We start from the raw sequence: 43712 nt of genomic DNA, 5'->3' as shown, positions 1-43712 counted from the left end.
GTAAGTGAGCTGCGTGCCTGGTTGGGTAAAAAGCTGCCTAACTACATGTTGCCTGCTTATTACAAACAGCTGGATAAAATGCCACAGCTGGCCAATGGCAAAACCAACAAGAAAGCGTTGCGTACAATGATAGGTGCCGGTATGTCTTCCGGAGTGGAATTTGTAGCCCCCCGCAATGAGATAGAATCAAAACTGGTAGAGATCTGGGAAGAGATTCTACAAAGGGATAAAATTGGCATAAAGGATAACTTTTTTGACCTGGGAGGCCATAGCCTGAAGGCAATCCGACTGGCAAGCCGCATCCATATGGTGTTGGAAGTAAAACTGAGCCTGAAGGAGTTATTTACAAGAGCTATCCTGGAAGAACAGGCACAGTTAATACAGCAGACAAGAAAGTCGACCTATAACCAGATCTGCGCGGCTAGTGTTCAAACAGGCTATCCATTGTCTTCTGCCCAGCGCAGAATATGGATCATGAGTCAATTCGAAGAAGCCAGGATTGCCTATAATATGCCGGGAGTATATGAGTTTGAAGGTGAACTGGATAACACTGCACTGGAATATGCATTTAATGCATTATTGAACCGGCATGAAAGCCTCAGAACGGTGTTTCGTGAAAATGAGCAGAAAGAGATCCGGCAGTTTATCTGCGATACTGCAGATACCGGATTCTGTATTTGTCATCATGACCTCAGGAATGAGCAGGAACAGGAAGAGATGGTCAGGAAGGCAGTGCAGGAAGAGTTCAGCAAACCCTTTGACCTTGTAAATGGTCCATTGATCCGCGCGAACTTATACCAGGTAGAAGCGCATAAATGGATCTTTACTTATACCCTGCATCATATAATAAGCGATGCATGGTCCATGGGTGTCCTGATCAGGGAACTTTTGCAGTTCTATAAACAGGAAGATGCTTCACTATCACCATTACGGATTCATTATAAAGATTATGCCGCCTGGCAGCAGGAGTACCTGAATAGTCCGCCTATGGAGCAGCACAAAGACTACTGGCTTAAACAATATGAAGGTGAATTGCCAGTGTTGGCACTGGCGGGTGATAAACCCCGTCCTGAGGTGAAAACTTATAACGGCAGGTTGGTGTCTAAACGCTTCCGGCCATCCCTGAATGCGAAGTTCAGGTCTCTGTTACAGGAAGAGCGCAGTACGCTGTTTATGGGCCTGTTGGCAGTCGTTAATGCGTTGTTATATAAATATACCGGTCAGGAAGATATTATCGTGGGTAGCCCGGTAGCAGGAAGAGAACACGAAGATCTTGAAAATCAGATCGGATTTTATGTAAGTACGCTGGCATTAAGAACAAGATTTAGCGGAGAAGCCAGTTACAGGGAATTATTAAAACAGGTAAAACAGGTAACGCTCAACGGTTATGAACATCAGGCATATCCTTTCGATGAATTGGTAGATGCCCTTAATCTTCAACGCGACAGAAGCCGCAATCCGCTGTTTGATCTATGGGTCGTATTACAGAACAATGAGGCCGGCACAACAGACAAACAAACGGAGCCGGGCAACTTAACCGTAAAAGGTTACCGGAACGCTGAATATCCGCTTTGCCGGTTTGACCTCCACTTCAACTTTATTGAAAATGGAGACGACCTGCAGCTGAACATCATCTACAACAAAGATATCTACGAAGAAAGTTCCGCAATGCAGTTTGCCAGCCACCTGGAACAGTTGCTGGAGGTAATGGTTGAACAGGCAGATATGCCTGTCAGCAGGGTACAGTTCTTAACGGAAACTGAAAAACAGCAGCTGATAACAGGATGTGCTAATGTGCAGATGGATGTCCCTGAAAATAAAACGATCACTGCACTGTTTGAAGAACAGGTATTGAAAACACCGGGTAATACTGCGCTTGTATCTGAAAACAGATCGCTCACTTACCAGGCACTGAATGAAAAGGCCAATCGCTTTGCGCGTTATTTGCGGGAACATTATGATATAAAGAACAACGACCGCATAGGTATAAAACTCGAACGCAGTGAGTGGGTGATAATAGCAATGCTTGGTATACTGAAATCCGGCGGCGCATATGTTCCCATAGATCCGGAGTATCCGGCAGAGAGGATCTCTTATATGGTGTCGGATAGTGGATGTAAAGTATTGGTAGATGAAGAGCTGGTAGGAGCATTCAGGATGGTGGAAAAGAGCCTTTCTATCGACAATCTGCCTTCAACCGGGACTCCCACTGATATGGCCTATGTTATTTATACATCGGGTTCTACCGGACAACCAAAAGGAGTAATGATCAGTCATGCTTCACTGGTGGATTATTCCCATGGTATTATCAGCAGAACAAATGTGAGGGACTGTAACAGCTTCGGATTGGTATCTACCATCGCTGCGGATCTTGGCAACACGGTTATTTATACTTCCCTGTTAATAGGTGGGGCGCTTCATATCTTTTCAGCAATAGACGTAATGAATCCTGAAAAGATGGCTGCAGTAAAGCTGGACTGTATAAAAATTGTTCCATCCCACTGGAAAGCATTGCAGACAAAACATACATTATTTGCACCTGCCAGATGCCTCATATTCGGTGGAGAACAATTAACAGGGGATATCATCACTACCATCAAACAACAGCAGGGAACATGCAAAGTGTTTAACCACTATGGCCCCTCTGAAACTACGATCGGAAAGCTTGCAAAACATATTGATCCGGATGATCCGAAAATATCACTGGGCACCCCGATCGGTAATAGCTACATCTACATCCTGGATAATTACCTGAATATGGTGCCAGCCGGAGTAGCAGGAGAAATTCATATTGGCGGAAACGGACTGGCCATCGGTTATTTAAACCGGCCGGAACTAACTGCCGGAAAATTCATTCCCGATCCATTCAGAAAAGAAGGACGCCTGTACAAAACCGGTGATCTGGGAAGATTGCTAAAGGATGGAAGTATTGCATTTATCGGTCGCAAAGATGATCAGGTAAAAATAAGAGGATTCAGAATTGAGCTGGGAGAAATAGAAAATACAATACAACAGTTTGAAGGGATTACTTCCTCCGTAGTATTGGCCAGGGAAGATGAAGCAGGAGAGAAACAACTGGTATCTTATATCGTGAGTAAAGACTCGGTAGATCTGTCAGCATTACGCAACTACTTAAATGCAAAACTGCCGGATTACATGATCCCCGCATTCTATATGCAGATAGCGCAACTGCCATTGACAGCCAATGGTAAAATAGATAAGAAGATGTTGCCTGCTCCGGATGCCATGGAAGTAAAAAGAAGCAGTGCTTATCTGCCCGCCGGTAATGAAACAGAAGAGAAATTAGTAGCTATCTGGAGTGATGTTTTAGGTGTGGACGCAGAGAATATCAGCATACGGGATAACTTCTTTGCCCTGGGTGGACATAGTCTGAAAGCAATCAGGATCGTATTGAGAATACATGAGCAGTTTGATGTGGAAGTAGATATGACAGACTTTTTCAATGAACCCACTATTGAAGCACTTGCAACGGAAATCGATAATGCGATATGGCTCAGGCAATCATCAGGGAATGGATTAATCGCTGATAAAACAGTTGTATAACACAAATAAAACCTGAAATAATGAATACAAATATTGTTATTGAATCCTTTAATAAGGATGAACAAGTGGTAAATGTGATCAAACCTGAATATGGTGGCAATTGTGATCTGTCAACCCTTTTAACCTTTTTGCAGGAAAATAAAGAAAAGATAAATGAGCTGCTTCTTAGCAATGGCGCATTACTTTTCAGAGGGTTTGCCATCAATACCCGGGAAGAATTCCTACTGGTAAAAGAAACTTACGCAGGGGTGTCACATTTTAATTATGTAGATGGTAATTCTCCAAGAACAAAATTGACTACTGCTATTTATACTTCTACAGAATACCCCAAAGAATACAGCATTTCTCTTCATAACGAAATGTCCTATTCCAATAAATGGCCGAACGTACTTTTCTTCTATTGCTTCATCCCCGCAGAAGAAGGAGGAGAAACGCCTATCGTGGATTGCAGGTATATCCTGAAAAAGTTCAACCCGGACCTCGTCAGTAATTTTGAGGAGAAAGGCGTAAAATATACACGTTATCTGAGTGGATCAAAAGGAGTTGGCAAAAGCTGGATGGATACTTTTGAAACAAATGATAAGGCGGTGATAGAACAATACTGCCAGGAGAATAATATTGAATACTTCTGGGAAGGAGATGCTATTTTCCTTAGCCAGCAAGGTTATGGTATTGCAACACATCCTGCCACGCAGGAAAAGGTATGGTTTAACCAGGCTAACCAGTTCCATCCATCCGGATTACCGGAAGAAATATATAAAGGTCTGAAACTGATGCACGCCAGGAAAAAACATCGCTTCCCACAATATGCTTTTTATGGCAATGGCGAGGAAATCTCCGAACAATACCTCAAAGAGATCACAGATCTCCAGTTTGATCACGCCATAAAGTTTAAATGGGAAAAGGGTGATGTATTAATGCTCGATAATATGCTGATGGCGCATGGTAGAATGCCTTTTAAAGGTGACCGGAAAATTTATGTCAGCATGTGCTGATCCGGGCTATTAAAATAACCTCCCCACAAATCTTTTTATGAAAGACGTTAAATCAATAATAACAGCGTTGAGGAAATCAAACGTGCAGTTGTCATTAAATGGTGACAACATCGCTATCGATTCCTTTGGCGGGCAGTTGGGTGATGATGCATTAGCAGAGATCCGGCTCAATAAAGACAGGATAGTAGCGTATTTAAAAAGAAACCTTAATAATACTGCATTTAACCGCATACTGCCTGCCAGCGCAGCGGCTCACTATCCGTTATCTCCCTCACAGCGCCGGTTATGGGTATTAAGTCAGTTTGAAGGAGGTAATGCCGCTTATAACATCCCCAAGGTATATGTGTTTGAAGGAATACTGAATAATGCAGTATTGGAAAACTGCTTCAGGAAATTAATAGCACGACATGAAATTCTGCGTACTATATTCCGTGAGGATGAGCAGGGAGAGATCAGGCAGTTTATTCTTGCTCCCGACGCAGCCATGTTTGCAATAAGATACCTGGATCTTCGCACAGAAAATAATCATGAAGAGCAATTAGAGGAACTATTACACGAAGAGTTTACAAGTGCGTTCGATCTGTCATGCGGTCCTTTATTACGTGCCGGTTTATTCCAGGTGGAGGATCATAAATGGGTGTTTACCTATGTGATGCACCATATCATCAGCGATGGCTGGTCAATGGATGTATTGATGAGAGAGTTGCTGTTATTGTATAACGCACATCTCAATGGTGAAACCGATCCATTATCTCCATTAGCCATCCAATACAAGGATTTTACCAGCTGGCAACAGGAAGCATTGACTGGCAAAGACCTGAAAGGACACCAGTCGTACTGGTTAAAACAGTTTGAAGGCAGCCTGCCTGTACTGGAATTTCCTTCAGACAAGATGCGTCCCCCTGTAAAAACATATAATGGTGGTGCGGTAACCCGGCTGATTAATGCAGACCTGAGCTATCGTCTTAAGGAATATTGCCAGTCGCAGGACAGTACCCTGTTCATGGGTTTACTGGCGGTGATCAATACGGTTTTATTTAAATACACCAGCCAGGAAGATCTGATTATCGGCAGTCCAGTGGCAGGAAGAGAACATATCGACCTGGAAAACCAGATCGGTTTTTATGCCAATACACTGGCCTTAAGAACACGTTTCAAAGGGAGTGACAGCTTCCGTGAGCTGCTGCAACGTGTAAAAGACGTCACCCTGGGCGGTTACAGGCACCAGGCGTACCCTTTTGATGAGTTGGTGGATACACTACACCTCAAACGGAATCAGAGCCGTAGCGCCTTATTTGACGTGATGCTGGTTGTACAGCAAACCGATGGCCGTGGCACAACCGGTCAGCAATTAGGAGACCTGAAAGCCAGTCGTTATACCAAAGGAGAACAGACAAACAGTAAGTTCGATCTGACCTTCTATGTTGGTGATAGCGGTAAGGGCCTGGGTATGGGGATTGAATACAACAGTGATATCTATAACAAGTCAACAATAGAGCGTTTATCCGCACATGTTGAACAGTTGTTAACAGCAGTGATGGATCAACCTGAAATAGCTATTGACACACTGGACTATTTAAGTGGAACTGAAAGAAATACATTACTGATAGATTTTAACAGTACATCAGACTTTTTCGCCAACAGTAAATCTATTGTTGCACTGTTTGAAGAACAGGCAGTTGCCACCCCCGATAATGTAGCGGTTGTTTTTGAAAACACCTCGCTTACTTATCGTGAACTAAATGAATGCGCTAACCAGTTAGCAGCTTACCTGCGGGATCGTTACAAAAGTGACCTTGCAGGTATCAAACAGGAACGCAGTGAATGGATGATCATCTCGATTTTAGGTGTACTGAAATCGGGTAGTGCTTATGTACCTATTGATCTGAGTTATCCGCAGGATCGTATTGACTACCTGATGAGTGACAGCGGTTGTAAGGTATTGCTGGATGATGCGGAGATCAGCCGGTTTGCGGAAGTAAGGCACTATTACAGCAAAGAGAATTTAAACGTACCACATACTCCGGATGACCTGGCTTATGTGATCTATACCTCCGGTTCCACCGGGTTGCCAAAAGGTTGTGCCATCACTCATAGCAACCTGACCGGTTATATCCAATGGGCCAGCAGTTATTACTTTGAAACCCCTGATGTAAATTTTGGATTATATACGTCGTTGTCTTTTGACTTAACGGTAACAAGTATCTTCTGCCCCTTGATACTGGGAGGGAAGTTATATGTATATCCCCAGCAGGACGATATCTCCACTATCCTGGCTCATAGTTTCAGGGGGGAGAGTTTTATCAACAACATCAAACTGACACCCTCTCACATCAGTATCTTAAAACACCTGCAAATAAAAAGTGATGCTATTCAACATGCAATAGTGGGAGGTGAACAGGTGACTACAGAACAGGTAAGCATCCTTAAAAATATTAACCCAGGTATTAGAATATACAATGAATACGGCCCAACAGAAACCACTGTAGGCTGCATCATAGAAGAATTGCACGAACAGCAACCGATATTGATAGGTAAACCGATTGCCGCTACCCGGATTTATATCCTTGACGAAAAGCAAGGTTTATGTCCTGTAGGAGTACCGGGAGAGATCTGCATAGCAGGATCAGGCGTGGGACGTGAATATTTAAACAAACCAATACTGACTGCTGCAAAGTTTGTAACAGACCCTTTCATGAAAGGTGAACGGATGTACAAAACGGGAGATGTAGGGAGATGGTTACCAGATGGCAGGATCGAATATATTGGTCGTAAAGATGACCAGGTAAAGATCCGTGGTTATCGTATTGAGTTAGGAGAGATAGAGAGTGCCCTGATCCAACACCCATTTATAGATACCGCTTCGGTGATCTGCCGGATGAATGCAGAAGGAGAGAAAGAACTGGTGGCTTATATAACGGGTGAAGATGCTACAGAGATCCGCCAGCATTTAAACAACCTGTTACCGGCGTACATGATCCCTACTCACTTTGTACAGCTGGATGCATTGCCCTTAACCGTTAACGGTAAAGTGGATAAGAAGGCATTACCTGACCCTGAAGGTTTATCGCTGACTACTACAGTCGCTTATGAAGCACCCCGTAATGAAACAGAAGAGAAGCTGGTGTTAATCTGGCAGGAGATCCTTGGTAAAGATAGAATAGGGATCAAAGATAATTTCTTTGACCTGGGAGGCCACAGCCTGAAAGCAATGCAGTTACTGGCCCACATCCACAGGGAATTTGATATTAAGATCCGGTTAGGAGACCTGTTTAATAAAGCCACTATTGAAGATGTCAGCAAAGACATTACCAGGAAAGCCTGGATTAAAAAAGGTACGGAAGAAAATAACGTCAATGTAGATTCTGATAACAACTTTATACTTTAAACCATGATTGAAGTACTCATCGACAAATTATTAGCGCTCAATATCAACATTGAGTTAATTGAAGAGGATAAGTTAAAAATACATACTGATATCAGCAAAATACCAGCAGCGCTGTTAGCAGAAATAAAACTTGCCAAACAGGACCTTGTTAAATACCTCAAAGAGAATCGTACCAGTAGTAGTTTTCAGGAAATTCCCAATGCTCCGCAACAACAGAACTACCCTTTATCTTCTTCGCAAAAAAGATTATGGTTGCTGAGTCAGTTGGCAGATGGAAATGTAGCGTATAATATTCCAGGTACTTATGTATTTGAAGGTGAACTTGATGTAAAAGCCTTAGAGCATACCTTATTCACATTACTTGGCCGTCATGAAATTCTGTGCACTGTATTTAAGGAAGATGAAACAGGTGAGGTAAGGCAGTTTATTAATACTGTGGGGAATACCGGCTTTACATTAAAGCAGTTTGATCTGCGGCAATCAGCAACATCAATAGATGCTTTATTATTGGAAGAAATGGTGAAACCATTTAATCTCGCCAATGGACCTTTGCTTCGCACTACTCTATATAGGTTGGCAGATAATAAATGGATATTCAGTTATGTCATGCATCACATTATCAGCGATGCATGGTCAATGGATATATTAATAAAGGAATTGTTCCAGATATATAATAAAGATACTAACCACCTGAAACCACTGCGTATTCAATATAAGGATTATGCCACCTGGCAACAGGCACAGTTAAGCGTGGATGAATCAAAAAAACACCGTGCTTACTGGCTGAACCAATTTGCAGGAGAACTGCCTGTACTGGACATGCAAGGCGACAAACCACGTCCTGCTATCCAGACATTTAACGGAGAACGCATCAGCAAAAGCCTGGGGCTGCAGGTGAGTAAGGGAATACTGGAGCTTAGCCAGGAACAGGGTAGTACCTTGTTTATGACTTTGCTGGCAGCTGTTAACGCATTGCTATATAAATACACAAACCAGGTAGACATCGTTATTGGTAGTCCTACTGCCGGCAGAGAACATACAGACCTGGAAAACCAGATAGGTTTTTATATCAACACACTGGCATTAAGATCACAGTTTAAAGCAGGAGATAGCTTTGAAGCACTGCTCAATACTGTAAAAGAAGTCACCCTGCAGGCATATGAACATCAGGCTTATCCGTTTGATCAGCTGGTGGACGAATTGCAACTGAGAAGAGACAGAAGCCGGAATGCTTTGTTTGATGTGGCCATGACGTTACAAACAGGGTCAACCATGCAAACCAATGGTTCCATGAACATGGACAAATTACAGGTGAGCAGATACCACGGCAAGGGCAATCTGATTTGCAAATTCGATCTCTTATTTGTTTTTGTACAGTCGGGAGAAGAACTGTTTGTTAACATAGAATACAATAAAGACATTTATACAAAGGCAACAGCAGAGCGCCTCGCCGGTAACCTTACAAAATTACTGGACAATATTATCCGGTATCCAGGTAAGCCAATCAACGAGCTGGATTGTTTAAATGAAGTTGAAAAACAACAATTGTTATCAGGATTTAATAACACCGGTACTACTTACCCTGATAAAACAATTGTTCGTTTGTTTGAAGAACAGGCTGCTGCAAATCCAGATCTGACAGCAGTTGTATCAGGAGATACAAAACTCACCTATAGAGAACTGGACGAAAAATCAAACCAGTTAGCCCATTATTTAAGAAAACATTACGACGTACAGCCGGATCAGCTGATAGGTATTATGCTGGACAGATCAGATAAACTGATCATCAGCATACTGGGTATCCTGAAAGCAGGAGCCGCTTATGTGCCAATAGACGTTAGCTACCCGTTGCCCCGGAAAGAATTTATTATCAGGGAAACAGCTTTAAACGTGCTGATTACACAAGCCGATTTTATGTTTGACCTTGTATGTTATACCGGCAATTTACTCGCCATAGATATCCAGCTGGATACACTTGATACGCCTGTATCTTCTTGCGGTGTAATGGTGGCTCCAGACAGCCTTGCATATGTTATCTACACTTCCGGATCAACCGGTAATCCGAAAGGAGTGATGATAGAACATACTACGATTGCCAACACCATCTTTTCTCAAAAAGAAATATTTGATATACAGGTGGCGGAAAGAGGATTGCAGTTTGCTTCTGCTTCTTTTGATGCATCCGTTTCTGAAATATTTATCATTTTAACTGCCGGTGGCACATTGTATATTATCAATGACGCGGATAAAAAAGACCCGGAATTGCTACTGCAATTCATAAATGATAGTGAAATTTCTATTGCCACTATACCACCCGCATTTCTGCAGTTGATGGAGATAGAGAAAATACAGACATTAAAAAAGCTCATCACCGCCGGTGAGGCCGCTATAAAAAACAGTGTTGATAGTTATTCTTCCATTGGTGATTATTTTAATGCTTATGGTCCTACAGAATCGAGTATTTGTGCTACTGTTCTTAAAATAAACAAGGGTACCATTACAGATAATAAGAATGTTCCTATAGGCAGCCCGATTGCCAACACACAGATTTATATATTAAATGACGGGTTGGACATGGTGCCTGTTGGAGTAGCAGGTGAGATTTGCATCGGTGGCGGCGGATTGGCAAGAGGATACCTGCATAATGAGCAATTGACAGACCTGAAGTTTGCAAACAATCCCTTTAAAGCCGGAACGCGCATTTATAAAACCGGCGATTTAGGCCGCTGGTTGCCAGATGGGAATATTGAGTTTTTAGGTCGTAAGGACAACCAGGTAAAAATCAACGGATACCGCATTGAACTGGACGAAATCCCGTTTGTATTGCTGAATGAAAAGATCGTTAAAGAGGCTGTAGCCGCTGTGAAACAGGATAGCGGAGGCAATAAGGACCTGGTACTGTACTATGTGCCTGATGAGGAAACGGGCTACACGGCTAATAAAATTGCAGAAAATAAGGAGAAAGGGTTGCCTGGAAGAGCGGTGTTATTCCCATTGCAGAATGGACTGAGTGCATATGCTTATAATAAGTCTGAAGTAGAATTGTTATTCGAAGAAATATTTACTGATAGCGTTTACATAAAATACGGTATTACAATTCCGGATAACGCTTGTGTGGTGGATATAGGTGCCAATATCGGGATGTTCTCCGTATACGCAAATAAAGTAGCAAAGGGTGTTAAGGTGTATGCCTTCGAACCTCTTCCTCCTATCTATTCCTTACTGGAATTAAATGCATCCCTTTATCCCGGTGATATCAACATCTTTAATATAGGTATTTCCAATAAGGCAGAAACAGCGTCCTTTACCTACTTTCCCGGTTCTACAGCACTCTCCAGCAGGTATGCAGAAACGGAAAATGTAAAAGATACGGTAAGGAAATTTATACATAATAAAGAGCAGGCAAAGGAAGAAGATGTAACTGCGTCTGAACTGGACGAATTGTTGGAGAACCACCTGCAGCATCAACAGTTTGAATGTAAACTGGAAACACTCTCCCAGGTAATAGCAGCAAATAATATTGAAAGAATTGATCTGTTGAAAATTGATGTGGAAAAAGGAGAGTGGGATGTGCTGCAGGGAATAACGGATGAAGACTGGAAAAAGATCCGGCAGGTAGTATTGGAAATACATGATATCAATAACAGGCTGGAACTGATTAATACATTGCTTGTAAAACATGGATTTAACACCTTTATCGATCAGCCGGCAGATTTGCTGGGAACGGAATTGTATAATGTATATGCTATCCATGCGGATGTAGTTGCCGGTGAAACACCAGCAGTACCTGAGTTTTACAGCCCTGAAAAATTAAAAGAACGAATCAGGAATACACTGGCTGCCCATTTACCATCTTACATGATGCCGGGACATTTTATGCAGCTGACGGCATTGCCTTTGACAGCAAGTGGTAAAGTAGATAAAAAGAAGCTGCCCGCTCCTGAAACAGAACAGGGGATGAGTAACGCTTACACTGCACCGGGTAATGAAGCGGAACAACAACTGGTGGCAGTATTTGAGGAAGTATTGAAAAAACACCCGATAGGTATTCAGGATGACTTTTTTGGATTAGGAGGAGATTCTATCAAGTCCATCCAGATTGTATCCCGCCTAAAACAACGTGGATATACACTCACCATCCAGGATGTAATGTCTTATCCGGTAATAGCAGCTTTGGCAGAACGTGTGAGCCTCGTAAGCCGTACTACAGATCAGGGACTTGTGGAGGGAATTATTCCTATGACTCCTGTACAGGCTGCATTCTTCCAGAGCGGTATAATCGATAAGCATCATTTTAACCAATCCGTTTTATTATATAGCAGGGAATCACTTTCCACAGCAGGATTAACCGCAGCACTGGATAAACTGGTACTGCATCACGATGCATTGCGCATGGTATACCGGGAGAGTGATGCCGGTTGGATACAGGAAAATAAAGGTGCTGATCAGGGTTACACACTGGAGATCATAGAAGATGATCAGTTTATAACGCACTGTGAGCGTATCCAGTCAACCATCAATTTAACAGACGGCCCATTATTCAGAGTAGCATTGTTCCGCGGTGCATCCGGCGACCGCCTGATGATGGTTGCACATCACCTTGTTGTAGATGCGGTATCCTGGCGTATCATATTTGAAGATTTATCGGATCTGTATCAGCAATACCTGGCAGGTGAATCTCTCCTTCTTCCTTTAAAAACAGACTCTTTCAGATACTGGCAGGAAAAACAATCTGCTTATGCATTGAGCGAAACATTGCTGGCAGAAGATAAATACTGGTCTTCGGTAGAATCACTCATGATAGAACCGCTGCCGGTAGATTATCCGGAGGGAAGTAATTCGATGAAAGATATTGCTTCGACTGCCTTTACACTGGACGAAGAAGCCACCACACGCCTGTTGACCCAATGTTACAAAGCCTATCATACGGAGATCAACGATATTCTGCTGACGGGACTGAGTCTTGCGCTGAATGATGTATTCAACCTGGATAATGTGCTGGTAAGACTGGAAGGCCATGGCCGTGAAGACATTGGCACAGACGCAGACATCACACGTACTGTTGGCTGGTTTACAACTACCTACCCGGTAGTCTTTGATATGCGTTACAGCGATGACATTACCCGGCAGTTGATAGAGGTAAAAGAGAGTCTTCACAGAGTGCCCAATAAAGGGATCGGTTATGGTATACTGCGTTACCTCGCAGGTAAGCCTTACACGCTGAATCCGCAGGTTTCTTTCAACTACCTGGGCGACTTTGGATCAGGTGTGGAAACAAAACAGGGCGATCAGATATTTGAGTTCTCGGGAGAATACCACGGCAAAGGATTTTCTGAAAATATGCAGCGGGAAGGTGTGCTGGAAATATCCGGCAAGGTGATACAGGGCCGTATACGACTGGCTATCGGGTATAGTAAACAGCAATACGATGCAGCTACAGTCAGGGAACTGACGCAAGCCTATCAGCAAAGACTGGAAGCCTTGATTGAGGTGTTGTCTACAGAAGCAGACGTGCATCTCAGCCCGGTTGATTTAACATACAAAGATTTAAGTATTGATCAGTTGGAAAAATTAAATAAACTGTTATGCTAGAAGATGTATATTTTTTAAGCCCTTTGCAGGAAGGACTATATTACCATTGGTTAAGTGCTCCTGCATCCCAGGCTTATGTAGAACAAACCTGTTATCAGGTAAAAGGCCATTTTAATATAGCAATATTAGAAAAAAGCTACCAGGAGCTGGTTACCCGCCATGCTATATTAAGAACTTTCTTTACACAGGAAATAGGTGACAGGCCACTGCAGATAGTAAAGAAGACGGTAGACAGCGCTTTCAGCTATCTTGACTTTTCCGGAAATATTGCAGATTTCAAAGCTGCAGACCGGGCAAAGGGATTTGATCTGCACGCAGGTTCTCAGATGCGTTTAACCGTACTTGGATTAGGAGAAGATACCTATGAGTTTATATGGAGCTTCCATCATATCCTCATGGATGGATGGTGTTGTAGTATTCTCATTAATGATTTTTTCCGGTTTTATATAGCAATGATTAACGGAAAAATGCCTGTATTACCAAGTGTTTATCCTTATTCCAGTTATATTTCCTGGCTAAGTAAAATAGATAAAGAAAAAACAATCGCATACTGGCAGGACCATTTGACAGGATATGATGCCGTGAATACCTTGCAGAAAAAGGTTGCTAACGAAAATAAAGAATATGTTAAGCAGGAAAGAAGGATTGTATTTAAAGGAGCTGTAAGGCAGTCCATAGCCTCTCTGTGTATTGCTGCCGGTGTAACGGAAAGCACCTTTATTCAAACCGCATGGGGCATCCTGCTTGGCAGGTATAACAATACCAGTGATGTTGTATTTGGTTCCATCGTATCGGGCCGTCCTGCAGAACTGGAAGGAATAGAGAATATGATCGGCCTGTTCATCAATACCATCCCCGTAAGGATTCAATATAATCCGGAAACAACTGGTAGGGAATTGCTGAAAGCAGTACATCTGGCAGCCGTGGAAGGAATGCCGCACCATTATGTACAACTGGCCGAAATACAATCAGGAATAGCCTCCGGCAGTAATTTATTTGATCATATCCTTTCATTTGAAAATTTCCCGGTGCAGGAAAGGGTGGAAAAAAGTGTCACACAGGAAGAAAATAAAACCAAGACCACATTATTGTCTACCAGCTTTTTTGAACTGTCTAATTATGACTTCGCAATAAATGCAAGTGCGGGCGAAACAATTACTATCAAATTTACTTACAATGTAAACGCTTTCGAAGAAACAAGGATTAACGAGATGCAGCAACAGCTGGCCCGGCTGATAGAAAATTTAGTGCAGGCTCCTGATAGCCTGGTACATGAGATAGATTATCTGAGTCTGGAAGAAAAACTTCAGTTGCAGACAGCCTTGAATAATACAGCAGTGGATTATCCCCGGAACAAGACCATTGTAAGCCTGTTTGAAGAACAGGTAGAGAAAACACCCAATAATATTGCGCTTGTATTTGAAAATACCAGGCTTACCTACAGGGAGCTGAATGAAAAAGCAAATCAGCTGGCCGCATATCTTCGCCAACAATATGATATCCGGCCGGATGATCTGGCAGGCATAAAACTGGAACGCAGTGAGTGGATGGTTATTACTATACTGGGTGTTATAAAAAGCGGAGGAGCCTATATGCCTGTAGACCCGCAATATCCACAGGAACGCATAGATTTTATGCTCGCAGATAGCAGGTGCAAAGTGTTGATAGATGATAGGGAGCTGCATGTATTTATGGAGGTAGCAGAATGTTATGATAGGACCAATCCTGCACTGATCAACAAACCTGCTGACCTTGCATATGTAATTTATACTTCCGGTACCACCGGTAAGCCCAAAGGAACCTTAATAGAACACCGGAATGTAGTTAGGTTATTTAAGAATGAAAAATCATTGTTTGATTTCAGGAGCGATGATACATGGACAATGTTTCATTCCTTCTGCTTCGACCTTTCTGTATGGGAAATGTACGGTGCCTTACTTTTTGGAGGTAAACTAATTGTAATCCCGGCGTTGACTGCAATAGATCCTGTTGCTTATCTTGAAGTATTAGGCAGGGAAAAAGTAACAATACTTAACCAGACACCTTCTTCTTTTTATAATTTAATCAAACAGAATGTCAGCCTGCAATTGCGCTATGTTAATTTTGGAGGGGAAGCATTGAATCCCCGCAAACTGAAAGAATGGAATGCCAGGTATCCTGATACAAAAATACTGAACCTGTATGGTCCAACGGAAACCACCATGTGTGTGACCTATAAGGAAATAACCACCTCAGATATTGAAAGCAATATCAGTAATATAGGCAAACCTCTTCCTACCGTTAGCTTGTATGTACTCGATCAGCAACAACACCTCGTACCGGTAGGTACTCCCGGGGAGTTATATATTGGAGGGGAAGGCGTGGCCAGGGGATATTTAAACAGACCGGAACTAACCAGCCAGCGATTTATACCCAATTCGTTTACCGGGGGGACATTATATCGCTCCGGTGATAGCGTAAGAATTCTACCCAATGGAGAACTGGAATATATTGGCCGTATTGATAACCAGGTAAAGATCAAGGGATATAGGATCGAATTGGGCGAAATTGAAAATGTGCTGTTAAATACTGATAAAATAGAGGCAGCAGTAGTCTGTACACAAAAAAATGATAAAAACGAGAATTACCTGGTTGCTTATGTAGTAAGCAAGGAACCGCTAAAAACGCTGGAACTGAGGCAGGCTCTGTCAGATAAGCTGCCATCTTATATGCTGCCGGAGAATTTTGTACAACTGGAAACATTGCCATTGACTTCCAATGGTAAAGTAGATAAAAAGAGACTATTGGCCATGGCCGGCCTGGAACTCAACACCGGCATTACTTATGTTGCGCCGGGCAACGAAATAGAGCAGCAACTGGTAGCTGTATTTGAAGAAGTACTGAAAAAAGAACAGGTAGGTATAAAGGATGACTTCTTTATATTGGGAGGAGACTCTATCAAGTCTATCCAGATTGTATCCCGTTTAAAACAACGGGGATATACGCTCACCATTCAGGATGTGATGTTGTATCCTGTTATATCTGCACTTGCAGAACATGTGAACCTTGTCAATCGTACAGCAGATCAGGGCCTTGCAGAGGGTTTCATCCCGATGACACCCATACAGGCCGCTTTTTTCCAGAGTGAGATGATCAATAAACACCATCTTAACCAATCCGTTTTATTATATAGCAAAGAGCAGATTTCATCAGCAGGACTAACCGCCGCATTGGACAAACTGATACTGCATCATGATGCGTTACGTATGGTGTACAGAAAGAGCAATTCAGGATGGATACAGGAAAATAAGGGTGCAGATCAGGGGTATTCCTTTGAGGTCATAGAAGAGGCTGATAATACCCAATTTATAGCAGACTGTGAACGTATCCAGTCAACCTTCGATTTAACAACCGGCCCGCTGTTTAAGGCTGCGTTGTTCCGTGGGGAATCCGGTGACCGTCTCCTGCTGGTTGCGCACCACCTGGTGGTTGATGCCGTATCCTGGCGTATTATATTCGAAGATCTGTCAGATCTCTATCAGCAATACCTGACAGGGCAGCCTCTCCATCTGCCATTAAAAACAGATTCTTTCCAATACTGGCAGGAAAAGCAGGCAGCCTATGCGTTGAGCGAAACACTGGAAGAGGAAGACAAGTACTGGTCTGCTATAGAATCTGTTGTTATAGACACCTTGCCAGTAGATTATCCAGAAGGTAGTAACCTGATGAAAGATGCGGCCTCCTGTATGCTTTCACTGGATGAAGATACCACCAGGCAACTACTAACCGAATGTTATAAAACCCATCAGACAGAGATCAACGATATCCTGCTCACAGGTTTAAGCCTTGCGCTTAACGATGTGTTTCATCTTAAAAATGTGCTGATTAAACTGGAAGGCCACGGTCGTGAGGACATTGGTACAGACATAGATATCACGCGCACTGTGGGTTGGTTTACGACTACCCATCCTGTTGTATTTGACATGAGTCAAAAGGATGATGTTGTCCGGCAGTTGATAGCAATAAAAGAGAACCTGCACAGTGTGCCAAATAAAGGTATAGGTTATGGTATATTACGTTACCTGGGTGGTAAGCCATATGTATTGAACCCGCAGATTTCCTTCAACTACCTGGGTGATTTTGGTTCAGGGGTTGAAACAACACAAGGCGATAAAATATTTGAATTTTCAGGAGAATACCACGGCAAAGGATGTCCGGACGATATGCCACGGGAAGCAGTGCTGGAAGTAAACGGTATGGTGGTAAACAATAAAATGGGCGTAAGTATCCGTTACAGCAGCCAACAATACGATGCTGTTACTATCGAAACACTGAAGACTGCTTATCAGCAGCGCATGGAAGCTCTGATAATGCTTTTGTCGGTAGGAGAGAAGGTGGAAAAAACAGCCAACATGCTGCCTGCTTCTTACAATCAACTGTTTTATGTGGCTCCCTGGGAAGTGAAAAGCCGGGTGGTAGTATCAACTTATGAATATGAACATCTGGACATACCGGCATTTAATGCAGCAATACAACAACTGATAACACGGCATGAAATCTTAAGAACCGTATTTATAAAAGCAGATGGTATCTTACAACAACAGATACTGTCTGCTGAAACCCTGAAATTCGAGCCAATTGAATGCATCCCTTTGGAATCTGAAAATGAGTGGCAGAAAATTACAGATGAAGCACTATTCAGTAAATTCAATCTGGATACTTTTCCCCTTATCAGAGTAAATATCTATAAACCGGAACAAGGTAAATACCAGGTTTTATTTACACTGCATCATATCATTACAGACGGATATTCCAAAGGATTGCTGCAAAAGGAATTAATGCAGCTATATAACGAAAATCTGCAGGGAAGTACATCTGTGCTTCAACAGCCTGGCTTCCATTACCGCGATTTTACCAGCTGGCAGCGTAACTTTTTGTATTCACAACAAGGTGAAAAACTTAAACGATACTGGTTAACAAAACTTGATGGCTTTAAACTGGTATTAGAATTCCCGTCTTCCCGTAAGCATATTACAGAAGATGATTTGAGTATAAGAAGTACCAGTGTATTACATGGAGTATTATATGAAAAGCTGAATGAGTATGCTCAAAAGAATAACCTCACACGTTCGGCAGTATTGATGGGTACATTGACGCTTTTATTAAATAAGATGACGGATGAAGATGATATAACAGTTGGTACAGCTGTTTCCGGAAGGAATTCCCGGCATTTCGGTGAACTGGATATCAGCAGATCAATCGGTTATTTTGCAAACGTTTTGTTGGTGCGCAACCGCATAGATCATGAGATGCAGGTAACTGATTATCTGCAAAACGTACAGCAATGTTTTCTCGAAGACCTCAACTATGGAGATTATCCGTTTACCAAACTGGTGGAGGAACTTCCAGGGTTAAACATCTCCCGAAGGTTTTTAGATGACATCGTTTTTTATAATTATCATAATTATGATCATTATAAAAATGCAGTATACCAGATCAGTGAAGCTGTTGAAGATACCGTTCCTACGCAATGTAATTTTGGATTAACGGTTACAGAGTTTAAGAATTGTTTCAGACTGGAGCTTATGTTTAACCCACATTTGTTTGATGCTGCACAAAGGAACGAAATACAGGAACACTATTTTTCTATACTGGAACAGATAGTATATATCCCGGGATTAATGACGGCAAACATCACCGTTGACATGGACGGCTGCCAGAAAGGATGCCGGACATGTAAAGCCTGCAGCCAGCGTAAGGTACAGGAAGAGGTAAGTAATCATTTTATTTTATAATCATAAAACTCATTGTATATGAACGGTAATAATTGTTGGTACCTGAAACCAAATGTAATTATTGAACCCCTGATAGAGGGATGGTATGCCTGGTCTCACCTTATTTCTCCTGCTACTGCAGCGATGAATGTGGTAGGAAGACATCTGAAGATCATGAATTCATACATTCAGTCGCCAGAAATTCACGCTGCTGCTGTATTAAACCCTAAAATGCTGGGAGGTCCCTTTATGGATTATAAAGGAGGTCGTGTAGATGAAGTGAAAAAGCTGAGAGATGAAACCTTGGCAAATCAGGCTACTTCTATTCAGCTGGCAGCAGCGATTGTAGAACTGGACAAGATGCTTAAGACTAATGCAAAGGGTTATTCGCTGGAAGTGTTGTATGATAAAGTACCGGAAATTCTGAAAGGATATGTAGAGCTTATATACGACCTCAACAACAATCCATCTTACCGTTTCTTTGAGCCGCTCTTGTATAAAAGCAAATTTTACAATAAAGCATCCCAGAGTATTGCGCTGTGGTTAACGGATAATGACGAGCGTCCTTTCTGTTTAAGTACACCAAGACTGGACGATCCTAATATATTACAGCTTAATATTCCGTTGGACAGCCCCGCAATAGATGATTTAAGCAGAATGAAAAGAAATGCGGGATCTATTGACGAAATAGCGGCCAAACTGGGTATTCCGGATGAACAACGGCATCTTTTTGATTCCTTCTTTACAAAACAAGAACATCCAAGATACAGGAAGTATGAAGGTCCTAAAGCAAGGATGCGTTATTTTGGTCATGCCTGTATCCTGGTAGAAACAGCGGAAGTAAGTATCCTGGTTGATCCGTTGATCAGCTATTACGGATATGAATCCAGTGTAGTACATTTTTCTGATATTGATCTGCCTGATGTGATTGACTATGTATTAATCACCCATAACCATCAGGATCATATTCTGTTTGAAACCCTGCTGCCACTGCGCCATAAAATAAAGAACATCATCGTTCCCAGAACTACTGGTGGTTTATTACAGGATCCTAACCTGAAACTGGTTTTCAATAATTTAGGATTTGAAAATGTGATTGAAATAGATGAAATGGAGGAAATCCGCTTCAGGAACTGTTCTATCACAGGGGTACCCTTTACCGGAGAACATTCCGATCTGAATATTCAGGCCAAAACCTGTTTCCATGTTGCTATTGATCAGTTTAAATTCTTATTTGCTGCTGATTCAAGAATTCTCGAATCAAAAATATATGAACATGTATATGATTCTCTGGGTGATATTGACGTTGTCTTTTTAGGAATGGAATGCGAAGGGGCGCCACTTTCATGGTTATACGGACCTTTGCTGACAGAAGACCTTGCACGGGATAAAGATCAGTCAAGACGGTTGTCCGGTTCTGACTTTGAAAAAGGAATGCACCTGGTAAATATTTTTCATCCCAGGGAAGTGTATGTATATGCAATGGGGCAGGAGCCCTGGCTGGAATTCATCAGCAGCCTGAAATATACAGAAGAATCAAAGCCTATTGTTCAATCAGATAAACTGGTAGCAGAGTGTCATAAACGTGGCATTATTGCAGAACGGTTATTTGGAGAGAAGGAACTGTTATATGAGTATGAAGCGGTGCCTGCATAAGACGCATTAAGAAAAAGGTATTCAACGGATGCTGATAGTGACTCATTTAGCCTTCAGTTAAAAAAGAGCAAAAATGAGTCACTATAAAGTCCAAATTATTGCATATGAAACAGTTATTGAGAATATTATTACCTCAGATAGGCCGTGGTACTTTATTGAGTTATGTATTACTGGCCATCTTTACCGGTTTGTGTAGTTTTCTGTTCATAAACACGGTAACAAGGGTAATCGGATTGACCATTGGAGGTAGTATTACCAACATTAGTCAGGAGTATTTCATCATTTTTGCATCTATCATCGTTGTCTTTATATGGGTAAGAAGAACACTTTCACTGGCAATTATTAAGTTGTCTCAGAAGCTGTTCTGGCGGTTTCGCATGCAGATCATTACACAGGTGTTAAAGGCAAACTATCAGCAGTTATCAGCCAGAAAAACGGAAATACAGGCGGCTATCGTAAATGATGTGAATACACTCACCAACGCCTCTCTCACTATCATAGATTTTTTCGCATCCTTTATTCTTGCCCTGTCCTGCCTGATTTATCTGGCATCCATTTCGTGGCAACTGTTTTCAATAACCTTAATCGTTGCATTGTCCGGTGCTGCCATGTATCATTTCAATTCAAAGCGCAATCTGAATTTTTTCGGTAAAGCCCGTAAACTTGAAACTGAATTCCAGGAAAACTATAATGCTATCATTGATGGATTTAAGGAGATCTATATGGAGCCAAGGAAAGGTGCTGTTATTTATGATACTAAAATAAGTACCATCGCCGGAAGTGCCTATCATAACAACCTCACTGCATTTACGGGATACCTGAACAATCAGATTACCGGACAGGTATTGTTTTATTCACTTCTTGCTTCGGTATTACTTTTCCTGGCTGCTGCATTTCAGTTGAAACCCGGGGATATGGTCAGCTTTGTTTTTACATTGCTTTACCTGCTTGGAGCTATTGAAAAAATAATGATGCTGTTACCCGGCATTATGAACGCAGGCGTGGCTGCCGATCATCTGATGGCACTGAAAAAGGAACTGGAAGAGTCAAACTTCGATCATCCTATTCCACAGCAATATATCAGCAGGGATGAATTTCAGCAGATTACGATCAGCAACCTGGAATATAATTATGGAAAATCTTTTGGCATTGGACCTGTAAATATCAATATCTCCAAGGGAGATGTGATTTTTATATACGGAGGAAACGGTAGTGGTAAAACCACCCTGATACATACCATTCTGGGACTGCGCTTACCATCGGCGGGAGGAATAAGGCTCAACCGGACGTTGGTTGATAAAGATAATTACCCTGAATACAGAACCTTATTTGCAGTGGTATTCAGCGACTTCTATTTATTTAACCAGGTGATGGGAGCTGACGAGATAGATACTGAGAAATGGGATTATTATGTCAGGTTATTCGAACTGGAAAATAAAGTGAGTATCAATGGTAATAACCTGTCAACAACAGATTTATCTACCGGACAAAGAAAACGTCTGGCACTCATCATGGCATTGCTGGAAAAAAAACCTATCTTGGCAATTGATGAATGGGCCGCCGACCAGGATCCATACTTCAGAAAGAAGTTTTATACAGAAATTATTCCGTTGTTGAAAGAAGAAGGTATAACTATCATAGCTATAACCCATGATGATAAGTATTACCATTGTGCTGACAAATTGTATAAAATGAACGATGGTAAGCTCATCGAAGAACAGGTTGACCAGCCTGCACTCATCTGACCTTATTGTGTACTTCTTAACCCACATTACGCTATCATGAAAAAGCCACAGTTATTTCTATTACATTTTGCCGGCGGCAATGTTCACTCCTTTCAATTTCTGTATCCATTACTGAAAGACTTTGAAGTGATCTCCCTGGAACTGCCAGGAAGAGGGAAAAGAATCAGAGAGTCACTGCTAACGAACTTCGATGAGGCTGCTCTGGATATCTATCGGCAGATAAAAGAAAACCTGACAGCTTCCGGCTTTATGATCTATGGACATAGCATGGGTGCATACCTGGCACTCAGGGTAGCCAACATGCTTGAAAAGGAACATAAATACCCCGACTGTATTGTTGTGAGTGGAAACCCAGGTCCCGGAGTAAAGGAAAATAAGCAAACTTACCTGCTTGAGCGACAGGAATTTATTACCGCTGTGCAAAAGTTAGGTGGCATGCCGCAGGAATTAATCGAGCATAAAGAACTGTTTGATTTTTTTGAACCCATTTTAAGAGCTGACTTTGAGGTGGCTGAAGATAACAGGATGATAAATGAACCGGCGGTAGGTGCGGCCATATATGCAGTAATGGGAACTGAGGAAGAAACAAATGACAAAATCACTAACTGGAGCCGCTATACAAGAAGTGATTTCGACTTTGAAATATTGGAAGGACACCACTTTTTCATTCACAACCATTCCTTTAGAATAGCTGAGATAATCAGCAACTGTTATTGTAAAGCACTGTTATCAAAACTGAAGGTACACATGTAATACCGCAGAAATGTCAATTATATCTAAATCTAAAATTATGAAAGGAATAAAAAACTCCATTTTATTGTGTATCCTGTGCCTTATCTTCTCCGGTGTAAATGGGCAGATCATCTCAGGTAATGTGGTAAATGAACATAACGAGCCAATGATCGCCTCAGGTGTTTCTTTACTGCGTGCTACCGATTCTTTCCTGGTAAAGATCCTGCCTGCGGATACCAGGGGGAACTTCCTGTTTGATAATATAAAAGAAGGAACCTATTATGTTACAGTAGTAGCCAGTGGGTTCAGAAAATATAAAACAGATATATTTACCGTAAAGGATTCCATTACCCTGCCTGTTATCACTTTAGTGCAGTACGCAAAAGAATTGGCAGCAGTTGAAGTGAGAAGCACCAAACCTATCATTGAAGTGAAAGCCGACAGGATGATCTTTAATGTGTCATCCAGTATCAATGCTACCGGCTCCAATGCATTGGAGCTATTAGGTAAATCACCCGGCGTAAGGGTAGATAATAGCAGTCTTTCTGTAAATGGTAAAAACGGGGTGATTGTATACATTGACGGAAGGCCAACGAACCTGAGTGGTAATGATCTGGCTGCTGTTCTGACCGGCATACCGTCTGCCAATATAGAGGCTATAGAAGTGATTACCAATCCTTCCTCAAAATATCCTGCAGCCGGTAATGCGGGGATCATCAATATCAGGCTTAAAAAGAGCCAGTCATTGGGCTTGAATGGCAGTACTTCCGTAACAGCCAGTTTCGCACATACACCAAAATATGATTTTTCCGGAAACTTCAATTACCGCAATAAGTTTTACAACCTGTTTGGTAACTATGGTTACCAATATGGTGATAACCGCACGCTGTCCCATTTCTTCAGACAGGTATCCGGCAATACATTTGATCAGCGGGCAACATATATAAGAACAAGTGATAATCATAATTATAAAGGAGGTGCAGACTTCTTTCTCTCCAAACGTAGTACACTAGGCGTACTGATAAATGGAAGTGCACTTTCCGGTCCTTTTAAAACCACCAGCAGTACTGACATTTACCGCACACCAGGTGTTGTTGATTCATTTCTGAATTCAGCTAATAATCAGACAAAACGGTTACGCAGAGTGAACTACAATATCAATTATCAATATAAAGATACTGTGGGAAGAAGCCTGAATATCGATGCCGACTACAATACCTTCCGGAATAATATGAACAGTGCGCAGAATAATGAATACAAAATGGATCCGGATAGTATACTCGGTATAAATAATATCAGAACTATTGCATTGACAGACATCGATATCAGGTCTGTTAAGGTGGATTATGAGCAGAAGGCGTTGGCAGGTAAGCTGGGTATAGGTGCTTATTACAATGATGTATCAACAGAAAATGATTTCAAGGTTTTTGACCGGTCCAATACTTATGAAAAACTGGATTCATCCATGACCAGTAATTTTGCATATAAAGAAAAAATTTATGCAGGTTATATCTCCTATAGCAGGGCTATCAATAAAGTGTCCTTTCAACTGGGATTAAGGGCAGAAGCTACCAGTGCATTGGGCAGTCTGACAACGCTGGATGCCGGTGCATACAGAAGCCTGGATACTTCTTACCTGAATTTTTTTCCAGGTGCATCACTGTCCTACAAGCTTAATAATTACAGTACATGGGGCCTGAGTTACAGCAGGCGTATTGACAGACCTGGTTATGAAGACCTGAACCCTTTTGTGAACATTCTCGATGAACTCACCTTAAGCAAAGGGAATACTTTTCTGAAACCACAATACACAGATAATTTCCAGCTGTCTTATAATTATAAAAGATACACAGCTATGCTGGGTTATAGCCGGATCAAAGACTTCTTTACACAGGTACTCGATACTGTAGATGGCAATAAAAGTGTGCAGACCGTCAAGAACATTCCATATCAGTATGTTTTAAACTTTACTACAACAGCACAGTTTGATGTGACAAAATGGTGGGGTGTTTATTGCTACCTGGATATTAACAATTCAACGTATAAAGGTAATCTGAACAACTCTTACCTCGATATTAATGTAACAAGATTCCTCATCTATAGTGAAAATAGTTTCGATCTTTCTCATGGCTGGAGTGCCCAGCTATCCGGTTATTATAACGGACCAGCTGCTACAGGTACTACACGCTGGAAGGAAATATGGACAGTAGATGCTGGTTTACAAAAGAAAGTGTTTGATAATAATGGTACTGTAAGACTATCAGTAACGGACATATTTAATACATTACGCCCGGGTGGTTTAATAGATTTTGGAGGAACGTATCTCAGGTCTGACTTCAGATCAGAATCACGCCGGCTGAAGATTTCCTTCAGCTATCGTTTTGGAAAGAAAAGCGTGAAACAGGCGAGAACACGTACTACTTCAGCCGATACTGAAAGTAAACGTTTGAAAGAAAAGTAATTTACCTCTCTTGAATTTCAGTCGCTACCGGCTGGTGGCGACTGAAAATACTCTCCCCCCTCATTTAATATAATTCTTTTTACTATGGCTGTTATGGCCATATAGTGGTGTCATGTTCCTTTGATACTGCGCTAAACTGTTTGGTATGAAAAAGATTAACATCAATTTCCTGTTCCCTCTTTGTGTATTGCTTATCCTGATTTTTGCATTGTCACATCAGCTATTCAACGTATCACCTTTGGGCAGGTTGCTGAATCCCTTCACAGGCGCAGTACAGAATGGAGGTGACGGCGAATTGAATGTAAATGCAGTACATAATGGAATGGGACTGAAAGATTCCGTAAAGGTATTTTTCGACGACCGTAAAGTGCCGCACATTTATACGAAAAATACGCACGACCTCTACTTTACACAGGGATACGTAACAGCCAGCCTGCGTTTGTGGCAGATGGATTTTGTAAGTTATGCGGCTGCGGGCCGTTTGTCCGAAATATTTGGAGACCGTTTTCTGGACTATGACCGTAACCAAAGAAGGATGGGATTGTTATACGCCGCTAAAAAAACACTGACAGAATTAAAAAAAGATCCTGAAACCGCTGGCATTCTGGCAGCATATGCGCAAGGTGTAAATGCCTATATCAAACAGTTGCACACTAAAGATATCCCGCTTGAATATAAACTACTGGATTATGAACCGGAACAATGGTCTGAGCTGAAAAGTGTGCTGGTAATGAAAAACATGGGGGCTACACTCTCGGGTTATGAAGAAGATATGATCATGTCCAACCTGATGGTCGCATTGGGAGAAGAGACGTTCAATAAACTTTACCCGGGTTTTACACCGCATATCACACCCGTTGTGAATGATACTGAAACGGCTTCCAAACCATTTTTAACACATATAACCAAACCGGATTACCTGAACTTCTCTTTCCTGGCAAATAGTACCATTGTGCCTGAAAGTTCCTTTAATCCTCAACTGGGAAGTAATGGCTGGGTGGTATCAGGTAAAAAAACAAAATCGGGTCATCCTATCCTGTGCAGCGACCCTCATTTGAATCTCTCGTTGCCCGCTGTATGGTTGGAAATGCAGTTATCATCACCCGGATTAAATGTATATGGGGTCTCTATTCCCGGTACGCCGGCTGTAATAATCGGGTTTAATGAGAACATCGCCTGGGGTACCACCAATGGAGCAGATGATGTAAAAGATTGGTACAAACTCAAGATCACCAGTGATTATAAAAAATATGAGCTGGATGGAAAGTGGCTGAATCTTGATTATTCTATTGAAGAGATAAAACGGAAAAGTAAGGCACCATTATATGATACTGTTTACCGTACCGTACACGGCCCTGTTGTAATAGACAGAAGTTTCCAGGGTCAACGCCGTGAGTTGAAAAATTATGCTATGAAATGGGAGCTGCTGAATACTTCCAATGAGTTTTTAACTTTTGTGAAATTGAACAGGGCATCTAACTATGCAGAATACAAAGATGCTATAAAAAATTATGGTTGCCCGATACAGAATTTTATGTTTGCCGGTAAAGACAATACCATTGCCACGAATCATCAGGGGCGCCTGCCTGTAAAGTGGCCTGGGCAAGGACGCTTTATATTGGATGGTACGGTAAGTACGCATTTATCCACGAAGTACATACCGGCAGACAGTATGCCTCATGCAATTAATCCGGCCTGTAACTTCCTGTTATCTGCAAATCAGCATCCTACTGCTGCCAACTACAACTATTACTATAATGGATATTATAAAGAAGCCCGCGCCAGCAGAATTCAACAACTGCTCGAAAATGAAAATGCATTTGATATCGGGAAAATGGAAAAAATGCAGTTGGACAATATAGACGCTTTTGCTGTGGAAGTAATGCCCGTCCTGATAAAGATTATAGATAAAAACAGGCTGACTGTAAGCCAGTATAATACCCTGAAGGGTTTAAAGGAATGGAATGGTGCATTTGACCTGAACAGTCAGAATGCAAAGCTTTTTCAATTATGGTGGCAGTACGTAAAGGATTATACCTGGGATGAATTTAATGAGTATGCATTCAATACCAAAGTTCCTGATGATTATGTATTGCTGGATCTCATCCAACAGGAACCCGGTAACATTTACTTTGATAAGCGGGCTACTACCCCAAAAGAAAATGCATCGGATATCATTTGTAAAGCATTTACAATGGCCGTTGCCGATTATGACAGCATACAAAAGAAAACAGGTGTTAATTGGGGAGACGTACACAAAGTAAATGTGACACACCTCACCAACATTCCCGCTTTTAGCAGAATGAATATTCCTGCCGCCGGTTATCCTGATGCTATTAATGCCACTTCCAATAACTGGGGCCCTTCATGGCGTATGATAGTGGAACTCGGGGATCGTCCCAAAGCATTTGGCATCTATGCGGGAGGTCAATCAGGGAATATAGGCAGTCCTTACTATGATAACTTTATTAACGACTGGAATAAAGGAAAATATTATCCACTGAGATTTTTTATGTCAGTCAAAGAAGCTGAAAAACAGGCGGGTAATAGATGGTTGCTACATTAACAACGATAAAACATAATAAAATGCGTAAGAAATTACCTGATAGTATAAAAACGATGTTGATCATCCTGGTACTTATAACGGGTACTGATCTGTTTGAACAATTGCCCTGGTGGAGTTTTGTATTGCCTGTTCTTGTGCTGGGTGTAATAGCCGGATTGCGGCATTGGCAATTCTCTGGCTTCATCACTGGCTTTATACCGGGTTTCATTATATGGTCCGGCGCCAACTCCTACTTCGATCTGCGTTTGCATGGTGGTGTATTAAACAAACTGGGTGTGCTGATCACCTTCCCTGAAATAGTAGTGATAATCATTGCCGGCTTAATAGGTGGTGTGCTCACTGGACTGGCACTGTACACAGGTAAATGCCTCTCAGGCAGAGAAAAACCGACTGATATAAATAGCCCCATAGTCATCTAAAAATATTACAGACATGAAAAATCGTATTGCAATTATTACCGGAGCCAGCTCCGGTATAGGGAAAGCTACTGCCCATCGGCTGGCAGAAAAAGGGACAAGGATGGTGCTTAACGGAAGGGATAAGGATAAGCTGGCTGAAACAGCCCGGCAGGTAAATGAAACCGGCAATGGTGACCTGGCGAGGATTGTATGTGGCGATATCACGGACGAGAAGATGACCGATGTATGTATTGCCGAATCCCTGAATACCTGGAATGAACTACCGGATCTGTTTGTTGCCAGTGCGGGCAGGGGATTGCCAGGCACATTACTGAACTCCGATGCAGCACAGTGGGATAGCCTTATAGACACTAATATCAAAGGACTGATGTATCAGCTGAAAAGCATCAGCAAAATAATGGTGGAGCAGTCGGCTGGAAGAGACTTTGTTACGAACCCACTGGATATTGTTGTTATCGGTTCCTCCATTGGCAGAAATGTATCTCCGTTTAACTCTGTATACGGAGCCACAAAGTTTGCTGCACATGGCCTTACAGAGGCGCTGAGAAGGCAGCTGGGACCACAATCCATCAGGGTAACATTGATAGAGCCGGGTTTGGTAGGCACCAATTTCCAGCAGTCTGCAGGATATGATATGCAATGGTTCGAAACATATGAAAAAGAGGTAGGGCCCATCTTACAGGCAGATGATATTGCGCAGGTGATTGCATTTCTATCGCATCTTCCGGGTAATGTTCATCTGGATAACATCTCCATAAGACCTACCCGTCAGGCTTACCCATAACTACCTGCACGTTTTTATAATGTGAGTTATTAACACTAGCCCCCTAATTATCAAAATTTATTTCCGATGCAAGCTAATCAATCAAATTTAGTAGCGTTATTGCTGGACATTGTTCATACTTATCCTGAAAGGGTTGCCATCAAGGATTGCCGTAAATCTTTCACTTATCAGGAGCTTTACCAACGCGCATTCCAGGTGGCCAGCATATTAACAGGCAAACATATCCGTACAGGAGACAGGATAGCCTGTATAAGTAAAAAGGATACGGAAAGTATTATTTGTTTCTGGGGTATTCTTCTCTGCGGAGGGATACCTGTGATGCTGGATCGGGAGGATGGCATTGCTACAAACGAAGCAAAGATAAAGGGAGTGATGGCAAATGCTGTTATTCTGGATACTGCGGATCAGTTGGTAACAACAGATACTAAGTCAATTCCCCTGTTTTATTTCCAGGAGCTGATTACGGAGGATACCGCTTTTTTGCCTTCTGGAAATATTCCTCCTGTAACAATGCCTGATGTGTGTTATATCCTGCTTACAAGCGGCACTACCGGCACGCCTAAAGCTGTGCAGATCACACACAAAAGCGTATTGCATTACACCCATGCGGTGTATGAAAGGATCGGTGCTCCGGCAGCTGTAAGAGCCGCACATGTTACTACCTTTGCTGCTGATCTGGGTCTTACCAATTTCTTCGTGGCACTTGTTTCAGGAGGTATGCTTCGGATCTTAAATAAAGTGGAAGCAACGGATCCCGCATTATTTAATGATATTATTAACGAGGATAAAATATCTCTTTTAAAAATTACTCCTTCGCATTTAACGTCTCTGATATCAAACAGGGATACAATGCACAGGCAGGTAATCAATAATATCATTCTGGGCGGAGAGAAACTTAGCTGGGAATCTGTCAGGGCAATATTTGAATCCGGTGTATGTGCTCATCTCTATAATCATTATGGTCCTACTGAAACAACTGTTGGTGCTACCGTATTCAAGGTAGAACCGCTTTCCGCGCATTTTGATGTAACAGCTTCCGTACCGATCGGGGCGCCACTGGGAGAGGGGATTTGTTTTCTTGATAACGAAAAGGATAACACCGGTGAATTATATATCTGTGGTCCGGGAGTAAGCAAAGGATATCTTAACAATGAAATCGAAAGCGAAAAGAAATTTGTTAAGAAAGAGATAAATGGTAAAAAGTTAAACTGTTATCGTACGGGTGATATCTGCAAAAGACTGGCGGATGGGAATTATGAATTCTTATACCGGACAGACCGGCAGGTAAAGATAAAAGGCTTTCGGATTGAACTGGGAGAGGTGGAAATAGCTATCATTGCACATCCCGCTGTGGAAAACGTTATCGCAGCAGTATCTGTACACCGGGAACATCAATCGCTGGATGTATATATCAAACCTGTCAAAGGGCAGGAGTTGAATAAAGATCTGCTGAAAAAATGGCTGACCAACAAACTACCTGCTTACAAAATACCAGGCAACTTCTATTTTTATACCGAAACGCCTTACAACTCTAATGGCAAAATAGACCTGAACGCACTCAAGCGGAACTTTGATGTATCCGTGAGTGCTAAGGTGCCGGACAATGACAAATCAAAAGAGGAGTCCTGGCCTGCATTGGTGGATGCACACTGGAAGCGCATACTTAATAAGAGCTCCATTGCAGCAACAGATAATTTTTTTGACATCGGGGGAGACTCCCTGCTGGCCATACAATTGATCGGAAGGTTACAGCGGTATGGTTACAAAGTGCATATCACAGACATTAACAACCATCCGCTGTTTGGTAATTTCAGTAAGCTGGAACCAGTAAAAATAAGTGATGGGAAACAAGCCTCCGGCAAGCCGAAGAATGCTAACAGGCTTACCTTCTCCCAGTACAATTTCCTTCATCATAAGAAATTCAATCTGAATGAATACTGTCAGACTATCTTACTGGAAACAGAAGATAAGATCAGTGTAAGAGAGATGGCGCTGGCGCTTAATTATGTGCTGGCAAGTCACTCGCAGTTAACCTCCGCTTTCAGAAAACAGGCAGGATTGTACGAGGTCGAAAAACAATCCTGTTCCGGTTTCGAACTGGGAACGTCTATCCTGGATAACAAAATATCGGTAGCCTTCCAGTTCCAGGAAATCTCCAGGAACCTGCTGAGTGAAATATCAATAGAGGAAGGCCGGTTATTCAGAGCACATCTATTTGTGAACCCTGACGGTAAGGACTACATTTATCTCGCTTGTCATCACCTGGTGGTGGATGTTATATCATGGAATATTATCATCGATGAATTACTGGATTATTATGAGCAGATCCTGAGGAATGATTTCTTGCCGGTAGAACCCGAAAATGCGGTAAGCAGGTTTTATGATGAATCTGCACTGGGTAAACCTGAACTGGATACAGCAGCATATAACAAACTTATCACCCAGAAATTATACCGGCTTCCTGAAATCTATACGAGGATAGATAGAAAGGAATTAAGCGGAGTATACAACATTTTAATACCCGCTGAAATATCCAATATATTACAGCATCTTGAAGAGCAAAAACAATCAGCAACGCTGAGTGGTTCCCTGCTTAGTGCTTTTGCCACCTCATTACTGGAGGAGTGCAGACTACCCGCCATTACAGTAGATGTTGAGTTTCATGGCCGGCCACAGCAGGAATCATTACCGGACCTGAGCAGATCAGTTGCCTGGTGGGCTACCACTATGCCGGTAAACCTGAATGAATCTGTTTTGAATCCCAGAGATTGCTCCGACTTAATTAATGAGAAGGCTGCCTTTGCAAACATGATTAACATACATCATGACCGGTTTACAGACATGACAGTTATTGGTGCAGATGTGCTGTTTAACTATCTGGGGCATTTTCCTGATCAGTTTGGAAATGCGTCTGTTCACATGAAGCCTTCCAGTTTTAATCCAGGTCCTACGAGGAGTAAAAGCGCCTTGCAGGAATATAAGCTTTCTTTCACCGCAAGGTTTATCGGTGAATCACTTATCATAGATGTTCAGTACCAGGAAAGCAACTTTGAAAAAACGAATATAAACAGGATGGTAAAGAACTTCTTTAACATCTTAAAACACCAGTTGTCAAATCCGGATCAATTGTATAATCGGTCGAAGCTGTTAATGCTGGATAGCAATATAGCGTCTGTGGGACAACCGTTATACAATCTCAATTTTAATGGGATGAAAAACCAGATCAGTCGAAAAAAGACAATCCTGCTTACAGGGGCTACAGGCTTTCTTGGTATCCATTTATTACATGAATTGATTTTACACGATGAAGTTAACCTCTATTGCCTTGTACGGGGAGATAGTAAGTCGAATGCGGCTACCCGTCTTGAAAATTGTTATGAACACTATTTCAATGACTCGCTGTACATAAATCGTCATAGGATAAAAGTGATCAGAGGGGACCTTTTAGAGGAGAATTTAGGGATCGAGCCATCAGATTACGAAAGAATTGTTAATGAAACAGATATCATATTACATGCTGCGGCTGATATTAACTTGCTGAAGGATTATGCCGATCTTATTCAGGCTAACATTACTTCTACAAGGCAAATACAGGAGCTGGCACAGAAAGGAAAGAAAAAGGCTATCCATTATATTTCAACGCTGGCAGTTAGTGGTTATGCTCCGAACGGCAGCTTCAGGACCTTCTCTGAAAAAGACTTTGATTATGGACAGGTGTTTATCTCTGATTATGAGAGAACAAAGTTTGAAGCTGAAAAAATCATCCGTTACTTCCTTAAAAATGGTGGCGAAGGAAAGATATACAGGGTGGGACATATTGCTGCAGATGCCGTACATGGTAGATTTCAACGCAACATTGATCAGAACAGGGTATTCCAGATCATGAAGGGGGCTATATTACTGGAGCAGATACCAAACACTTATAACGAAAACATTTCCTTTTCTTATGTAGACATTGTTGCAAAAGGGATTGCAGGCTTTTGCCTGGAATATATGACCAGCCCGATAGATTGTATCCATATGGAGAATCCGCAGAGCTTGCCTTTCAGCGTTATTGTAAAAATGCTGAAGCAGTTGGGCTACAGTCTTGAAATTGTGGAGATGAATACATTTAAAGAATCGGTAGCTAGCTTTGACGGCTCCCAGAACGACCGGAAAATAGTTGATCTGATGAACAACTGGATACAGCGGTCTTTTGACTTCCCCAGACGGATCAGGTATATACAAAAGGATTCTCTGGATGCAATTGCACAAAGCGGCCTGAGTTTCCCCAAGGCAAATCTGGAATGGTTTTCCAGTATGATCCGGGAAGGAATTCATGCAGGGTATTTTCTTTCTCCTTCCAAGCTGAGACGGAGGATGCCCAGTTTATACTAGTCAAATGTTTAAATCAACTATCTTCATTCTCTTAAAATCTTAAGACGATGGAAATTCCATCGGAACCATAAAATAAAAATGACATAATACCAAAGGCCCGGTACAATACCGGGCCCTTGTTTAATAGCACCTTTTAAAACATTACTTAACCACTGTAGCTTCAAGTTCAACTTTTAATGTTTCAAAAAGGCTTTTCACTTCCAGCAAAGTGGTCGTTTGCTTAATGCCATGTTTAGCTATCCAGTCCTGAATAATATCAAAGCAAGTGAAAAGCTCTGCAGATGAAGTTGTATAGATATTTAACCGCACAATATTTTTGCTATCGTAACCAGCTTCGCTAATAACTTGTTCCAGATTTTGCAGAGCCAGAATTAACTGGGTTTTCATGTCGCCGGTGCTTGACTGGCCATCAGCGTTTATAGCTGTCTGCCCTGAAATATAGAGTGTGCCTTCAGGATTTTTTACTTCAATGGCTTGCACATAACTGCGTTTATCCTGCCATTGCCAGGGATTAATTATTCTTTTTTCCATCTTATTTTGTTTTTTAGTTTGCGCCAATACAGGTATAGTAGCTATTAATAATAATGCTAAAACCTTTGTTATTTTTTTCATCATTGCAGTTTAAAATTTACACTACAAAGTTGAGAAGAACATAACAATTTTGGCAGGATCTACATCACAAATCCAGTGTGATGTAGATCACACTTACACTAAGAAGACAGCCTGCTCAGTGTTTCGCGGGAAATGCCCAGATAAGAGGCCAGAAGGGTTTTGTTTACACGCTGAATAAGCGAGGGGTACTGCATCAGTAATTGCTCGTAGCGTTCTTTGGCACTGGAGGTAAGTAATGACAATATGCGCTGTTGCGATGCTATATAACCAAAATGCGATTTTCTAAGGAAGAAGTGTTCCATCTTTGGGAGACCGGCAAATAGCTTTTCGTTGTCTTCCAGCGAAATGCAAAACACACCGGCATCTTCAAGACAGTCTAACGACATTGTAGCTTTAGCTTTGGTGAAATAAGCATGGTAGTCACTTATCCACCAATCTTCCATAGCAAAATGTAGTATGTGTTCTTTATCATTAGCATCAGTATGCGCTAGCTTTAACAATCCGTAAACCACAAAGTAAGAGTGGTTAACACTGTCGCCTTCCTGGATAAGGAACTGGTGCTTTTTTACTTTTCTGAATGTAAAATGGGAGAGCACAAACGCAAACTCATCATCTGTTAGCGGTATGATTTTTTCTATATGTGCTCTTAGTTTTGCCTGCATTGCGGTTTCTGGTCGGTACCTTTATTGTACAAAAATACCGTATTTCACAGTAGCTGTTGGTAATTATTTGTGATTAGCTTTCTGCAATTGCCGGAATATTTCTTCCATCTTATCATTGCTCTTATAGCTTGCAGGATGAGACGCCAGGTTACGCTCAACATATTGAATACGATTATTCGTAAGGGGGTGTGTACTGATAAATTCGGGGATCTTTAATTTATTATCCAGTTTTTTCAGTTCCTGTAATAACTGCAACATACCATGCTGGTCTATATGATTGCGCCGCAATGTTTGCATACCATAAAGATCCGCCTGTTGTTCATACTGGCGGGAGTAGGTAAGACTATAGAGAGAATTGGCGTTGGAATACAATGCACTGGTAGCGCCACTGCTATTACTGAAAACAAGGGTTACAAGTAAGGTTGAGCTCATATCACGACATAACTTACGTACGGAATGGCGGCAGGTAACATGCGCAACTTCGTGAGCTAACAGTGCCGCCAGTTGCTCCTTGGTATGTAGTTTTTCCAACAGGCCGGTATAAACAACCACATAGCCTCCTGGTAGTGCATAGGCATTTTCAACATTACTGGGTACTACTGAAAATGTAAGTGAGTCCGTCGTTTCCCATTTCATTTGTGCGGCAAAATCTGTCAGCAGACGGCTACGTGCGGAGTCGACCGTCTCATTGACGCTATTACGCGCTGTTTGTCCCAGTTTCTTATCAAAGGATAAAGGCAGCTGGTCTACGACTTTATCAGCACACCAGGGCAGTATAAAGAAATGTCCTGCCAGCAAGAGACCAATCATTAATGCCAAACCTATTAAGCTCACTTTTAAACCACCACGAAGTACCAGCTGTTGTATACCGGTACTTCGTGACGGTTTGTGTTTTTCAAGGAACATTTTTACAAAAACCGGGTCATTTACCTCCAGAGTGCCAGCTTCTGTACCTGTACCGGTATAGGTCATACGGAGAAAGTTCCGGTCCACTACCTGTACATCTATTTCGGTAAAGAGCCACTGCAGCTTCCGCGAAGGCATGCCTTCCTCTCTCGTTAGTTCCAGTTGCAAACTTTCGGTGAACAGCTGGATAGTAACAGGGATTGCTTTTGCTACCTGGTGATTGTAATAGTATCCTTTGAACATATAAGATTAGATAATACCGAGATCAAATGTATCTGCAAGATCTTCGCCCATTGCATTTTTATACTCTTCTTCTGTTTGTTCCAGCTCACCTAAGGCCACATCGCCAGCTATTTCAACGTGAGACATCAGGAAGGTAATTGTACGTGTTTGTACCCATGCAAAGGCAATACCAAGGGTAAATATGATCAGCAGGAAATTCACGATCAGCAGTCCGGCGAAGTCGCCACCTGTTGCAGTAGAACGGAAAGTAAATTCCTTATCTCCATGAGTCAGGCGCAGTTTATCAACACTGTAACGGAAGATATCGGCCTGCCACCAGAATGAGTAAATACCCAGGGTAACAAGAGTAAGCAAATAGCCTTTCAGGTTCAGGAAAAAGTAATCTTTCCCATTTCCTTCATAGCGAAATTCGCCACTGCCAAACCTGATATGGCTAACCACGTAATTACGGATGTTCATTATCGCCCAGGCGCCATAAAATCCTAATGTAACGATGGTTAAAGCTATCTCCTTGAGGAACAGGTTAAGAAATTCCTGTCTCTTACCACGGTATCCGAAACGGATGCCTCTCCAGGTTGTTCTTGACCAATGATAGCGATTAGCACCATGAATAGCCAATGGTACTATAAACAGGAAGAAAGCCAGGTAAAACAGACCTCCCAGCAGGGGCAGCTTTGCCCAGTTAAGCAGGCTTACAATAATGAGTACTCCAATAAAAATACCCATCGTCTTGATAAAACCAATGAACATCTCTTTACCCGTACCATTCCAGGAAAATCTGGACCCATCCAGCTCCGTAGATGAATAGAGATACTGCAATTTGTTTGCTTTAGCCCATGGATAATAAAGTCCCAAAGTAATAATAGAGAGTAAAGTGTTCACAATCAAAATACCGAAATAAGTACCACCGTCGCCGTTAAAAGTTAGTGCGGGAGGGGTAGTTGCAGTCCCCGAAGGGGCATACTGTTGTTGCATAATTAAGGGATTAAAATTATAGGTCAAATAATAGGAACAAATATATTAAATATTTTCATCTTTTTAAGTCCCCGGATAATCAACCCGGCAATCTTATCCTGATTCAGGATCCTGGCTACTAAAATTACGGAGAAGTCTGATGTAAATTAGCCTTACATTGCTTTAATATCATAAAAAACGATTAGTATGAAGATAAAATTATTTTTTCTACTGATTACCTGTTTCACGGTACGTTCTAATGCCCAGGATCCATGGAAGATTAAGGCTGAAAAAATAGACCCCAATAACTATTATGGGGTAACTGTGGCAAATGGTATTATTGGTGTGGTATCGTCACCTCAACCTTTTAAAGTTAAAAACGTGGTTTTAGCCGGTGCTTATGATACGTACGGGCGTGGCCGTGTAAGTAATTTTTTAAATGGCTTTAACCTGCTTAATATGTACCTTGAAATTGATGGTATGCGGCTTGATGAGCGAAATACACAACAATTGCAACAGGAACTGGATATGCATCATGCTTCATTTACAACACAACTTCTATATGGCAAAAAGGCAACTGTAAAATATACCTATTATGCGTTGAGGCATCTTCCTTTTTCAGTATTAATGGATGTGACCATAACAGCAAAAGAAGATTTAAGAATAACGGCGGCCAGTATTATGGAAACTCCTGAAGCCTTGCGTGATGTTCAAAATTATTACAATGAAATTGACAGGCCACATGTTACCCTGAGCTTACTTACTTCTACTGCAAAAAGCCCGACCGGCAAACTACAACTCTGTGCTTCAAACAGTTTTCTCTTTACTGAGTTACACGGAAATGAACCTAAAATTATCCATGAAATGTGGGATAACAATAGCCATTTAATGAAATTTAATAAAACCTTAAAGGCTGGAGAAAGTTATACCTACTCAGTTATTGGGAGTACGATCAGCTCTGCACAGCATGCCGACCCACTCAATGAGGCAGAAAGAATGACCATTTTTGCGAAGCTGGAAGGAAGAGACAGGCTAATTAAATTTCATAATGCCGCCTGGGATGAACTCTGGAAATCGGATATTACAATAGATGGTGATCCGCAGGCTCAGCAAGATGTACATAGCATGTTATATCATTTAACATCATTTTCAAGATCAGGTACTTCTTACTCACTCTCACCAATGGGATTATCGGGATTGGGTTACAATGGCCATGTATTTTGGGATACAGATATCTGGATGTTCCCTGCATTGCTCGTTCTTCATCCCGAAATTGCAAAATCTTTAATCGAATATCGTTTTGAACGATTGGGACAAGCGGAAAAAAATGCGTTTTCGCATGGTTATAAAGGTGCAATGTATCCTTGGGAGAGCGCAGATACAGGGGTCGAAGAAACACCTGTGTGGGCTTTGAGCGGGCCATTTGAACATCATATCTCAGCAGATGTTGCTTTAGCTGCATGGAACTACTATTGTGTTACGCAGGATAAAACCTGGCTTAAAGAAAAAGGTTGGCCGATTTTATCGCAAACTGCCGACTTTTGGGCAAGTAGAGTGGAAAGAAACGGATTAAATCATTATGATATTAAAAATGTTGTAGCTGCGGATGAATGGGCAGAAAATGTAGATAATAATGCTTTTACAAATGCAGCGGCAAAATTAAACCTGCATAATGCAAATTTAGCTGCATCAATATTAGGGATTCCTTTAAATAAAGATTGGGAACTGGTGGAACAGAATATTCCGATTTTAAAATTTGATGATGGCGTAACAAAGGAACATGCATCTTATAATGGTGAGGGAATTAAACAAGCAGATGTTAATTTACTTGCCTATCCTTTAAATATCATAACGGATAAAAAACAAATTGAAAAAGATCTGGCTTATTATGAAACCAGAATACCTGAAGAAGGAACACCTGCAATGACTCATGCTATTTTTGCACTTCTTTATGCCAGAACAGGAAATCAAAATAAAGCCTATTCATTTTTTAAGGAAGCCTATGAACCTAACTTAAATCCACCATTCAGGGTAATCGCAGAAACTAAAGGAGGGACAAATCCATACTTTGCAACAGGAGCCGGAGGTGTGCTGCAAAGCGTACTGATGGGATTCGGAGGATTGGAAATTTCGGATAAAGGAATTATTCAGATCCAGAGTTCATTACCCGGGAATTGGAAATCTTTAAAAATTTCCGGCGTGGGGATGAACAAAAAAACTTATATAATAAACCAGAAGAATTGATGTAGTATAAACTTATACGTCTTCCAGACTAAAAGGTAATTTGCGTATACGTTTACCAGTGAGATCAAAAATAGCATTGCATAATGCGGGTGCAAAGGCCGGTAATCCCGGTTCACCAACACCGCCGGGCTTTTCATCATTCTCCATAATATGCACTTCTATTTCAGGAATTTCATTAATGCGTGGCATGAGGTAGGTGTTGAAATTTTTTTCTACAGCTTTTCCATCTTTAAAATGAGTTGCGTGATTTACTGCAGCACCTAGTGCCATTACGATACTTCCTTCCAGCTGGGCACGGATAATATCGGGGTTTACATACCAGCCACAATCTATCAGTGCAAATACTTTGTCAATCCTGATTTTTTTGTCCTGCCCGCGGGATACTTTCACTACCTGTCCTACCATACTGCCAAAACATTCTGTGATAGCTACTCCCCATCCATCATTCTTTCGTCGTGATTCCCAGTTGCTGATTTCTGCAAGCTTATTTACAAGCGCCTGATAACGATCAGAACTAAGATGCGCCTTTCTGAATTCAAGTGGGTCCTGTAAAGCAAGGTGTGCGAGTTCGTCTATAAAACTTTCGCCGGCAAATGCATCAACATTAGCGCCGGGTGCACGCCACCACATAGTTGGTATAGGAGACTTTGTTTGGACGCCTCCAAAACTATAGTGCGGTATTGATTTATAATAGTCACTCGCAAGGCCGGCTAGCCCGCCCGTATTCACCGTTACAGGTTGCGGTTGGGCATCTTTGTCTTCTCCCGGACCCATAAATTGCGAAGCGGAAATAATCTGAAATGAAAATATTCTTTTTTGCGTATCCACGCCGCCCCTGCATCTGTATAATGATCCGGCACGAAAAGGCCCCATGCTCATGTCGTCTTCTCTTGTCCACATAACCTGCACCGGAGCTTTAACTTCTTTTGAAATTAGTGCCGCTTCATGCGGGTAATCCGTAAATGCTTTTCTTCCGAAACCTCCTCCGAGAAAAGTCATATTCACCGTAACGTTTTCAATAGGGATATGCAGCCTTTCACTTAGGTCTGCCTGTATCCATTGGGCTTCCTGTATCGGGCCCCATATTTCAATACTGTTCTCTTTTACATCGGCAATGCAGTTAAGCGGCTCCATACAGCTATGGGATTGATAAGGCATTTCATACACAGATTCTATAATGGCCGAAGAACTCTTTAATGCCGTTTCAAAAATATCTGATGGTAAAGGTTTATAAAGATCCTGCTGCATCCTCGCATAAAGTTGTTCAGAACCCAGATGTTCAAAGCCATCATCATCCCATTCAACTTTCAGCAGTTTTCGCCCTTTCATAGCTGTCCATAATGAATCTGCTACTACAGCCACGCCTTCAAGCAATAAACCAAAAACGGCTCTTTGTACTTTAAAAACATGCTTTACACCGTTAACAGATTTTGTTGCCGAGTCATCGAAGCTTTTTACTTTTCCTCTAAACCGTGGGTTGCGTTCCACCACCGCATATAACATCCCCGGAAGTTTTTTATCCAGTCCGAATATGGCGCTGCCATTGATTTTTAGAGCGGTATCATTACGATGCAGGGATTTACCAATAATTTTATAGTCTTTACGCTCTTTTAGTTTAACCTGCTGTGGTGGTTTTATTTGTGCAGCATCTTTTACCAGTTCTCCATAGCTAAGCCTTTTTCCTGTGGGCCGATGTATCACCTGTCCATTTTCCGCATAACATTCGGTTGTATTAACATTCCATTGCTTTGCTGCGGCTTCAATAAGCATTTCTCTGGCAGAGGCTCCTACGCGTAATAATTGCTGATACCAGCCACGTATGGAAAAACTTCCTTCCTGTGGTTGCGGGCCATATTTTTTAGGATGGGCGGTGGCAAACCGGATACTCACCTGGTCCATGCTAACTTCCAGTTCTTCCGCAATAATTTGTGGAATTGCCTGCCAGGTTCCTTGCCCCATTTCTGAACGGTGATTAAAGATGGTTACCTTGCCGGTACCATCTATTGATATCCATGTCATCAACTCTGTTGCTGCATCTTTCGCATCATCCGTATGAATAATTTCGCCCACACTTTTCCCTAATGCAGGCCAATAGCAACCAATGGTTAAAGCAATACCGGACAAGCCTGCTTGCTGTAGAAAAGTTCTCCTGGAAAACCCCCGTTTATGGTCCATCTTTTGAGTAGTGATATTTTAGAGTTGGCTTAACACTTCAATCGTTGTATAATATTACAAATAAAACTTCAATTTATGAGGAACACCAGAGGGCGTCCATCTTCATTGTATCTTCCAGGTAAGCGGTTAAGCAAAAGGTCTTAGAAACATTTTATTTTCCATCCCTTCTATAAAAATATAATTTATTCTTTTTATCTTGTTATTCACCAGACACTTACGCTTATCACAGGAAAGCTAATTGGATAATTAATTGGCTTACATGGATTTACTCAGTGAACAAGAACTGCTTTTGCGGATAGCAGAGGGGGACGAGCATGCATTTCGGGAACTTTATTTCCGTTATGATACTATGTTGTTCACTTTCCTGTTAAAACTTACCCGGTCAGATATTATAGCAGAAGAATTACTTCAGGAAACCTTTCTGCAATTATGGCTACATCGTGATAGCCTGGCTGATATTAATTATCCACGGGCCTATATCCACCGTATAGCAGCTAATCTTTCCCATCGCTGGCTAAAGCAACATTTATTGCATCGTAAGGTTTTAGCAGAACGTGAACTGCAACAGGATTTAGTAATAAATGATATAGAGGACAGCCTCGCCTGGAAGGATATTTCCATTTTAATTGTCCGGATCATTGAAAAGATGCCGGAGCAACGGCGGAAGATCTACCAGTTGCACCGTGACAGCGGATTATCGTCCGGCGAAATAGCTACGATAATGGGAGTTTCGTCCAGCACGGTCAGGAATACCATTGTGGTTGCTGTGAGGAATATCCGTGAACAGCTTCTGGAAGCCGGTTATACCCTCTTATTGATCTCATTCTTTATCCGTTAAAAAAAAATTCGCGCACCAATAGACAGCCGGACTGTTTTTTTGCTCTTATATAGTGTAGGGGCATTATAACTACTATTATGAACAACGAGCACCTTAAATATTTACTCGATCAGTGGTTGGAGAAGAAGATCACCGTGGCAGAAGAAAATGAACTGGCCGCTTATCTGGAACAACATCCCGATAACGAAGCTCTGCCCGAATTATTACAACATTTTTTAGATAATACAGCGCCTGATGATGTGCCGTTTGTAAAAGACAGGGAAAAGAGAGTGTCTGCCATTTTGCAGATGGACAGAACCGCACAACAGAAGGCGAACAGTGAACAATCAATCGTTCGTCCTATGAAACCTGGCCCCCTTCGTATTACTTTTCTGCGGAGGTGGGGCTGGGTTGCGGCTTCAATATTGCTTTTGCTGGCAATAGGCACTGTTGTGGTGAGATCGTTAAACGGCAATAAAAAGGAATTCCATGCCCTTACGCAGGATATTACACCTGGCAGCAATAAGGCCATTCTGACTCTGGGCGATGGTTCTACTGTTACGCTGGACAGCGCCGGTAACCGGTTGATCCGGCAGGGAGTGCGGCAAACGGGCGGACAATTAATATATGATGTGCAAAGCACTGCCATCAGCTATAATACACTTACTACACCTCGGGGGGGACAATTCCAGGTGAGGCTGCCTGATGGTACTATGGTATGGCTGAATGCGGCTTCCAGCCTGCGCTATCCTACCGCCTTTACCGGCGGGGAAAGAAGGGTAGAGGTTAACGGGGAGGCTTATTTCGAAGTTGTGAAAAATTCGCATCTGCCTTTTAAGGTAAAGATCGGGCAACAGGCGGAAGTGGAAGTTTTAGGAACACATTTCAATGTAAATGCTTATCCCGATGAAGCCAGCATCAATACTACCTTACTGGAAGGCGCCGTACGGGTAGCTGTTACTGGAGAAAAGGTAATGTTGAAACCTGGCCAGCAGGCACAGGTGGCGAACAACGGGAATGGTATTAAAACCATCAACAACGCCAATGTTGCTAAAGTAATGGCCTGG

Annotated in this window: 21 protein-coding genes (1 of these 21 only partly in view); 16 read left to right on the top strand and 5 right to left on the bottom strand. The window is 41.9% G+C overall.

The window, feature by feature from the left end; all coding sequences use genetic code 11:
- The 13 genes from BM176_RS31755 to BM176_RS31695 all read left to right on the top strand — a co-directional run.
- Nucleotides 1-3564: non-ribosomal peptide synthetase (locus BM176_RS31755; protein ID WP_143097978.1), on the top strand; the 3564-nt coding region annotated here is incomplete at its 5' end.
- 20 nt (nt 3565-3584) lie between these two features.
- Complete coding sequence (locus BM176_RS31750) at nt 3585-4559, top strand: TauD/TfdA family dioxygenase (RefSeq protein ID WP_090108445.1); 975 nt, start codon at nt 3585-3587, stop codon at nt 4557-4559.
- Nucleotides 4560-4596: 37 nt separating this feature from the next.
- Nucleotides 4597-7947, top strand: a complete 3351-nt coding sequence (locus tag BM176_RS31745) for a non-ribosomal peptide synthetase (RefSeq protein WP_090108444.1) — start codon at nt 4597-4599, stop codon at nt 7945-7947.
- 3 nt (nt 7948-7950) lie between these two features.
- Complete coding sequence (locus BM176_RS31740; protein ID WP_090108443.1) at nt 7951-13539, top strand: non-ribosomal peptide synthetase; 5589 nt, start codon at nt 7951-7953, stop codon at nt 13537-13539.
- Nucleotides 13533-19313 (top strand): non-ribosomal peptide synthetase, encoded by a 5781-nt coding sequence (locus tag BM176_RS31735; RefSeq protein ID WP_090108442.1) that lies wholly within the window; start codon nt 13533-13535, stop codon nt 19311-19313. Before BM176_RS31740 ends, BM176_RS31735 begins: the two co-directional genes overlap by 7 nt.
- Nucleotides 19314-19331: 18 nt before the next feature.
- Nucleotides 19332-20948: an MBL fold metallo-hydrolase gene (locus tag BM176_RS31730; RefSeq protein WP_090108441.1), complete on the top strand. Its 1617-nt coding sequence runs from the start codon at nt 19332-19334 to the stop codon at nt 20946-20948.
- 104 nt (nt 20949-21052) lie between these two features.
- Nucleotides 21053-22693 carry a cyclic peptide export ABC transporter gene (locus BM176_RS31725; RefSeq protein ID WP_090108440.1) on the top strand — a complete coding sequence of 547 codons (1641 nt, stop codon included), beginning with the start codon at nt 21053-21055 and terminating at the stop codon, nt 22691-22693.
- 36 nt (nt 22694-22729) lie between these two features.
- Nucleotides 22730-23446: a thioesterase II family protein gene (locus BM176_RS31720; RefSeq protein WP_090108439.1), complete on the top strand. Its 717-nt coding sequence runs from the start codon at nt 22730-22732 to the stop codon at nt 23444-23446.
- Between the two features lie 37 nt (nt 23447-23483).
- Nucleotides 23484-25886, top strand: a complete 2403-nt coding sequence (locus BM176_RS31715) for a TonB-dependent receptor (protein WP_177230627.1) — start codon at nt 23484-23486, stop codon at nt 25884-25886.
- Between the two features lie 145 nt (nt 25887-26031).
- Nucleotides 26032-28452 carry a penicillin acylase family protein gene (locus BM176_RS31710; protein WP_090108437.1) on the top strand — a complete coding sequence of 807 codons (2421 nt, stop codon included), beginning with the start codon at nt 26032-26034 and terminating at the stop codon, nt 28450-28452.
- A gap of 20 nt (nt 28453-28472) precedes the next feature.
- Nucleotides 28473-28871 (top strand): hypothetical protein, encoded by a 399-nt coding sequence (locus BM176_RS31705; protein ID WP_143097977.1) that lies wholly within the window; start codon nt 28473-28475, stop codon nt 28869-28871.
- Nucleotides 28872-28884: 13 nt separating this feature from the next.
- Nucleotides 28885-29655, top strand: a complete 771-nt coding sequence (locus BM176_RS31700; RefSeq protein WP_218162324.1) for an SDR family NAD(P)-dependent oxidoreductase — start codon at nt 28885-28887, stop codon at nt 29653-29655.
- A gap of 66 nt (nt 29656-29721) precedes the next feature.
- Nucleotides 29722-34032 carry an SDR family oxidoreductase gene (locus BM176_RS31695; RefSeq protein ID WP_090108434.1) on the top strand — a complete coding sequence of 1437 codons (4311 nt, stop codon included), beginning with the start codon at nt 29722-29724 and terminating at the stop codon, nt 34030-34032.
- A gap of 141 nt (nt 34033-34173) precedes the next feature.
- Here BM176_RS31695 and BM176_RS31690 read toward each other — a convergent pair whose 3' ends face one another.
- The 4 genes from BM176_RS31690 to BM176_RS31675 form a co-directional block, all read right to left on the bottom strand.
- On the bottom strand, nt 34174-34647 hold the full coding sequence (locus BM176_RS31690; protein WP_255373626.1) for a RidA family protein: 474 nt from the start codon (nt 34645-34647) through the stop codon (nt 34174-34176).
- A 95-nt stretch (nt 34648-34742) separates the two neighbouring features.
- Nucleotides 34743-35306 (bottom strand): Crp/Fnr family transcriptional regulator, encoded by a 564-nt coding sequence (locus BM176_RS31685; protein WP_090108433.1) that lies wholly within the window; start codon nt 35304-35306, stop codon nt 34743-34745.
- Between the two features lie 63 nt (nt 35307-35369).
- The gene (locus BM176_RS31680; protein ID WP_090108432.1) at nt 35370-36455 is read right to left on the bottom strand and encodes a M48 family metallopeptidase; all 1086 of its coding nucleotides are present in this window, start codon (nt 36453-36455) and stop codon (nt 35370-35372) included.
- A 6-nt stretch (nt 36456-36461) separates the two neighbouring features.
- The gene (locus BM176_RS31675) at nt 36462-37430 is read right to left on the bottom strand and encodes a YjgN family protein (protein WP_090108431.1); all 969 of its coding nucleotides are present in this window, start codon (nt 37428-37430) and stop codon (nt 36462-36464) included.
- A gap of 186 nt (nt 37431-37616) precedes the next feature.
- Here BM176_RS31675 and BM176_RS31670 point away from each other — a divergent pair, with 186 nt between their 5' ends.
- Nucleotides 37617-39653, top strand: coding sequence for a glycoside hydrolase family 65 protein (locus BM176_RS31670; protein WP_090108430.1), 2037 nt, complete (start codon nt 37617-37619; stop codon nt 39651-39653).
- Nucleotides 39654-39665: 12 nt separating this feature from the next.
- Here BM176_RS31670 and BM176_RS31665 read toward each other — a convergent pair whose 3' ends face one another.
- A complete protein-coding gene (locus BM176_RS31665; protein ID WP_090108429.1) occupies nt 39666-41828 on the bottom strand; it encodes a xanthine dehydrogenase family protein molybdopterin-binding subunit in 2163 nt (720 codons plus the stop codon).
- Between the two features lie 259 nt (nt 41829-42087).
- Between BM176_RS31665 and BM176_RS31660 the strand changes: the two genes are divergently transcribed.
- Both BM176_RS31660 and BM176_RS31655 read left to right on the top strand, forming a co-directional pair.
- Nucleotides 42088-42666 (top strand): RNA polymerase sigma factor, encoded by a 579-nt coding sequence (locus BM176_RS31660; protein ID WP_090108428.1) that lies wholly within the window; start codon nt 42088-42090, stop codon nt 42664-42666.
- A 77-nt stretch (nt 42667-42743) separates the two neighbouring features.
- Nucleotides 42744-43712, top strand: the 5' portion of a protein-coding gene (locus BM176_RS31655) for a FecR family protein (protein WP_090108427.1). 228 nt of this gene lie beyond the right edge of the window; 969 of the gene's 1197 nt are visible here — the first part of the coding sequence; its start codon is at nt 42744-42746; its stop codon lies off the right edge, out of view.

The organism is Chitinophaga sp. CF118 (assembly GCF_900112615.1).
In the GTDB taxonomy this organism is placed as follows: Bacteria; Bacteroidota; Bacteroidia; order Chitinophagales; family Chitinophagaceae; genus Chitinophaga.
Note: the sequence above shows the minus strand (reverse complement) of the source record. Positions and strands in the feature narration are given on the sequence as shown.

What these genes read in the sequence shown, in the direction of transcription:
- BM176_RS31750 (WP_090108445.1), top strand. Translation starts at nt 3,585, where the DNA reads ATGAATACAAATATTGTTATTGAATCCTTTAATAAGGATGAACAAGTG.
- BM176_RS31745 (WP_090108444.1), top strand. Translation starts at nt 4,597, where the DNA reads ATGAAAGACGTTAAATCAATAATAACAGCGTTGAGGAAATCAAACGTG.
- BM176_RS31740 (WP_090108443.1), top strand. Translation starts at nt 7,951, where the DNA reads ATGATTGAAGTACTCATCGACAAATTATTAGCGCTCAATATCAACATT.
- BM176_RS31735 (WP_090108442.1), top strand. Translation starts at nt 13,533, where the DNA reads ATGCTAGAAGATGTATATTTTTTAAGCCCTTTGCAGGAAGGACTATAT.
- BM176_RS31730 (WP_090108441.1), top strand. Translation starts at nt 19,332, where the DNA reads ATGAACGGTAATAATTGTTGGTACCTGAAACCAAATGTAATTATTGAA.
- BM176_RS31725 (WP_090108440.1), top strand. Translation starts at nt 21,053, where the DNA reads ATGAAACAGTTATTGAGAATATTATTACCTCAGATAGGCCGTGGTACT.
- BM176_RS31720 (WP_090108439.1), top strand. Translation starts at nt 22,730, where the DNA reads ATGAAAAAGCCACAGTTATTTCTATTACATTTTGCCGGCGGCAATGTT.
- BM176_RS31715 (WP_177230627.1), top strand. Translation starts at nt 23,484, where the DNA reads ATGAAAGGAATAAAAAACTCCATTTTATTGTGTATCCTGTGCCTTATC.
- BM176_RS31710 (WP_090108437.1), top strand. Translation starts at nt 26,032, where the DNA reads ATGAAAAAGATTAACATCAATTTCCTGTTCCCTCTTTGTGTATTGCTT.
- BM176_RS31705 (WP_143097977.1), top strand. Translation starts at nt 28,473, where the DNA reads ATGCGTAAGAAATTACCTGATAGTATAAAAACGATGTTGATCATCCTG.
- BM176_RS31700 (WP_218162324.1), top strand. Translation starts at nt 28,885, where the DNA reads ATGAAAAATCGTATTGCAATTATTACCGGAGCCAGCTCCGGTATAGGG.
- BM176_RS31695 (WP_090108434.1), top strand. Translation starts at nt 29,722, where the DNA reads ATGCAAGCTAATCAATCAAATTTAGTAGCGTTATTGCTGGACATTGTT.
- BM176_RS31690 (WP_255373626.1), bottom strand. Translation starts at nt 34,647, where the DNA reads ATGATGAAAAAAATAACAAAGGTTTTAGCATTATTATTAATAGCTACT.
- BM176_RS31685 (WP_090108433.1), bottom strand. Translation starts at nt 35,306, where the DNA reads ATGCAGGCAAAACTAAGAGCACATATAGAAAAAATCATACCGCTAACA.
- BM176_RS31680 (WP_090108432.1), bottom strand. Translation starts at nt 36,455, where the DNA reads ATGTTCAAAGGATACTATTACAATCACCAGGTAGCAAAAGCAATCCCT.
- BM176_RS31675 (WP_090108431.1), bottom strand. Translation starts at nt 37,430, where the DNA reads ATGCAACAACAGTATGCCCCTTCGGGGACTGCAACTACCCCTCCCGCA.
- BM176_RS31670 (WP_090108430.1), top strand. Translation starts at nt 37,617, where the DNA reads ATGAAGATAAAATTATTTTTTCTACTGATTACCTGTTTCACGGTACGT.
- BM176_RS31665 (WP_090108429.1), bottom strand. Translation starts at nt 41,828, where the DNA reads ATGGACCATAAACGGGGGTTTTCCAGGAGAACTTTTCTACAGCAAGCA.
- BM176_RS31660 (WP_090108428.1), top strand. Translation starts at nt 42,088, where the DNA reads ATGGATTTACTCAGTGAACAAGAACTGCTTTTGCGGATAGCAGAGGGG.